Here is a 54803-nt window from a genome sequence, read left to right on the forward strand (position 1 = left end):
GCTATGACTCTGATAAAATTCGGGAAGACATCGAGAGCCGCAACGCCCTGCCCATGATACCGATGCGAAGGAACCGAAGGGTGCGCAAGGCTGTCGACATGACCATCTACACCCTGCGCAACATGGTCGAGCGCTGCTTCAACAAGCTGAAAAATAGCCGCCGCCTTGCAACCCGCTACGACAAAACCGCCGAAAGCTTCCTTGGCTTCGTCGACGTCGCCTGCATCAGGCTCTGGCTCCGCCATTTGTCAACATGACCTAGCACCTCTTAATTTAAAACTACCGCAAGAGGGAAACTGCACGAGACTTGCGCAAGCGTGTCCTTTCGGCCAGTCTTTGCTCATTCTGGGACAACCGGGGCGGGATAAATGCGGAAATTTCTGGTGGTTCTGGACGATTCACGCGAGTGCCTGAACGCCATCCGCTACGCCGCCCTGCGCGCGGCCAAGACCGGCGGCGGCGTGCAGGTGCTGGCGGTGATTCCGGCCACCGCCATCCAGCACGGCATGGGCGTCGCCGACGTCATGCGCGCCGAGGCCTATGAGCGGATCGAGGCGCATTACGAGGTCTTTGCCAAATGGATGCGCGACCGCCCCGGCATCGAGCCGGAACTGGTGGTGCGCGAGGGCGAGCCGGGCGCCGAGCTTCTGGCCCAGATCCATGACGACCCCGAGATCGGCGTGGTGGTGCTGGCCGCCTCGACCGAAAGCGCGGGGCCGGGACCGCTGGTCACCCGGCTGACGCGCGAAGTGGCCAACCTGCCCTGCCCGGTCACCATCGTGCCCGGCGACATCTCGCGCGAGCGGCTGGAGCAGATCACCTGATGCACCGCCCGCTGGCGCTGGCCGCGTTGCTGGCCATCCCGGTCCTGGCGGTGCTGTTCCACGGGCTTCGGGCAAGCCCGCTGCGGCCGCTGAGCGGCCATCTGGCGGGGCTGGCGCTTTACTGGACGCTGCTGGCGCTGGCGGTGGCCCGCTGCGGCGGATGGTCGCTGCGGCTGCGGCCGCCCTCGGCGGCGGTGCTGCTGGCGCTGGCCGCGCTGGTGCTGGCCTGCGCGCTCTGGGCCGGAACCGCGCCGGCCCGGCTGTCCTGGCCGGTGCTCGCCGCCGTGGCGCTGGCGGCGCTGATCAACGGCACGCTCGAGGAGGCGTTCTGGCGCGGCGCGCTGATCCCCCGTCCCGGACCGGGCGCGCAAGCCCTTGCCGCGGCGCTGTTCGTGCTGTGGCACCTGGCGCCGGCGGTCGGCGCGGCGGGGCTGGACATGCCGGGCGGCGCGGGCGGAATCCTGGCCGGCGCGGCGCTGATCGCGCCCCTGATGATGGCGGCGCGGCTGTCCTCGGGCACGGCGGGGGCGGGGGCGCTGGCGCATGTGCTGGCGAATTTCCTCGTCTTCGCCCGCATCGCCGCCGATAACGGCATGCCGGTCTGACTTGACTTGCCCGCCCTTCGATCCCCATATCCCGGGACAAAGGAGCCCGCCGCCATGTTCATCCAGACCGAGACCACTCCCAACCCCGCGACGCTGAAATTCCTGCCGGGCGAAACCGTGCTGGGCAGCGGCACCGCCGACTTCCCCGCGCCCGAGGCCGCCGCGACCAGCCCGCTGGCCCGACGCATCTTTGCCGTGCCGGGCGTGACCGGGGTGTTCCTCGGTTCGGATTTCGTGACCGTGACCAAGGCCGACGAGGCGGTCTGGGACCATCTGAAGCCCTCGGTCCTGGGCGCGATCATGGAACATTACCAGTCCGGCGCCCCGGCGATCGAGGGCGCGGCCGCCAGCGGCCATAACGACCAGGACGGGCCAGACGCAGAAATCGTGAACCAGATCAAGGAATTGCTGGACACCCGCGTGCGCCCGGCCGTGGCGCAGGACGGCGGCGACATCACCTTCCACGGCTTCGACCGCGGCGTGGTCTATCTGCACATGCAGGGTGCCTGCGCCGGCTGCCCCTCCTCCACGCTGACGCTGAAGATGGGCATCGAGAACCTGCTGCGCCATTACATCCCCGAAGTCACCGAGGTGCGGCCCGTTGGCTGAGGCGCTTTCGCTGGGCTTCGACACATCGGCCGCGCATTGCGCGGCCGCTTTGCTGCAGGGCGACCGGGTGCTGGTCCAGCGCCACGAAGACATGGCCCGCGGCCAGGCCGAACGGCTGTTCCCGCTGCTTGGCGAAGTGCTGGCCGAGGCGGGCGCGGGCTGGCGCGACCTTTCCGTCATCGGCTGCGGCATCGGGCCGGGCAATTTCACCGGCATCCGCATCTCAGTCGCGGCGGCGCGGGGGCTGGCGCTGTCGCTGGGCATTCCCGCCGTCGGCGTCGGCGCGACCGAGGCCGCCGCGCATGGCCTGCCCCGCCCCTGCCGCGTCGCCATCCCCGCCCGCCATGGCGAGGTGATCTGGCAGGATTTCGGCACCGGGCATCCCAGCCTGCCGCAGCAGGCCGCGCCGCAGGACCTGCCGCCGGGCCCGCCCCTTCTGCCGCCCGCCATACCGCTGGCCGAGGCCATCGCCCGCATCGCCGCCGCGCGCCGCGACCAACCGGACCTGCCGCGCCCGGCGCCGATCTATCTGCGCCCGGCCGATGCCGCGCCGGCGCGCGACCGCGGCCCGCTGATCCTGTCATGACGCCCGAGGAACTGGCGGCGCTGCACGGCCGCTGCTTTGCCACCCATCCCCGGCCATGGGCGGCGGCGGAATTCGCCGACCTGCTGGCCAACCCGCTGAATTTCCTTCTGGTCGGGCCGCAATGCTTCCTGCTGGGCCGCAGCGTCGCGGACGAGGCCGAGCTGCTGACGCTGGCCGTCGCCCCCGAGGCGCGGCGCCGGGGGCTGGCCTCGGCGCTGCTGGCCGAATTCGCCGCCACGTCACGGATGCGGGGCGCGCACGAGGCCTTTCTGGAGGTCGCCTCGGACAACGCGGCAGCCACGGCGCTTTATGCCGGCGCGGGCTGGGAAATCGCCGGAAACCGGCGGAATTACTACGCGCCCGGCGTGGACGCGCTGCTGATGCGGCGCACGCTCTGACCGCGGACAAGGCTGTTGACGGATTCCGGCCCATGCGCCCTAATCCGGAAATCTCGGGCTGACTCGCCCGCAAACCGTCTTGAGGTCCGACATGTCCCTGATGAAATCCCTGCTCGCCGGCGCCTGCCTGTCCCTGCTGCCGGTCGCGGCGCTGGCCGATCCGGCGCTGATCTTCGACCTGGGCGGGAAATTCGACAAATCCTTCAACGAGGCCGCCTATAACGGCGCCGAACGCTGGAAGGCCGAGACCGGGGGCACCTACAAGGAGCTGGAGATGCAGTCCGAGGCCATGCGCGAGCAGGCGCTGCGCCGGCTGGCGCAATCGGGCGCCAATCCCATCGTGATGACCGGCTTCGCCTTCGGCGAGGTGCTGGGCAAGATCGCGCCGGACTATCCCGACACGAAATTCGTCATCATCGACATGGTGGTCGAGCAGCCGAACGTGCAGTCCATCGTCTTCACCGAAGAGCAGGGCTCGTATCTGGCCGGGGTGGCCGCCGCCAAGGCCTCGAAATCCGGCACGGTGGGCTTCATCGGCGGCATGGACATCCCGCTGATCCACAAGTTCGAATGCGGCTATGCCCAGGGCTTCAAGGCGACCAATCCGGACGGCAGGCTGATCATCAACTATACCGGCACCACGCCCGCCGCCTGGAACGACCCGGTAAAGGGGGGCGAGCTGCTCAAGGCGCAGGTCTCGCAGGGCGCGGATGTGGTCTATGCCGCGGCGGGCGGAACCGGCATCGGGGTGCTGCAGGCGGCCGCGGATGCCGGCGTGCTGTCGATCGGCGTGGACAGCAACCAGAACCACCTGCATCCGGGCAAGGTGCTGACCTCGATGGTCAAGGGCGTGGACAATTCGGTCTACGAAGCCTTCAAGGCCGGGACCGAGGTCGAGCCGGGCGTGAAGGTCATGGATCTGGCCTCGGGCGGGGTGTCGCTGGCCATGGACGAGAACAACCAGCCGCTGATCACCGACGAGATCGCCGCCGCCATCGACGCCGCCGCCACGGGCATCGAATCGGGCGAGATCAAGGTGCACGACTACATGACCGACAACAGCTGCCCGGTGCAGTAATGGCCGCGGCCGGCGCGCTGCCCGAGGCCCCGGCGATCGAACTGCGCGGGATCTCCAAGGCCTTCGGGCCGGTGCAGGCCAACAAGGACATCGACCTGGTGGTGCCGCGCGGCACCATCCACGGCATCATCGGCGAGAACGGCGCCGGGAAATCGACGCTGATGTCGATCCTTTACGGCTTCTATCGCCCCGATGCCGGCGAGATCCTGGTCGGCGGCAAGCCCGTCGCCATCGCCGACAGCCAGGCCGCGATCCGCGCCGGCATCGGCATGGTGTTCCAGCATTTCAAGCTGGTGCAGAACTTCACCGTGCTGGAAAACGTGATCCTGGGCGCCGAGGACGGCCGCCTGCTGCGCCCCTCGCTGGCACGGGCGCGCGGCGAGCTGAAGCGGCTGGCGGCGGAATACGAGCTGCAGGTCGATCCCGACGCGCTGGTCGAGGAACTGTCGGTCGGCCACCAGCAGCGGGTCGAGATCCTGAAGGCGCTGTATCGCCAGGCCGACATCCTGATCCTGGACGAGCCGACGGGCGTGCTGACGCCGGCCGAGGCCGACCACCTGTTCCGCATCCTGCGCGGCCTTCGGGACGAGGGCAAGACCGTCATCCTGATCACCCACAAGCTGCGCGAGATCATGGAGATCACCGACAATGTCTCGGTCATGCGCCGGGGCGAGATGGTGGCCTCGGTCCGCACGGCCGAGACCAGCCCGCCGCAGCTGGCCGAGCTGATGGTGGGGCGCAAGGTGCTGCTGCGGGTGGACAAGGTCCCGGCCCGGCCCGGCCCGCCGGTGCTGGAACTGCGCGGGCTGCGCATGGTCGATGCCGAGGGCGTCGAGCGGCTGCGCGGCATCGACCTGACCATCCGCGCCGGCGAGATCCTGGGCATCGCCGGCGTCGCCGGCAACGGCCAGACCCAGCTTCTGGAGATCCTGGGCGGCTATCCCGAGGCGGGCGCCCGGCTCTCGGGCGAGATCCTGCTCGGGGGCCGGCCGCTGCCGCTCTCCGGATCGGATGGCCGCGCCCGGCGCGGGGCCGGCATCGGCCATGTCCCCGAGGACCGCCAGGCCGAAGGGCTGATCATGGATTTCGCCGCCTGGGAGAATGTCGCCTTCGGCTATCAGGACGCGCCCGAGTTCCGGAGCGGCTGGCTGATGGACCATGCCGCCATGCGCGCCGAGGCGGCCGGCAAGATCGAGCGTTTCGACATCCGCCCGCCCGATGCGGACCTGCCGGCGAAGAGCTTCTCGGGCGGCAACCAGCAGAAGATCGTGGTGGCGCGCGAGGTCGAGCGCAATCCCGACCTGCTGCTGATCGGCCAGCCGACGCGCGGGGTGGATATCGGCGCCATCGAATTCATCCACAAGCGCATCGTCGCGCTGCGCGATGCCGGCAAGGCGGTGCTGCTGGTCTCGGTCGAGCTGGACGAGATCATGGCGCTGTCGGACCGGATCGCGGTGATGTTCGACGGCCGCATCATGGGCGAGCGGCTGCCCGAGGAGGCGACGACCGGCGATCTGGGCTGCCTGATGGCCGGGGTCGATCCCGCCGTGACCCCGCCCGAAGCGGCGATTCCGCCGGCAGCGGCGCCGGGGGCGGATGCCGAGGGGGGCGCGGGATGAGGCGCCGCATGCCTCCGGCGGGGGTATTTGGACAACAGAGAAAGCCGGGGGAGGCGGACTGATGGAGCGAATGCCGAAATGGGCGGATGTGATCCTGACGCCGCTGATTTCGCTGGCGCTGGCCTTTGCCATCTCGGCGCTGGTGATCCTGGCGATCGGGGAAAGCCCGGCCGAGGCGCTGAAGGTCATGGTCGAAGGCGCGCTGGGGTCCAGCTATGGCTGGGGCTTCACCCTGTATTACACCACGAATTTCATCTTCACCGGGCTGGCGGTCATGGTCGCCTATCACGCCGGGCTGTTCAATATCGGCGGCGAGGGGCAGGCCGCCCTGGGGGGCTTGGGCGTCGCGCTGGTGGTGCTGGCCCTGCCCTGGCCGCATTGGGCGCTGGCGCTGCCGGCGGCGGCGGTCGGGGCGGCGCTGTTCGGGGCGCTTTGGGCGCTGATCCCGGCCTGGCTGCAGGCCCGGCGCGGCAGCCATATCGTCATCACCACCATCATGTTCAATTTCATCGCCGCGGCGCTGCTGAACTATGTCCTGGTCAACCTGCTGCGGCCCGTGGGCAGCATGGATCCGGCCTCGGCCCGGTTTCCCGCGGCAGCGCATCTGCCGAAGCTTTCCGACATGGCGCTGGGGCTCGGCTTCGAATGGGGCCGGAACACGCCCGCCAATGTCACCTTCTTCGTCGCCATCGCCGCCTGCCTGCTGGTCTGGCTGCTGATCTGGCATACGCGGCCGGGCTATGAGATCCGCGCCTTCGGCAAGTCCGAGCCGGCGGCGCTTTACGCCGGCATCTCGCCGGTGCGGATCACGGTCCTGGCCATGCTGGTCTCGGGGGCGCTGGCCGGGCTGATGGCGATCAACAACGTCATGGGCGAGGCCGAGCGGCTGATGCTGAACGCGGTCGAGGGCGCCGGCTTCATCGGCATCGCCGTGGCGCTGATGGGCCGCAACCACCCGTTCGGGGTATTCCTGGCGGCGCTGCTCTTCGGCTTCCTCTACCAGGGCGGGGGCGAGCTGGCGCTGTGGACCTCGATCCCGCGCGAGCTGATCGTGGTCATCCAGGCGCTGGTGATCCTGTTCACCGGGGCGCTGGACAACATGGTGCGCATGCCGCTGGAACGGCTGTTCACGGCGCTGCGCCGGAAGGGGGCGTGATGGATTTCGCGACCGTGATCCAGATCCTCGATTCGGCGGTGCGGCTGATGACGCCCCTGCTGCTGGCCTGCCTGGCCGGGCTTTATTCGGAACGCGCCGGGGTCTTCGACATCGGGCTGGAAGGCAAGATGCTGATGGCGGCCTTCACCTCGGCCTCGGTCGCCTATGCCACCGGCAGCGCCTGGCTGGGGCTGCTGGCCGGGATCGCGGGCGCCGCGGCCATGGCCGGGCTGCATGGCCTCGCCTCGATCAGCTTCCGCGGCAACCAGCTGATCTCGGGCGTGGCGATCAACTTCCTCGCCTCGGGGCTGACGGTGCTTCTGGGGCAGAGGATCTTCGGGCTGGGCGGCCGCACGCCCTCGCTCTCCGGCGCGGCGCGGTTCGGCGAGATCGCCCTGCCCTTCGCCGACACGCTGCGCCCGGTGCCGGTGATCGGGCCGGTCTATGCCGAGCTGATCTCGGGCCACACCATCCTGGTCTATGTCGCCTTCGCCATGGTGCCGCTGACCTGGTGGGTGCTCTATCGCACCCGCTTCGGCCTGCGGCTGCGCGCGGTGGGCGAGAATCCGGCCTCGGTCGATACCGCCGGCGTCTCGGTCACCCGGCTGCGCTATGCCGCGGTGATGATCTGCGGGGTGCTGTGCGGCATCGCCGGGGCTTACCTCGCCACCGGCATCTCGGCCGGCTTCGTCAAGGAGATGACCGCCGGGCGCGGCTTCATCGCGCTGGCGGCGCTGATCTTCGCCAAATGGCGGCCGTGGAGCGCGCTGTTCGCCACCTTCCTGTTCGGGCTGATGGAGGCGGTGGCGAACCGCTTCCCGAATCTCGACCTGGGGGTGGTCACCGTGCCCTCGATGTTCATGAACGCCCTGCCCTATATCCTGACCGTCATCATCCTGGCCGGCTTCGTCGGCCGCGCCATCCCGCCCCGCGCCGGAGGAGAGCCCTATGTCAAGGAACGCTGAGCTTGCCCGCCTGATCCGCGACCGCACCGGGGACGCGCCGCCGGAATACGGGCTGATCCTCGGCTCGGGGCTCGGGCATCTGGCGGCGGCGGTCGAGGGCGTGGCGATCCCCTATTCCGACCTGCCGGGCTTTCCCCATGCCGGGGTGTCGGGCCATGTGCCGCAGCTGGTGATCGGACAGCTGGAGGGGCGGCGGGTCGCGGTCCTGGGCGGGCGGGCGCATTACTACGAATCCGGCCGCGCCGATATCATGCGACTGCCGCTGGAGGTGCTGAAGGCGCTCGGCACCCGGCAGCTGATCCTGACCAATGCGGCGGGCAGCCTGCGCGCCGAGATGCCGCCGGGATCCCTGATGCTGCTGTCGGACCACATCGCCTTCGCCGGCACCAACCCGCTGATCGGTGAACCTTCCGAGGCGCGCTTCGTGCCGATGACCGACGCCCATGACCCAACCCTCCGCGCCGGGCTCAGGGCCGCCGCCGAGGCCGAGGGGATCGCACTGCCCGAGGGGGTCTATTGCTGGTTCTCGGGGCCTTCCTTCGAGACCCCGGCCGAAATCCGCGCCGCCCGCATCCTCGGCGCCGATGCGGTCGGCATGTCCACCGTGCCCGAGGTGATCCTGGCGCGCTTCCTGGGCCTGAACTGCGCCGCCGTCTCGGTCATCACCAATATGGGCGCCGGCCTCTCGGACGAAGCGATCAGCCACGAACATACCAAGGCCATGGCACCCCTGGGCGCGGCCAAGCTGGAGCGCATCCTGCGCCGCTTCCTCGGCGGGGGTGCCTGACCCCCGGCTTCTCTGTTTTTCAAATACCCCCGCCGGAGGCCACCGGCCTCGCCACCGGCGCTAGCCCGGCAAGCGCAGGCTCGGCAGCGCCGCCTCGACCCGGGCCGCAGCGTCGTCCAGATCGTCAAGACCGTCCAGCGCCACCACCGGGCCGCGCCCGTCGGCATGGCGCGCCCGGTGCCTTTCATAGCGCGGGTCGTAATGGTCGCGCATCAGCGCCGCCGCCAAGCCGGCCCAATCGGCCGCGTCGATCATGCGCAGCCAGTCCTCGATCCGCTCGGCCGGATGCAGCGGGCGCAGGCTGTTCACGATCCGCGCCAAGGCCTCGGGATCGGCGCAGGTCTCGGCATAGCTTCGCGCGGTATAGGCGGCGCGGGCCTCGACCGGAACGGCAAGGCGGATGCGCGGCGCGGCGATGATGGCCTGCCAGATGCCGCGCGGCAGGTTCAGATCGCCGATGCGCGAGCTTTCCGCCTCGACCAGCAGCGGGCGCGCGGGGTCCAGCGCCTCCAGCGCCAGGGCGAGGCGGCTTTCGAACAGCTTCTGCGACGGCTGGCCGCCCGGCATCGCCCCGAACAGGCTGCCGCGATGGTTCGCCAGCCCCTCCAGGTCGATGACCTGATGGCCGCGCGCCGCAAGCCGCGCCAGGATTTCGGTCTTGGCGCTGCCGGTATTGCCGTCCAGCACCGCCACCGGCGCGGTCACGGGTGCCGTGACCCGCGCCACCACCAGCGCCCGCCAGGCCTTGTAGCCGCCCTCGATGCGGCCGACACGCCAGCCGATCTGCGACAGGATGGTGGCGAAGGCGCCCGAGCGCTGGCCGCCGCGCCAGCAATAGACCAGTGGCCGCCAGCCGCCGCCGAAGCCGGACAGCGGCCCGGCGATATGGCGCGCGGCATTGGCGGCGACCATGGCGCCACCCAGCTTGCGGGCATCGAAGGGGGAAACCTGCTTGTAGATCGTGCCGACCTGCGCGCGCTCCTCGTCGGACAGCACCGGCAGGTTGATCGCGCCCGGCAGGTGATCCTCGGCATATTCCGAAGGCGAGCGCGTATCGATGACGGTGTCGAACCCGGACAGCGCCGGATCCGACAGCGATGTCAGGCGGATGTCCACTTAGTAGACGTAGACCGGGGTTCCGATCGGCACCTGCTCGAACAGGTCCATCACCGCCTCGTTGCGCATGCGGATGCAGCCGTTCGAAACGGCCCGGCCGATCGAGTTCGGCTCGGTCGTGCCGTGGATGCGGATCGAGGTATCGTTGCCCCGCGCATCATAAAGATACAGCGCCCGCGCGCCCAGCGGGTTGGTCGGGCCGCCCGGCATGCCGTCGGCCCATCTGGCATATTGCCCGGGATTGCGCTTGATCATCGCCGGCGTGGGCGTCCAGCTGGGCCATTCGGTCTTGCGCCCGACGGTGGCGCGGCCCTTCCAGACCAGCTCGTCCTTGCCCACGGCGACGCCATAGCGGACCGCCCGGCCCGGCGCGATGACGTGATAGAGGAAGAAGTCCTTCGAGACCACGACGATGCTGCCGACCTCGAAATCGTTGCGGATCGAGACCTCGGTCGGGGCATAGGGGTCGCGCCGGGGCTCGGCCTGGGTGGCCAGCGCCGCGGGCTGCGCCTGTGCCAGGGCCAGCGAGGGCACGGCCACCAGCGGCAAGGCGGCCATCAGCATCTGTCTGCGGTTCATCTGTCCGTCCTGAATCCTTGCGTTTCTTGACCATGCGCCTAACCGCTTGGGCGCCCGGGATCAACTCAAAGCGCCGTGACGCGGTTGAAACGCGCGGCAAACGTGCCTAGCTTGCATCGGGAAAGGACCGTCCGCCATGACCTGCGCGACTTGTGCCCCCGCTTTCCGCCCGCCGCGCCGCGCGTCCGCGCGCGCCCCGCATCTGTGCCGGGGCCGGGGCGGGCGCGGCTGCCGCTGCCATGTCGCGGCCCGTCCGCAACTGGCCCGCCCGGTTCTGGCCGGAAACGGCCACGCCTTGCGCTGGCGGCCCGATGCCGGCGAAGGTCCGCCGCGCCATCAGGTCCTGCACCACCTGCCCCAGCATCCGCAGGCTCCGCCGCATCCTGTCTGAATCGCGCCCTTCCCGCCATTCCGACAGGACAATCCGATGAAACATCTCCAGAACGATGCCGAGCTGACCGTCACCGGCATGAGCTGCGCCTCTTGCGTGGGGCGCGTCGAAAAGGCCCTGGCCGCCGTGCCGGGCGTCGAAAACCCGCAGGTCAACCTGGCCACCGGCCGGGCGCATTTCCGCCTGACCGCGCCCGAGGCCCTGCCCCGCGCCGTCGAGGCGCTGGCACATGCCGGCTACCCCGCCGAGTCCCGGCTGACCCGGCTGGGCATCGAGGGCATGAGCTGCGCCTCCTGCGTGGGCCGGGTCGAAAAGGCGCTGGCCGCCATGCCGGGCGTGAGTTCGGCTCAGGTGAACCTCGCCACCGGCAGCGCCGCCATCCGGCATTCGCCCGCCGTCGCGCCGCAGGCGCTGGCCGATGCGGTGACCGCCAAGGGTTACCCCGCGCAGGTGCAGGCCGAGGCCGGCCACCACATGCACGACCACGGCGACGATGCGGCCGCACTGAAGCGCAATTTCCTGATCGCCCTGGCCCTGACCCTGCCGGTCTTCGTGGCCGAGATGGGCGGCCATGCCTTCCCGGCCTTCCATCACTGGCTGCACATGGCGCTTGGCCAGCAGACGCTCTGGGTGCTGGAATTCCTGCTGACCAGCGCCGTTCTGGCCGGGCCGGGGCGGATGTTCTTCCGCATCGGCATCCCCGCGCTGATGCGCCGGGCGCCCGAGATGAACAGCCTGGTGGCGCTGGGGGCCTCGGCGGCCTGGGCCTACTCGACCGTGGCGACCTTCGCGCCGGGCCTGTTGCCGGCGGATTCGGTGCATGTCTATTTCGAGGCCGCCGCCGTCATCGTCACGCTGATCCTGCTGGGCCGCTGGCTGGAAGCCCGCGCCAAGGGCCGGGCCGGCGACGCCATCCGCCGGCTGATCGAACTGGCCCCCGACAGCGCCCATGTCGAGCGCGACGGCCGCATCGTCGAAATCCCGGTGGCCGAGCTGCGCCCCGGCGACATCGTGCATCTGAAACCGGGCGAGCGGGTGGCCGTGGACGGCGTGCTGACCGAGGGCAGCGGCGCTATCGACGAATCCATGCTGACGGGCGAGCCGGTGCCGGTCGCCAAGAACCCCGGCGATGCAGTGACGGGCGGCACGGTGAACGGCAATGCGGCGCTGGCCTATCGCGTCACCGCGACCGGCGGCGACACGGTGCTGGCCCGCATCATCCGCATGGTCGAGGACGCGCAGGCCACCAAGCTGCCGGTGCAGGCGCTGGTGGACCGGATCACCGCGGTCTTCGTGCCGGTGGTGATCGGGCTGGCGGCCCTGAGCTTCGCGCTGTGGATGATCTTCACCGGCTCGCCGGGCCAGGCGCTGGTGGCGGCGATCTCGGTCCTGATCATCGCCTGCCCCTGCGCCATGGGGCTGGCGGTGCCGGTCTCGATCATGGTCGGCACCGGGCGCGGGGCCGAGCTGGGCGTGCTGTTCCGGCGCGGCGACGCGCTGCAAAGGCTGGCCGATGCCCGCATCGTCGGCTTCGACAAGACCGGCACGCTGACGCAAGGCGCGCCCGCCCTGACCGCGCTGGAGGCCGAGGACATCGCGCCCCTTGAGGCGCTGCGCCTTGCCGCCGCGGCCGAGGCGCGCTCGGAACATCCGCTGGCCGCCGCCATCCTCGCCGCCGCCCGCGACAAGGGGCTGGAGCTGCCCGCGGCCGAGGCCGTGCAAGCCGCCGCCGGGCGCGGGCTTTCGGCGCGGGTCGAGGGGCGCGCGCTGCTGATCGGCAATGCCGCCGCGCTGGCCGAGGCCGGCGTTACCCCTTCGCCCGCGCTGATCGCCGCGGCCGAGGGCTGGGCGGCGCAAGGCGCGACCCCGGTGCATCTGGCGGTGGAGGGCCGCCACGCCGCCGCCATGGCGCTGGCCGATCCCATCCGCCCCGAGGCGGCCGAGGCCATCGCCGCGCTGCACGGGCTGGGCCTGCAGACCGCGATGATCTCGGGCGACGTGCAGGCCACGGCCGAGGCGGTGGGCCGCAAGCTGGGCATCGACCGCGTGACCGCCGGCGTGCTGCCCGAGGGCAAGCTGGCCGCCATCCGAGAGATGGGGCCGGGCACGGTCTTCGTCGGCGACGGCATCAACGACGCCGCGGCCCTGGCCGCGGCCGAGACCGGCATCGCCATCGGCACCGGCACCGACGTCGCCATCGAATCGGCCGAGGTGGTGCTGATCGGCGGCGATCCGGCGGGCGTGGCGCGGGCCATCCGCCTGTCACGCAGCGTCATGCGCAATATCCGGCAGAATCTGTTCTGGGCCTTCGGCTATAATGTTGCCCTGATTCCCGTGGCCATGGGGGCGCTGGTGCCCTTCGGCGGGCCGCAATTGTCACCCATGCTGGGGGCCGGGGCGATGGCACTCTCCTCGGTCTTCGTGGTCAGTAACGCGTTGCGATTGAGGCGTGCCGGATGATGCTGCGAACCCTTGTCCTGATCCTGGCGCTCGCCGCCGCACCGGCGGCCGCGGCGCCGTTGCGCATCCTCGCCTTCGGCGACAGCCTGACCGAGGGCTACGGCCTGCCCTCGCGCGACGGGCTGGTGCCGCAATTGCAGGCCTGGCTGAAGGCGCGGGGCCATGACGTGGTGGTGCTGAACGGCGGGCTGTCCGGCGACACCACCGCCGGCGGGCGGGTGCGGATAGGCTATTCGCTGGCCCGCCACAAGCCCGACGCGGTGATCGTCGAGCTGGGCGGCAACGACCTGCTGATGGGCTTTTCCCCGCAGACGGTCGAGGACAACCTGCACTCGATCCTGAAACAGGCCGGCAAGGGCGACAAGCCGCTGCTGCTGGTCGGCATCGCCCTGCCCGACGAGGACGCGCCGCAACGCGAGGAATGGGCGGGGATCTGGCCGCGCCTCGGCGCCCGGCACGGCGCGCTGGTGCTGGAGAACCTGTATCAGCCGCTCTACGACGGGCCGGGCGAGGCCTATATGTCGCTGCTGCAAAGCGACGGGCTGCATGCCTCGGCCCAGGGGGTCAGGCTGATCGTCGAGGCGCTGGGGCCCAAGGTCGAGGAACTGATCGCCCAGGCCGCAACCCGGCGCTAATGCGCCATCGCGCCGTGCCCGGGCATGCGGCCGTTGTCCACCGGCAAGCGTGCATCGATTGTGCCGCACCCGCCGAAATCCAGCATGAGCACCAGCGTGTCGCCGTCTTGCAGGGGCCGCTTCAGCCCCATCAGCATGACATGATCGCCGCCCCGCGCCAGCGGGTGGCTGCCGCCGGCGGGAATCTCGATCGGCCCGGCCTCGGCCATCCGCATCACCCCGCTCTCCTCGCGATGCGTGTGCAGCGCCACCCGCTCGGCCGCGTCCGAGGCGACCGCCGAAAGCGTGCAGGGCGCCGCGCCGCGATTCTGGATCACCATGAAGGCGGCGGCCGAGCGGGGATTGGCGGCGCGGGCATAGCCGTCGCGCAGCACCAGATCCTGCGCCATGGCGGCAGGCGGCAGGAGCGCGAGGCAAAGGGCGGGCAGCAGGGGCTTCATGGCGGCTCCGTTCCGGTTCCGGGCAAGGCTAGCGCAGGCGCCGCCCGGCCGCCATCCCGGCCGGAAGCGCCCGCCGATCCGCCGCAGCGGCCCGGGTTTGCATATCTCTCTTGTGGAAATATCCACGGGGGTGCGGGGGCAGTCGGCCCCCGCGTCGCAAGGACGCAACCGGCACGCGCTCATGCAAAAGCCCCGCCGGTGAAGGCAGGGCGCATCGCATCCGCGACGGGCTCTCGATAAGGGGCCTCGAATCGACCGGCCCCTTCCCGAAAGCGGCGGATCAGGCTTTCGCCAGCTCGCGCTTGATCTTCAGGGCGCGATCCGACAGCTCGGCATCCTTGGCTTTCGCCAGGAAGGCGTCGAGGCCGCCGCGGTGGTCGACCGAACGCAGCGCCGCGGCCGAGATGCGCAGCTGGTAGCTGCGGCCCAGCTTTTCCGACAGCAGCGAGACTTCGTTCAGGTTCGGCAGAAACCGGCGACGAGTCTTGTTGTTGGCGTGGGAGACGTTGTTGCCGCTCATCGGGCCCTTGCCGGTCAGTTCGCAAACGCGCGACATGATCTTGTTCCTTCGATTCGATCCTGCACGGGCTTGGGCCCGCAATATGAAAGGGCGCCGCGTGGCAGCGCCCGGAAATCCGTTTGCGGGGGATAAAGCCAGACGGCGGGCGCGTCAAGCCTTTTCGCCCGGGTTTTCCGACCCCGCCCGGCCCTTCGCGACGCGAAACCCCTCGGCCTCGTGGCGGATCAGCGCCTGCTTGCGCCACAGCCCGCCGCCATAGCCGGTCAGCCCGCCATCCGAACCGATCACCCGATGGCAGGGAATCACCACCGCGATCTGGTTCGCGCCATTGGCCCGCGCCACGGCGCGAACCGCCGAAGGCCGGCCGATGCGCCGCGCCAGTTCGGCATAGCTGGTGGTCGTGCCCGCGGGCAGGCGCTGCAATTCCCGCCAGACCTGCTGCTGGAAACCGGTGCCGTGCAGGACCAGCGGCAGGTCGAAAGCCGCCCGTTCGCCGGCGAAATAGCCGGCGATCTGCGCCTCGGTCCGGTCGGTGACGGCGGTGCGGCCCGGACCGATGCGGCCCCTGGCGGCAAGGCGGCGCAACTCGGCCGGCAGCGCCGCGCGTTCGAGGAATTCCAGCAGGTGCAGCCGCTCCTGGTCGGCGACCGCGATCATGCCGCCCAGGGGCGTGTCGAACCATGCGGCCAGCAGCTCGGCCGGCCCCTGCGGCGGGCCCGGCAGCGCGGCCAGCAGGGCGCCGGGATCGGCCTGCGGATCAGGCCCGACGCTCATGCGCCTGTCGCCCGGCGATCAGCGAGTCGCATTCGGCGGCGCCCAGCCAGTCGAGCATCCGGGCCGCCGCCGAATCGGGATCGCTGTCGCCGCGCGCCACGGCATCGCCCATCTCGCGCAGCCGGGCGCGCACCTCGGGGCGGTCGAGCCGCGCCAGCAGCCCGGCGCGCAGTTCCGACAGGAACCAGTGCCGCGCCTGCTCGGCCCGGCGGGTTTCGAAATGCCCGTGCTCGCGCCGCCAGTCGGCCAGCCAGGTCATGTTGGTCCAGGCCTTGTCCAGCCCCTCGCCGGTATAGGCCGAGACCGGCAGCGCCTTGGGGTAGCCCTCGGGGTCGTAGGGGCGCTTGCGCAAGAGCCGCAGCGCGCCGGCATAATCGGCGACGGTGCGCATGGCGGTGTCGCGCAGATCGCCGTCGGCCTTGTTGACCAGGATGATGTCGGCGATCTCCATGATGCCGCGCTTGACGCCCTGCAGCTCGTCGCCGCCGGCCGGGGCGAGCAGCAGGATGAACAGGTCGGACATCTCGGCCACCAGGGTTTCGCTTTGCCCGACGCCCACCGTCTCGATCAGCACCACGTCGAAGCCCGCCGCCTCGCAGAGCCGCACGGTTTCGCGGGTGCGGCGCGCCACGCCGCCGAGTTCGGCGCGCGAGGGCGAGGGGCGGATGAAGGCGTTGGGATCGCGCGACAGCGTCTCCATCCGGGTCTTGTCGCCCAGGATCGAGCCGCCCGAGCGTGCCGAGCTGGGATCGACGGCCAGCACCGCGACCTTGAGGCCCTGCGCGGTCAGGAGCTTGCCGAAGGCCTCGATGAAGGTCGACTTGCCGACCCCCGGCGTGCCCGACAGGCCGATGCGCAGCGCCTGCCGCTCGGGCAGTTCCGCGAGCAGCGCCACGGCGCGGGCGCGGTGGTCGGGGCGGGTGCTTTCGATCAGCGTGATCGCGCGGGACAGCGCGCGGCGATTGCCCTGCGTCAGGGGTTCGGTCAGTTCGTCCATGCCCATCCCGGCTGCATCCTTGCGACGCGGGGGCCGACTGCCCCCGCACCCCCGTGGATATTTCCACAAGAAAGACATGTAAACGCCGGGGAGTTGTGGCGGATCGGCGCGGGGGCTAAATCTGCCGGGAAAGGGAGCGGAGAAATGCTGACGCGGCGGACGATTCTGGCCGGGATGGCGGCGATGGCGGCGGCGGGGCCGGTCCTGGCGGCCCCGGGGCTGCAGCTGCTGATGGTGCGGCGCAAGGGCTGCGTCTATTGCGCGCAATGGGATCGCGAGATCGCCCCGGTCTATGGCCGGCATCCCGAGGGGCGCGCGGCGCCGCTGCTGATGGTCGATCTGGACGGCCCTTATCCCGACGGGCTGGCGCTGGCGCGGCGGCCATGGCTGACCCCGAGCTTCATCCTGCTGCAGGGCGGCGTCGAACTGGCGCGATTCGAGGGCTATCCGGGGCGCGAGCGGTTCTTCGGCGTCTTGCGCGACATGCTGGCCCAGGCGGCGGGCTGAGATGGCGGGCTGAGGCTTTCGCCTTGCACCGCTTTGGGTTATCCGGACTACAGTAAATACTTACTTAACCTGGGACAGCCATGCACGACATCCGCGCCATCCGCGAGAATCCCGCCGCTTTCGACGCTGCGCTTGCATTGCGCAACCTGCCGCCGGTTTCGCCCGAGATCCTGTCGCTGGATGCCGACCGCCGTTCCCGCATCGCGGCCGCCGAGGCCGCGCAGGCCGAGCAGAACAAGGCCAGCAAGGAGGCCGGCGCCGCCAAGGGCCGCGGCGACGAGGCCGAGTTCCAGCGCCTGCGCGCCCTGGTCACCGCCAAGAAGGACGAGACCGCCCGGCTGCAGGCCGAGGCAACGGCCTTGGACGCCAAGCTGCGCGAGCTGCTGCTGACCGTTCCGAACCTGCCGCTGGACAGCGTGCCGCCGGGCAAGGACGAGGATGACAATGTCGAGATCCGGCGCTGGGGCGCGCCGCGCGCATTCGACTTCGCCCCGCGCGAGCATTTCGAGATCGAGGGCGTGAAGCCCGGCATGGATTTCGAGACCGCCGCGAAGCTCTCCGGCTCGCGTTTCGTGGTGCTGAAGGGCGGCGTCGCCCGCATCCACCGCGCGCTGGCGCAGTTCATGCTGGACCTGCATAGCGGCGAGCATGGGCTGGAAGAGACCTGGGCTCCGGTCCTCGTGCTTTCGGAGATGATGGAGGGCACCGGGCAGCTGCCGAAATTCGGCGAGGACAGCTATCAGACCCGAGAGGGCTGGTGGCTGATCCCGACCTCGGAGGTCACGCTGACCAACACCGTGCACGGCGATCTGATCGATCATGCCAGCCTGCCGCGGCGCATGGTGGCGCATAGCCAGTGCTTCCGATCGGAAGCCGGCAGCGCCGGGCGCGACACGGCGGGGATGCTGCGCCAGCACCAGTTCGAGAAGGTCGAGATGGTCTCGATCACCGATGCGGAATCGGGGGTCGCGGAACATGCCCGCATGACCCGCTGCGCCGAGACGGTGCTGGAGCGGCTGGGCCTGCCCTATCGCACCATCGTGCTGTGCGGCGGCGACATGGGCTTCGGCGCCCGCATCACCCACGACCTGGAAGTCTGGCTGCCCGGGCAGGGCAAGTATCGCGAGATCTCCTCGGTCAGCTATTGCGGCGATTTCCAGGCGCGGCGGATGAACGCCCGCTATCGTCCGGCGGGTGGCGGCAAGCCGGAATTCCTCCATACGCTGAACGGCTCGGGGCTGGCGGTGGGGCGCACGCTGATCGCGGTGCTGGAGAACGGCCAGCAGGCGGACGGCTCGGTCCTGCTGCCCGAGGCGCTGCACCCCTATCTGGGCGGCAGGACGCGGCTGGGCACGGACGGCGTGCTGGCCTGACCTGACTTAACAAAAGCGGGACGGGGCGAAACCCGCCGCGAGCGCGGGGCGTTTTCTGCCCATGTCTCGCGCGGGCGCATTCTTCCTGATCCTGGCGGTGCTGGCCTTCATTGCCAGCACGCTGCTTTACGCGCTGCTGCCCGGCCAAGGCATGACCGCCCCTATCGCCGAGCCGGCCCCGGCGCTGTCGCCATGGCAGGGTCTCCCCGGCGCCCGGCCGCAGCCGGTCGATCTGTCCGGCCTGTTCCTGCGGCCCCAGGGGCTGGGCATGGCCGGGCTGCTGGGCATGACCTGGGCGGCGCTCGCCTATCACGCTTTCCGGCGAGGGATCGAGCGGCGGCGGATGCGGCTGGCGCGCGCGGCCGCCCGGGACGCGGAACGGGCGCTGCCGCCGCAAAGCGCCGGGCCGCCGACGCCCGGCCACCTGCTGCGGCTGCACGAGCGGGACGACACCTTGGGCGAACATGCGCCGCTGATCGTCGGGCTGCTGGCCGGGGCGGTCTGGCCCTGGCTTCTGGACAGCCACCCGCTCGGCGCCTTTCTGCTGTCTGCGGCGATGCTGGCGGGGTTTTTGGCGGCGGCCTTGCGCGGCATCCGCATCGGCGGGCTGGTGCAGCACAGCTCCTCGCTGGGCTTCGTCGCCGGCTGGGGGCTGCTGGTCAGCTTTGCCGTCTTCACCGGGCTGCTGAGCGACCGGCTTGACGTGCCGCAGGAGGTGGCGGCGGTGATCGCCCTGCTGATCGGCTCGGTCGCCGCGGTCAGCGTGCAGCTGCGGCTGGGACGGCGGATCGGATTCAGCATCGCGGTGATCTGGGGGCTGATCGGCCTGGCCGCCGGCACCGTCACCACCGACGCGGCCATCGCCACCATGACGGTCATCGCCATCGCCATCATCGCCGTGGCGCTGGTGCAGGTGACGACCTAAGCCTCCGCCGCCTAGCTGCCCTTCGGCTTCTGCCGGTGCTTGTGCTTGGACAGCGCGCCGGACTGGCTGATCTTGCCGGCCTTGTCCCTGTAGGGGTTCTTGGTGCCCTGGTCGCGGAAAGTCAGTCGGATCGGCGTGCCGGGCATGTCGAAATCCTGCCGCAGCCCGTTGACCAGATAGCGCTGGTAGCTGTCGGGCAGCTTGTCGGTATGGGTCGCCATGACCACGAAGGCCGGCGGGCGGGTCTTGACCTGGGTGATATAGCGCAGCCGGATGCGGCGGCCGCCCGGCGCCGGGGGCGGATGCGCCTCGGTCATCGCGCCCAGCCACTGGTTCAGCCGCGCGGTCGGGATGCGGCGGTTCCAGACCTCATGCGCCTTGAGGATCGCGTTGTGCAGCCGGTCCAGCCCCTTGCCGGTTCGGGCCGAGACCGTGACCAGCGGCGCGCCCTTCAGCTGCGGCAAGAGCCGCTCGAAAGCCTCGCGCAGTTCCTTGAGCTTCTCGGGCTTGTCCTCTTCCAGATCCCATTTGTTCGCGGCGACGACCACGGCGCGGCCCTCGGTCTCGGCGAAATCGGCGATGCGCAGGTCCTGCTGCTCGAAGGGGATGCCCACGTCCAGAAGCACCACCACCACCTCGGCGAAGCGCACGGCGCGCAACCCGTCGGCGACGGAAAGCTTTTCCACCTTGTCGGTGACGCGCGCCTTCTTGCGCATCCCGGCGGTGTCGAAGATGCGCACCGGCGTGCCCATGAAATCGGTGCTGACGCTGATCGAATCGCGGGTGATGCCGGCCTCGGGCCCGGTCAGCAGCCGGTCCTCGCCCAGGATCTTGTTGATGAGCGTCGACTTGCCGGCATTCGGCCGGCCGATCACCGCGATCTGCAGGGGCTTCGCGGCCGAGGGGCGCCAATCCTCTGCTTCCTCGTCGCCATCCTCGACGGCGACGTCGGTTTCCGGTGCCTGCTGGACGTTCTGCGCCTCGAAGGCTTCGGCCAGCGGCACGAGGGCGCGGTAGAGGTCGTCCATGCCCTCGCCATGCTCGGCCGAGATGCGCAGGGGCTCGCCCAGGCCAAGCGCATAGGCCTCCATCGCCCCCGCCTCGCCGGCGCGGCCCTCGGCCTTGTTGGCGGCCAGGATCACGTGTCTGGCTCGCTTGCGCAGGATGTCGGCGAAATATTCGTCGGCCGCCGTCACGCCCACGCGGGCGTCGATCACGAACAGGCAGACATCGGCCTCGTCCACCGCGCGCTCGGTCAGGCGGCGCATGCGGCCTTGCAGGCTGTCGTCCTCGGCGATCTCGAGCCCGGCCGAATCGACGACGATGAAGCGCAGGTCGCCCAGCCGCCCCGCCCCCTCGCGCAGGTCGCGGGTCACGCCGGGCTGGTCGTCGACCAGCGCCAGCCGCTTGCCGACAAGACGGTTGAACAGCGTCGACTTGCCGACATTGGGGCGCCCGACAATGGCGAGGGTGAAGCTCATCTGTATGCGATCAACTGGCCGTCATGGGTGACGACGTAAAGGGTCTGCCCCGCCACGGCCGGCGCCGCCGCGGCGCCGCCCGGGATCTGGGCGGTGCCGATCAGCGCGCCCGAGGCGGGATCGAAGACGCGCAGATAGCCGTCCGAGCCGGCAAGGTAAAGCTTCGATCCCGCCAGCACCGGACCGTAATGGTTCCAGACCTTGTCCTGCTTGCGGATGACGGTTTCGGTGAAATAGGGCAGTTTCTGCGCCCAGACCCGGGCGCCGTTCGCGGCATCCAGCCGGATCAGCTGCGCCTGGTCGTTGACCAGAAAGACCGAATTGCCGGCCGCCAGCACCGGGCTGGACGCGCCTTCGCGCGCCTGCCACTTGACCATGCCGCTGGCCAGGTCATAGGCGCCGACGCCGCCCGAGCTGGTGCCGGCATAGACCGTGCCGCCGGAAATGACCGGATCGCCGGTCATCTCGCGGAAATAGGCGACCGAACGGCCCAGCCGCGTGCCGCCGACATTGGCGCTCCAGAGCTGGGCGCCGTTCGAGGCGTCGACGCCGGTCAGCGCGCCGGTATTCGAGGGGAACACCACCGTGCTGCCCGACACCGCCGGCGCCGGCGCGCCCATCACCCCGGCCATGTCCTTGTTGCCGAAGCTGCGCCACAGCACCTTGCCGTCGCTGGCGCGCACCGCCCAGCCGGTCTGGTCGCGGCCCAGCACATAGACCACGCCGTTCGCCACCGTGGGCGCGCCGCCGATCGGCGCCTCGACCCTTTGCCGCCAGGCGATGCCGCCGGTGCGGGCGTCCAGCGCCACCAGCTCGCCATAGCCGGTGGAAGCGAAAAGCCGGTTGCCCTCGAAGGCCAGCCCGCCGCCCGAGACGCTGCGGTCGGATTCGCCGGCCGGGCGCAGGTCGCGGCTCCAGGCCCGGCCGCCGCCCGTGGTGGTGGCGGTGACGGTGGACTGGCTGTCCAGCGCAAAGACCAGCCCCGCCGCGACGACGGGATCGGCGGTGACGCGGTGGCGCTTGTTCGACCCCGCACCGATGGGCGCCGCCCAGATCCGGCTGGTTCCCGCGCCCAAGGCCAGGTTGCCCGGCGCATGCGCGGCATTGCCGGCGCGCTGCGCCCAGTCGGCATTGGCGCGCTGCGGCGGCAGCGACAGGGCGGCGGTGGTCGGCGCCCGGGCGCCCTCGGCGGCGGGGCCCTCGGGCGACAGCACGGCGCGCGGGTCCAGCCGTTCTCCGGGCAGGATCGTGTCGCGCTGCTGGCAGGCCGAAAGGGCGGTCAGGGCGGCCAGGGCGGCGATCAGGGGCAGCCTCGTCATCGCTTTCTCCTCTATCCGGGCCGGGCCTGAGGACGGGCACGGCCGCGGGCGCAGTGGTTCGGTTCGCCGGCGGGGCCGGGTTCAGTTCGCGGCGGGGGCCGGCATGGCCTGAGGGACGGCCTGCGGCCCGGGTCCCTCGCTCTGCTCGGGCTCGACGCCCAGCGTGATCATCATCTCGGACAGGCGGCGGCGCAAGGGCTCGGACAGGCCATCCTTTTGCTGGATCTGGCGGATCAGCATGACCGCGTCCTCCTGCCGGCCGGCGCCGATCAGGGCCACGGCCTTCTGCTCCAGCGCCAGCAGCTCGAAGGGGGCGCCGGGCTTGGACAGCTCGGCCAGCAGCCGGTCGCGCTCGGCCGCGTCCATGGCGGGACCGGCGACCATCACCGCCTTGAGCAACGCCAGGTCGCGCAGCAGCGGGTCGCCCTCCAGCGTGGCCGCCGCGGCCTTGAGCCGCTCGGCCGCCTTCTGCGCCAGGCCGGCCTCGGCCTCGGCGCCGGCGGCCAGCATCTCGGACAGCGCCTTGCGGCCGGCGGACCCGGCCGGATCGACGGCGGAAAGCGCGGCGATCGGGTCCTGGCCCTCTTGCGCCGCGAGCACCGCGTCGCCCCAGGCCCGGGCCCGGGTCTCGGCCTGGTTGCGGGAATATTCGCGCCAGGCCGCACCGCCCACGATGCCCAGGACGACCAGAAGCGCAACCCAGCCATAGCGGCGGAACAGGCCGAACAGCCGGTCGCGGCGCAGATCCTCGGTGACCTCGTCGATGAAGCTGTCGTTCTGATTGGCCATGTCGCCCCCGGAAGTTCTTTGGCGCTGTTCTATACGGGGTTTCACCCGTTTGCCAATGGCGGGCCGCGCCGGGACTGCCGGAAGGCCGAGGCGCTGTAGACTGCCAGCGCCGCCCAGATCATCGCGAAGGCGATCATGTGCCAGCGCGTGAACGCCTCGCCGAAGAGCAGCACCGCGCAAAGGAATTGCAGCGTCGGGTTCAGGTAGAACATCAGCCCCAGCGTCGCCATCCCGACCCGGCGCGCGGCATAGCTGAACAGGATCAGCGGCACCGCCGTGATGACCCCCGAGGCAGCCAGCAGCAGCGAGACGGGCAGATTCCCGCCGAAGCCCAGGGGCTGGGCCAGGGGCGCGGGCATCAGCCCGAGCCCCTGCAGCAGCAGCCAGCCAAGCGCCAGCGGCGCCAGCAGCGCTACTTCGGCGGCGACGGACAGGACGGGGCCAAGCGGCAGCGATTTCTTGAGCGCGCCGTAGAGCACGAAGGTCAGGGCGAGCCCCAGGCTGATCCAGGGCGCCACCCCCAAGCCCCAGGTCAGCAGCGTCACCGCCAGCGCGGCCAGCAGCACGGCCATGCCCTGCGCCCGGCTCAGGCTTTCGCCGAAGACCAGCACCCCCGCCACCACCGCGGTCAGCGGGAAGATGTAATAGCCCAGCGAGCTCTGCACGACATGCCCGGCCTGCACCGCCCAGATGAACAGCCCCCAGTTGAGCGAGATGGTCAGCGCCGCCAGCACGATCCGCCCCACATGCCGGCCGGCCAGCGCCCCGCGCAGCTCGGCCAGCCGGCCCTGCGCGCCCAGCACGACCAGAAACAGCACCAGCGACCACAGGGTGCGATGCGCCAGCACCTCGACCACCGGGACGTCGGAGAGTGCGCGGTAGAAGATCGGCGACAGGCCCCAGGTCACGCAGACCCCGATCATCGCCCAGAAACCCTTGGTCCATTCGCTCATGCGCATTCCCTTTCCGTCCGCCCCAGCCATGCGGTCGATTCGCGACGGAGGCAAGGGGCCGGGGGCTCTGCCCCCACGTCCGCCCGGCCCCGGGGCGGGGCCAGGCGGACGTTCCCCCGGGATATTTCGGCAAGAAAGAAAAGGCCCGCCGGTCGGCGGGCCTTGATGCGAAGCCGGGGATGCGAAGCCGGGCCGAGGATCAGAGGCGCGAGGCCACGTTTTCCCAGTTCACCAGGTTGTTCAGGAAGTTTTCCAGGTATTTCGGCCGGGCGTTGCGGAAGTCGATATAGTAGCTGTGCTCCCACACGTCGCAGCCCAGAAGCGCGGTCTGGCCGAAGCAGAGCGGGTTCACGCCGTTCTCGGTCTTGGTGACCTTGAGGCTGCCGTCCTTGTCCTTGACCAGCCAGGCCCAGCCCGAGCCGAACTGGCCGACGCCGGCCTCGGCGAATTTCTTCTTGAACTCGTCCACCGAACCGAAGGCTTCGGTCAGGGCCTTTTCCAGCTCGCCCGGGATGGCGCCGGGGTTCGGGCCCATCATTTCCCAGAACTGCGCATGGTTCCAGTGCTGGCTGGCATTGTTGAAGATGCCGTTCTGCGCCACGGCCCCCGACTGGTAGGTGCCCTTGACGATGTCCTCGAGGCTCTTGCCTTCCCATTCGGTGCCGGCCACCAGCTCGTTCAGCTTGTCGACATAGGCCTTGTGGTGCTTGTCGTGGTGGTATTCCAGCGTCTCCTTGGACATGCCGCCAGCGGCCAGCGCGTCGTGAGCATAGGGAAGATCGGGAAGCGTGAAGGCCATTTTCGATTTCCTTTCCAACGGTTTCGGATTGTGTTCTGGCACAGGAGCCAGTCGGGGAAAAGCCCTGTCGGCCGCTAAACGCCTTCAACGCGGCGCGGGTTCCGGCCCTAGCCGCCGCCGGGCGAGCCGCAGACGCCCGTCCCGGTCATGACGTTGTCATAGCCCTGCGCGACGGCAGTGACCGAGGCCGCGCCGTCGGATTTCCGCACGGTCAGCCGGTAGTCCAGCCGCTCGGTCCGCTGGCCGGAGGCGTTGCGCACCCCGGCCAAGGCCCAGCCGTAGCTGCGGCTGCTGCGGTCGTCGGCGGTGATCCGGGCCTCGATCGGGCGGCCGAGCAGGTTTTGCAGGATCGGGTCGAAGACCTCGATCCGGCCCTGGCGCGGGCCGGAGGTCTGGCGGGTCAGCATGATGAATTCCGGCACCCAGCCGGTGCCGCTTTCGTCAAGGATCTGGCACATCATCACCACCGGCGGCTCCTGCGCGAGATCCTGGGCCCGCAGGGCCGGGGCCGGCGACAGCAGGCCGGCAAGGGAAAGGGCGGGCAGGATCAGGGCGGGACGCATGGAATCAACCGGATGGCTTTCGCCTTCCATCCATACGCCGCCCTGCCGCCGCCACAAGCCCCGTCCGGACCCCGCAGCGCGGAACTAGCGCGGGTCGAGCTGCGTGCCCGGCGCCGCGGCGGCGGTCAGGATGCCGCGCAGGTAGTCGGTGACCGAGCGGAAGCCGATCAGCACATAGCCGCCCGGTTCGCGCCAGATGCCGCAGGCGACCTGGGCGGCGCGGGTGCGGCGCAGCCCGTCCTCGGGCATGGCCGCCAGGTCGGCGGGACAGAGCTTCATCAGCACGTCCAGCGCCTTGGCGCCCTGGATGCGGAAGGCGGCCCGCATGTCGCTGACATCCAGCACAAGCGCGTGTTCGGTGGACAGCGCGTCCTGCAGGGCGGCCAGCGCCTCGGCCGCCTCGGCGCGCGGCAGGACCAGCAGCAGCTCGTCCGGCGACATCCAGCCGAGAGAGCGGCTGCCGTCGGTGGTGATGCGGCCCCGTTCTGGCAGCGCCACCCCGGCCGCCGCGGCGATGGCCTCGCCCGCGCGCGCCAGATCGGCGCGGATCTGGATCATGCCCCAGTCCTGCACCTGAGAGATCTTCGCCAGTGCCTCAGCCATTCGCCCGGCTCCCTTCCTTGTCGTAGAAGACCGGATCGCAGATCCGCGCCTTGTAGCTTTCCTGACCCGCGACCGGGAATTCCAGAACCTCGCCCATGCGCTCGGGGCCGTTCAGCACCAGACCCATGGCGATGGGCTTGTTGAGCGTCGGCGACATGTAGGTCGAGGTCACCCGGCCCTGGGTGTTGCGCTGGCCGTTCGGGTTCACGCCATCGGCCACCGCATAGACGCCGTCGGGCAGCACCCGGCCGTCGACGCTTTCCAGCCCCACCAGCTTCCAGCGCCGGGGATCGGTCATGTGGCTGCGCTCCTGCGCCCGCTTGCCGATATAGTCGGCCTTCTTCTTGCTGATCGCCCAGCCCAGGCCCAGGTCCTGCGGGATCACCGTGCCGTCGGATTCGTCGCCGATCATGATGAAGCCCTTTTCGGCGCGCATGACGTGCATGGCCTCGGTGCCGTAGGGGGTGACGTTCAGGTCGCGCCCGGCCTCATGCAGCTTTTCCCACAACTCCAGGCCGCGGTTCGCCGGCACCGCCACCTCGAAGCTGAGCTCGCCCGAGAAGCTGATGCGATAGACGCGGGCGGGGATGCCGGCGATCTCGCCCTCGGCCCAGCCCATGAAGGGCAGCGCCTCGGCCGACAGGTCCATGCCGCCCAGCCGCTCCAGCAGCACGCGGGCCTTGGGACCGACCACGGCGACCTGCGCCCATTGCTCGGTGACGTTGGCGGTATAGACCTTCCAGTCCCACCATTCGCATTGCAGCCAGTCTTCCATATGGCCATGCATCCGGTCGGCGCCGCCGGTGGTGGTGTGCACCAGCCAGGTATCCTCGCTGAGGCGCGCGGCCACGCCGTCATCCACAAGGAAGCCGTTCTCGTTGCAGATCAGGCCATAGCGGCACTTGCCGATGGGCAGGCTGGACATCATGCCGGTATACATCATGTCGAGGAACTTGCCCGCATCCGGGCCCTTGACGATGATCTTGCCCAGCGTCGAGGCGTCGAGCGTGCCGACCGAGGCCCGCACCGCCCGGATCTCGCGCGCCACCGCGTCGCCATGGCTTTCGCCCGCCTTCGGGTAGCAATAGGGGCGGCGCCAGTGGCCGACCGGCTCGAAGAAGGCGCCGTGGCTTTCGTGCCAGCCATGCATGGGCGTCTTGCGCAAGGGCTGGAAGATCTCGCCCCGCGCCTCGCCGGCGATGGTGCCCAGCGTCAGCGGCGTATAGGGCGGGCGGAAGGTCGTCGTGCCGGTGGCCGGGATCGGCTGGTTCAGCGCATTGGACAGAACGGCGAGGCCGTTGATGTTGCTGACCTTGCCCTGATCGGTCGCCATGCCGAGGGTCGTGTAACGCTTGGTATGCTCGACGCTGTGATAGCCTTCCTGCGCGGCCAGTTCGACATCCGAGACCTTCACGTCGTTCTGGAAGTCGAGCCACATCTTGAACTTCATCTTGCGCGTGGCGTGGGCCGGCATGACCCAGACCGGCATGGTCGCGGATTCCGCCTGCGCGCCGGTCAGGTCCGGGACCAGCAGGTCGCCCGCCGCCGCGCCGACGCAGCTGGCCATCGCCTTGCCGTCCGCGCCGGTCGGCGGGCGGTTCGGGTCGGGGGCGAACATCGACTGCGCGTCGGACCAGGTCAGCTTGCCGCCGCAATGGCTCCACAGGTGCACCACCGGAGACCAGCCGCCGGACATGGCGACGCAATCGGCATCCACGGTCTCGGTCACCTCGCCCGAGCCGGAATGCGCGCAGATCTTGACCGCCTCGACGCCATGGCCGCCCTTGATGCCGGCGATGGCGCTGCCGGTCAGGATGCGCACGCCGCGGGCGCGCACCGCCGCGGGCAGCGCGCCGCCGGCCGAACTGCGGGCGTCGATCACCACCGGCACTTCCAGCCCCGCATCCAGCGCCACCAGCGCGGTGCGATAGGCGTCGTCGTTGTTGGTCACCACGACGATCTTGCGGCCCGGCGCCACGCCATAATTGTCGATATAGTCCCGCACGGCCGAGGCCAGGATCACGCCCGGCACGTCATTGCCGGCAAAGCTCAGCGGCCGCTCCAGCGCGCCGGTGGCGACGATCACATGGCCCGCGCGGATGCGCCACAGGCGCTGGCGCGGGATGCCCGCATTCGGGTCGTGATCGGCCAGCGATTCCCGCACCAGCAGATAGCCATGGTCGTAAAGCCCGGTCGCCTGGGTCGAGCGGCGCAGGGTGACGCCGGCCATGCCGCGCAGTTCCGCCAGCAGCGCATCGACGCGGGACTGGCCGTCTGCGTGGTCGGTGGGGGTGCGGCCGCCGAAATGCGGCGTCTGCTCGACCAGCCAGACCGACTTGCCGTCGCGGGCCGCGTCGCGGGCCGCGGTCAGGCCGGCGATGCCGCCGCCGACCACCACCACGTCCACATGGGCATAGGCCTGTTCATACTTGTCCGGATCGGCCTCGGTCGGGGCCTTGCCCAGCCCGGCCGAGCGGCGGATGATCGGCTCGAACACATGCTTCCAGAACGGGCGCGGATGGATGAAGGTCTTGTAATAGAAACCCGCCGGGAAAAAGCGATACATCCAGTTGTTGATCGCGCCGATATCGGCGTTCAGGCTGGGCCAGCAATTCTGGCTGGCGGTAACCATGCCGCCGACCAGCGGCGTGGTGGTGGCGCGCTGGTTCGGCTCGAATCGGCCGCCCTGACCCAGGCCCAGCAGCGCGTTCGGTTCCTCGGCGCCCGAGGCGATGGGGCCGCGCGGCCGGTGATACTTGAAGCTGCGGCCCATCATCAGCTGGCCGTTCGCCAGCAGGGCCGAGGCCAGCGTGTCGCCCGCGACCCCGCGCATCTGGCGGCCGTCGAAGCGGAAGGGCAGTTGATAGGCGCGGTCGATCAGGCGGCCGCCGCGCGGCAGGCGGAAGGGTCCGGTCTCGGTCATGCGTTCAGGCTTTCGGCGGGAGTGTCGGCGGAAGTGTCGGCAGGGGTTTCGCTCCAGTCGGGCTGCCAGTCCGGACGCTGCGCCCGGATGGCGGCGACGATCTCGGGCGTCGGATGCGGGGTCTGGGCGCTGTAGGTGCCAAAGACCTGCAGCGTGGCGGTGTCGCGCGCCGCCAGGAACCACTTGCCGCAGCCATAGGCATGGCGCCAGCGTTCGAAATGCACGCCCTTGGGGTTCTTGCGGGCGAACAGATAGGCCTCGAACTCCTCGTCGGTCGAACCGGGGCCGAAACGCTTCAGATGCGCCTCGCCGCCGGGTTGCAGCTCGGTTTCCTCGGCCGCGATGCCGCAATAGGGACAGGTCAGGGTCAGCATGGATCACTCCTTCGGCGGCAGGGCGCGCGCAGGGGGAACCGGCCCGTGGGCAGGCCGGATGCGCAGGACAGCAGTGGAAATCGGGGAACGGGCCGGAAAGCCCCGGCCGGGGGCGGAAACGCAGGCGACCGCAGCCCGCCCCTGGCGGGGCCGGATCACGGGCGTTTCAAAGCGAAGGCGAACACGGCGCGGCAGGCCGCAGGGCCCGCGCAACGCCGCGCTCATGCCAGCGTGGACAGGGACAGGCCCGCCGCGCTGCGCATGAAGATCAGCCGAGGGGCGCAATGCCCCCCGGCCCGCGGAAGGGCCGGCACCCGAAGGCGCCGGGACAGGCGCCTTAGTTGGTGGAAGGCGCCGCAGGTTCGGCCGGAGCCGGAGTCGCAGGCTCGGCCGGGACCGGAGCAGCGGGATCGGCAGGAGCAGCAGGCTCGGCCGGCGGTTCGACGGAGATGGCGCCGTCATCGACGGGCGCGGGTTCGGACGAAACGGCCGGATCGGTCGGCGGCTCGGTCGCGGTCGGCTCGGTGCCCGAGGACACGAACCAATAGATGACCACCAGCACGACGACGACGACGCCAACGATGAGCCAGAGGTTGCTCTTGTTCTGTTCGGCCATGAAGAAAACTCCTTGGTCATGGGGACGTAACTTAACAATTCATTAGATGAATAAGAGTTTCCCATGACTTGCACGATTTTTTCCGCAACGGTGCGGAGATGGGCGAAATTCGGCCCAAAATCCGCCCCGCAGGCCGGCAGGAACCCGCCCGCGCCGCGCATCAATGCGCCACCCCCGCGGCGACGCTCTCGTCGATGAAGCGGCCCTCGACGAAACGGTTCAGGCCGAAATCCTTGGCCAGCGGGCCGGGCTGGCCCTTGGCCAGCAGCTCGGCCATCGCCCAGCCCGAGCCGGGGATGGCCTTGAAGCCGCCGGTGCCCCAGCCGCAGTTGACGAAGATGTTGCCGACCGGCGTGGTGGACAGGATCGGCGAGCGGTCGCCGGTCATGTCGACGATGCCGCCCCATTGCCGCAGCATCTTCAGCCGCGACAGCATCGGGAAGGTCTCGATCAGCGCGCGCACCGTCTCCTCGACATGGTGCCAGGAGCCGCGCTGGGTGTAGTTGTTGAAGCCGTCGGTGCCGCCGCCGATCACCATCTCGCCCTTGTCGGATTGCGACAGGTAGCCGTGGACGGTGTTGGCCATGATGACGATGTCGCAGCAGGGCTTGATCGGCTCGCTGACCAGCGCCTGCAGCGCCAGCGATTCGATGGGCAGGCGGAAGCCGGCCATCTCGGCCAGGACCGAGCTGTGGCCGGCGGCGATCAGCGCCAGCTTGTCGCATTCGATGCGGCCCTTGCCGGTGTTCACCGCCCTGACCTGCCCGTTCGCGGTCTCGATGCCGGTGACTTCGCAGTTCTGGATGATGTGCATGCCCATGGCCGAGCAGGCGCGGGCATAGCCCCAGGCCACGGCGTCGTGGCGGGCGGTGCCGCCGCGCTCCTGGTAGAGCCCGCCGAGGACCGGATAGCGCGGCCCGTCGATGTTGATGATCGGCAGCATGTCCTTGATGCGCTTGGGGCTGACCCATTCGGTCGCCACGCCCTGCAGCTGGTTGGCATAGACGGTGCGCTTGTAGCCGCGCACCTCGTGTTCGGTCTGCGCCAGCATCAGAAGGCCGCGCGGGCTGAACATGATGTTGTAGTTCAGGTCCTGCGACAGGTTCTCGTAAAGCTTCAGCGCCTTGTCGTAGATCGCCGCCGAAGGGTCCTGCAGGTAGTTCGAGCGGATGATGGTGGTGTTGCGGCCGGTATTGCCGCCGCCCAGCCAGCCCTTCTCGATGATGGCGACATCGGTGATGCCGAAATTCTTGCCCAGGTAATAGGCGGTGGCAAGGCCATGGCCGCCGGCGCCCACGATGACGACCTGGTATTTCTTCTTGGGCTCGGGACTGGCCCAGGCGCGTTTCCAGCCGGTATGCAGCCGCATCGCCTCTTTAGCGATGGCAAAGACCGAATAGCGGCCGGTGCTGGAACTTGCAGATGCGGGCATGGCGGAACCTCTTGCGACTCGACCCGTGCAGAGTGAAGCGAGGGCGGTGTTCGGGCAAGCCGCGTTGCGACGGGGCGATTGTCGAATTGCGTCAGGGGACGGCGCAGATGTCCCGAAGGAGATTTGCGCATTTGTCGCAGGGCTTTGACTTTCTCGCCGCGGCGAAAGCCGCTATCACCGGCAGCAGCCAAAAGGGGAAGCCGATGTTCTGGATCATCTGCGCCGCGCTGGCGGGGGTGGTGGCGGTGGCCATCGCCGCGCCGCTTCTGCGCCGGCAGGGCGAGGGCGCCGAGCCCACCGCCGCCTATGACCTGCGGGTCTATCGCGACCAGCTGCGCGAGGTCGGGCGGGATCTGGACCGCGGCCTGATCGACGAGGCCGATGCCGAACGGCTGCGGGTCGAGATCGGCCGCAAGGTGCTGGCCGCGGACCGCGCGCTGGAACGCGCCGGCAGTGCCCGCCGCGCGCCGGGCGGCTGGGCGGCGCTGGCGGTTCTGGCGCTGCTGCTGGCCGGGGCCTTCCTGCTTTACCAGCGCATCGGCCAGCCCGAGCGTCCCGACGCCCCCATCGCGCAGCGCATCGCCGAGGCACAGGCGCTTTACGACGGCCGCCCCAGCCAGGCCGAGGCAGAGGCCAAGACCCCCCGGCCCCAGCGCCCCGAGCCCGATGCGGACTATGCGGCGCTGATCGAACGGCTGCGTGAGGCGGTGCTGAAGAACCCGAACGACCCGCGCGGGCTGGAACTGCTGGCCGAGCACGAGGAAAGGCTGGGCAACCTGATCGCCGCCAAGGACGCGCAGCGCCGGCTGGTGGCGCTGCGCGGCGAGGCTGCCAGCGCCGAGGAGCTGGCGCGGCTGGCCGGGCTGACCATCGAGGCGGCGGGCGGCATCATCACCGCCGAAGGCGAGGATGCGGTGGCCCGGGCGCTGGCCCGCGATCCGCACAATCCGCAGGCGCGCTTCATGGTCGGGCTGCTGCATCTGCAGAACGGCCGCCCCGACCGCGCCTTTCCGATCTGGGCCGGGCTGCTGGCCGAGGGGCCGGAAAGCGCGCCCTGGATCCAGCCGATCCGCGCCGCGATCGGCGATCTGGCCTGGTTCGCCGGCCGCCCGGACTATACCCCGCCCGAGCCCCGGACCGATTCCGCGCCCGCTTCCGCACCCGGCTCGCCGGCCCTGCCCGGCCCGGATGCGGAGGCCGTGGCAGCGGCGGGGGACATGAGCCCCGAGGAACGCCAGCAGATGGTCGAGGGCATGGTCAAGGGGCTGGAGACCCGGCTTGCCACCCAGGGCGGCACGCCCGAGGAATGGGCGCGGCTGATCTCGTCCCTGCCGGTGATCGGGCAAAAGGACCACGCCGCCGCCATCCTGGGCGAGGCCCGGCAGCGTTTCGCGGGCAACCGGCCGGCGCTGGACCTGATCGAGGCGGCGGCGGAACAGGCGGGGCTGGAATGATCTGCGAGAGCATCGAGGCATTCGCCGCCGCCCTGCCCCGCACCGGCGCGGTGGCCGGGCTGGACCTGGGCACCAAGACCATCGGCGTCGCGGTCAGCGACGGGCTGCGCAGCGTCGCCTCGCCCCTGACGGTGATCCGGCGCGAGAAGTTCACCTTGGACGCCCAGGCGCTGCTGAAGATCGCCGCCGACCGGGCGCTGGTCGGGCTGGTGCTGGGCCTGCCGCGCAACATGGACGGCAGCGAGGGGCCGCGCGCACAATCCACCCGCGCCTTCGCCCGCAACCTGGAACGGCTGACGCCGCTGCCCATCGGCTTCTGGGACGAGCGGCTCTCGACCGTCGCGGCCGAGCGGGCGCTGCTTGAGGGGGACACCTCGCGCAAGCGCCGGGCCGAGGTGATCGACCAGGTCGCGGCCGGCTATATCCTGCAGGGCGCGCTGGACCGGCTGCGCTTCCTGGGCGCGGCGGGATGAAGCCCTCGACCCCCTGCATCGACATCTGCAAGATCGACCCGGCAAGCCGGCTTTGCACCGGCTGCCTGCGCAGCATCGACGAGATCACCCGCTGGGGCCGCATGACCGAGGCCGAGCGGCTGGCCGTCATGGCCGAACTGCCCCGCCGGCGGCCGGCGGATTAGCGCGTCACCACCCGCACCTCGCGGATCGCGGCCTTCAGCCGCACCCGGGTTTCCACCGGCTCGCGCGCCACGGCGTCCAGGATCGCCCGCATGTCGCCGCGCAGCCCGTGCAGCTGGTCGACCAGCGACAGCACCAGGCCCAGCGCCTCCTCGTCGAGGTGATAGCCCTCGGCCAGGTCGACCACCAGGCTCAGCCGCGCCAGGTCCAGCTCGCGGAACAGCGGCCCCTGTTCGGATTGCACCGGCATGACGACGCCGGCGCGGATATAGCGGTCCAGCTGTTCGGGCGTCAGGTCGCTGACGGCCGCCAGCGTCTCGGTCAGGGTATAATGGCGCTGGGTCATTTTCCCCTCCTCGGGTCATAGGCGTGGGTCTGCCGCCATTGCTCCATGAAGCGCGCCAGCTCGTCATCGACCTTGGGCGGCATGACGATCTTCAGGATGACATGCTGGTCGCCGCGCCGTCCGCCCTCGCCCTTGATGCCGCGCCCCTTCAGCCGCAGCTTCTGGCCCGAGCTGGCGCCGCGCGGGATGGTCAGCATGACCGGCCCCTCGATGGTCTGCGCCTCGACCTTGCCGCCCAGCACGGCCTCGTCGATGGTGATGGGCAGCGTGGTCTCGACATCGTTGCCGTCGCGCTTCCAGTCGGGATCCTCGGCCACGATCAGGGTCAGGAGCGCGTCGCCCGGCCCGCCCTCGCCGATGCCGGGCCCGCCCTTGCCGCGCAGCCGGATCACCTGGCCGTCATGGGCGCCCTCGGGGATCTTCACCTCCAGCACGCTGCCGTCGGGCATGGTGATCCGGGTCGAGCCGCCGCGCGCCGCGGTCATGAAATCGATCTCCAGCGTGAATCGCTGGTCGGGGCCGCGCATGTCGAAGCTGCGCGCCCCGCCGCCGCGCCGTCCGCCGGCGCCGCGCCCGAACAGGTCGGAAAACACGTCCGACAGATCGTCGAAACCGTGATGCTGGCGATAGGGATTGTCGCCCGATTCGGCATATTCGCGGTAATAGTGCCGCTGCGGCCGCTCCTGTCCCTGGGCATCGATCTCGCCGCGGTCGAAGCGGGCGCGCTGCTCGGGATCCTTGAGCAGATCATAGGCGGTCGAGGCGGCCTTGAAGCGTTCATGCGCCGCCGGGTCCGGGTTCAGGTCCGGGTGGTCGGTCTTGGCGATCCGGCGATAGGCCTTCTTGATCTCGTCCTGCGTGGCATTCTTGTCCAGTCCCAGCGCCTTGTATGGATCGTCGGCCATGGCCGCGGCTTCCTTTCCTCACCTGTCCTCCCCGGAACGCATCGGCGCGTCCTGGGTTTCCTGCCCGTTCCGTCCCGGCCGCGGGGCGGTGAAACTGCCGCCCGGCATGAAGCCCGCGCTGAGCGGCAGCGCCGCCGCCCCCAGCGTGCGCGCCTGTCGCCCCAGGGTTCCGGCGCGCACCTCGGGCAAGGTGACGCCGTGATGGCGCATCGCGGCCAGGCCGTCGGCGGTCGCCCGCACCAGCGCCTCGCGCAGCGCGGCCGGCATGGCCCCGTCGATCACCACCAGCGGCAGGTCCAGCACCGCGACCGCCCCCAGCGCCGCATGGGACAGCACCCGCGCCGATTCGTCCAGCCATTGCCGGGCGATGGCCGGCGGCAGCTGCCAGTCGGCATCGTCCAGCGGCAGGTCGCGCCCCAGCGCCGTCTCCAGCACGGAAACCGAAGCCACGTCCAGCACCTGTCGCCCGCCCGGCACCGGGCAGGAGCCCATCGCCCCCGCATTGCGCGACGGTCCCAGCCGCAGCCGCCCGTCCAGCACCACGCCGCCGCCGCCGAAATGCGCAAGGTAGAAATACAGGAAATCCTCGGGCAGATCCTCGGTGCCGAACATCATCTCGGCCCCGCAGGCGCAGGAGCCGTCGTTCTCCAGCCAGACCGGCAGGTCCAGCGCCGCGGCCAGCTCGGCGCGCAGGTCGCGGCCGCGCCAGGGCTGCATCTCCTCGGCCCAGTCCCACAGGTAGAAGGGGCTGGCGATGCCCATGCCCGACAGCCGCGCACGCTGCGCCTCGGTCAGGTCCGCCAGGATCGCCGCGGTGCCGGCGACGGCGAAATCGCGGATCGCGTCGGGATGCGGATAGGCATGCGGCAGCACCCGGATCTGCCGGATCCGGCCGGCGAAATCGACCAGCACCAGCTCGGCCACCCGGCGCCCGACCTTGAGCCCCAGGAACAGCGCCCCCTCGGGCGCCAGGGCCAGCGGCAGCAGCGGCTGGCCGACCTTGCCGCGCCGACGCTCGCCCCCGGCATCCAGCAGGCCGGCGGCGATCAGCTCGCGCGTGATGTTGGTGACGGCCTGCGCCGACAGGCCCGTCGCCTGCGCCAGCGCGGCGCGCGGCATCGGCCCGTTGCGGCGAATCAGCCACAGGATCAGGCGCTCGTTCTGGCTGCGGACCCCCTGCGGCGTCGCCGCCGCCGGCATGGTGTTCGGCATGGTTCCATCCTCCCCCCTATATAAATCAACGAAATTGATTTATTGACAAGCCCCTCTTTCTTCGGCAGCCTTTTGGAGGAGGCGGCGGTCAGACCCGCCCAGAGGAGGAAGGACATCATGACCAAGACGACACTGCTGCGCGCGGCGCTGGCGGGCACGGCCCTGACCCTGATCGCCGGCATGGCGCAGGCCGACAGCGCCTGTCTGATCACCAAGACCGACACCAACCCCTTCTTCGTGAAGATGAAGGAAGGCGCCCAGACCAAGGCGGCCGAGCTGGGGATCGAGCTGAAATCCTATGCCGGCCGCATCGACGGCGACCACGAAAGCCAGGTCGCGGCGGTCGAGGCCTGCATCGCGGACGGCGCCAAGGGCATCCTGATCACCGCCTCGGACACCAAGGCCATCGTCGATTCCGTGCAGGCGGCGCGGGATGCCGGGCTGCTGGTCATCGCGCTGGACACGCCGCTGGACCCGATCGACGCGGCGGACGCGACCTTCGCCACCGACAATTTCAAGGCCGGCGAGCTGATCGGCCAATGGGCCAGGGCCACCATGGGCGACGCGGCGGCCGAGGCCAAGATCGCGCTTCTGGACCTGGCGATCTCGCAGCCCTCGGTCGACGTGCTGCGCGACCAGGGCTTCCTGCAGGGCTTCAGCATCGAGCTGGGCGACCCCGAGAAATGGGGCGACGAGACCGATCCGCGCATCGTCGGCCACGAGGTCACCTCGGGCAATGAGGAAGGCGGGCTGAAGGCCATGGAGAGCCTGCTGGCCAAGGACCCCGACATCAACCTGGTCTATACCATCAACGAACCCGCCGCCGCCGGCGCCTATGAGGCGCTGAAGGCCGTCGGGCGCGAGAACGACGTTCTGATCGTTTCGGTCGATGGCGGCTGCCCGGGCGTGCAGAACGTCGCGGAGGGCGTGATCGGCGCCACCTCGCAGCAATATCCGCTGGACATGGCGTCGCAAGGCATCGAGGCCATCGCCGCCTTCGCCAAGGACGGCACCAAGCCCGCGCCGACCGAGGGCAAGGACTTCGTCGATACCGGCGTGCAGCTGGTCACCGACAAGCCGGCCGAGGGCGTCGAATCCATCGACAGCACCAAGGGGACCGAGCTCTGCTGGGGCTGAGCCTCGATTGAACCGCAGGGCGGGGGATGCCTCGCCCTGACCACAGGCAGCGGCGTCCGGAGCGGCGCCTTGCAAAGGGGGAGACCGTCCATGTCATCCGACACCAAGACGGCCGCCGGCTACGAGGAGGGCCTGCAAGGCGCCTCGGACAAGGTTGCCGAGTTCCAGGAACAGAAAACCGCCCTGAAGCGCCTGCAGCACTGGCTGCACATGACGCCCTCGGCAGTGCCGATGATCGTGCTGGTCGCGGCGATCATCGTCTTCGGCCTGCTGTCGCCGAACTTCTTCAAGGCGGTCACGCTGTCCACCATCCTGCAGCAGATCGCCATCGTCGGCATCCTGGGCTGCGCGCAGTCGCTGGTGGTGCTGACCGCCGGGATCGACCTGTCGGTCGGCGCCATCGCGGTGTTCTCCTCGGTGCTGATGGGGCAGTTCACCTTCCGCTACGGCATCCCGGCGCCGCTGGCCATCGCGCTGGGGCTGGCGGCGGGCACGGCCATGGGCTTTGCCAATGGCTGGCTGGTCGCCCGCATCAAGCTGCCGCCCTTCATCGTGACGCTGGGCACCTGGCAGATCATCCTGGCGGCGAACTACATCTATTCCGCGAACGAGACGATCCGCTCCTCGGCCATCGCCGCCGAGGCGCCGGCGCTGCAATTCTGGGGCTATTCCATCCAGCCCGGCGGGGTGAAGATCCTCTATGCCGTGTTCCTGATGGTGGCGCTGGTCGCGATCCTGGCCTACGTCCTGCGCCATACCGCCTGGGGCCGGCATGTCTATGCCGTCGGCGACGACCCGGAGGCGGCAGAGCTGGCCGGGGTGCGCACCAGGCGGGTGCTGATCCAGGTCTATGCGCTGGCGGGCCTGTTCTGCGCCATCGCGGGCTGGGTGATGATCGGCCGCTTCGGCTCGGTCTCGCCCTCGGCCTCGACCGGGCAGCTGGGCAACATCCAGTCCATCACCGCGGTGGTGATCGGGGGCATCAGCCTGTTCGGCGGCCGAGGCTCGATCGTCGGCATGTTCTTCGGCGCGCTGATCGTCGGCGTGTTCGAGATGGGGCTGAAGATGGTCGGCACAGACCCGCAATGGACCTTCTTCCTCATCGGCCTGCTCATCATCCTCGCCGTGGCGGTGGATCAATGGATCAGAAAGGCATCGGCATGAACGCGAACACTTCCGCAGAACCGCTTCTGAAGGCCCGCGGCCTGGTCAAGCGCTATGGCAAGGTCACGGCGCTGGACCATTGCGACTTCGACCTGATGCCGGGCGAGATCCTGGCGGTCATCGGCGACAACGGCGCCGGCAAGTCCTCCCTGATCAAGGCGCTGTCGGGCGCGGTCCAGCCCGACGAGGGCGAGATCACGCTGGAGGGCCAGCCGGTGAAATTCGCCAGCCCGCTGGATGCGCGCGGATACGGGATCGAATGCGTCTATCAGACGCTGGCCATGTCCCCTGCCCTGTCCATCGCCGACAACATGTTCATGGGCCGCGAATTGCGCAAGCCGGGGATCATGGGCCGGTGGTTCCGCCAGCTCGACCGCCCGGCGATGGAGAAATTCGCCCGCGAGAAGCTGACCGAGCTGGGGCTGATGACCATCCAGAACATCAACCAGGCGGTCGAGACGCTGTCGGGCGGCCAGCGCCAGGGTGTGGCGGTGGCCCGGGCCGCCGCCTTCGGCTCGAAGGTGGTGATCCTGGACGAGCCGACGGCGGCGCTGGGGGTCAAGGAAAGCCGCCGCGTGCTGGAGCTGATCCGCGATGTCCGCTCGCGCGGCATTCCGATCATCCTGATTTCCCACAACATGCCGCATGTCTTCGAGGTGGCGGACCGCATCCATATCCACCGGCTGGGGCGGCGGCTCTGCGTGATCCGGCCGCAGGATTATTCGATGTCGGACGCGGTGGCCTTCATGACCGGGGCCAAGGTTCCGGACGAGGTGGCGACGGCGGCCTGAACGGCACGGCTGCGGGGGGCTCTGCCCCCCGTCCTTCGGACTCCCCCCGGGATATTTGCGCATGAGAGAAATACTGGACCGGATTGCGGGGCTGGGACCCGGACGGCGGATCGTCGCCATCGTCGGGGCGCCAGGATCGGGGAAATCGACCCTGGCCGCCCGGCTGGCGGCCGGGCTTGCGGATGCGGCGCTGGTGCCGATGGACGGGTTCCATCTGGACAACCGGCTGCTGGAAGCGGAGGGGCTGCGCGGCTGCAAGGGCGCGCCCCAGACCTTCGACGCGGCGGGCTTCGTCGCGCTGGTGCAGCGGCTGAAGGCCGGGGGCGAGGTGGTCCACCCGGTCTTCGACCGCGGGCTGGACCTCTCCATCGCCGGGGCCGGCCGGGTCGAGGCGGGCCATCGGCTGGTGCTGGTCGAGGGCAATTACCTGCTGCTGGACCGAGCGCCCTGGCGCAAGCTGGCGGGCCTTTGGGACCTGTCGGTCATGCTGGACGTGCCGATGGAGGAGCTGCGCCGCCGCCTGACCGCGCGCTGGCAGGGTCTTGGCCGTTCGCCGGCCGAGGTGATGGCGCATCTGGAGAACGATCTCGGCAATGCCGAGCTGGTGCTGCGCGAATCGTTGCCGGCCGATCTGCGGGTCCGGCCGGCGGCTATGTCTTCGGCCGGAACGCCTTGATGCGGGCGGGGTCGGTTTCCACATAGGCCGCCCCGATCAGGTCGAGGCAATAGGGCACCGCCGCGAAGACCGCATCGAGGCAGGTGGCGATGGCCGAGGGCTTGCCGGGGATGGTGATCATCAGAGTCGCGCCGCGGATGCCCGCGCTCTGCCGCGACAGGATGGCGGTCGGCACCTCGCGCAGGCTGGCGCGGCGCATTTCCTCGCCGAAGCCGGGCAGTTCCTTTTCGATCACCTCGGCCATGGCCTCGGGCGTCTGGTCGCGCGGGGCCGGGCCGGTGCCGCCGGTGATCAGGATCAGGTCGGCGCCCTGTTCGTCGGCCAGGTCGCGCAGGCAATCGGCGACGATCTCGCGCCCGTCCGGAATGATGCGGCGCGTGATGTCCATGGGCGAGGTGACGGTGGCGCGCAGCCAGTCCTCGGCCCCCGGCCCGCCCTTGTCCTGATATTCGCCGCGGGCGGCGCGGTCCGAGACGGTGACGATGGCGATATGGGCGGGGCGGTCGGGGTTCTGGGTCATGCCCGCATCCTGCCGCAGGCGGCGCGCGAAGGGAAGCGCGGCTCAGCCGCGCCGCGCCGCCTCGATGGCCGCGACGTCGATCCGGGTCATCTCCATCATCGCCTCGAAGGCGCGTTTCGCCTCGTCGCCGCCGGCGGCCAGCGCATCGGTCAGCACGCGCGGCGTGATCTGCCAGGAAATGCCCCATCTGTCCCTGCACCAGCCGCAGGCGCTTTCCTGGCCGCCATTGCCGACGATCGCATCCCAGTAGCGGTCGGTCTCCTCCTGGTCGTCGGTGGCGATCTGGAACGAGAACGCTTCGCTGTGCCGGAAGGTCGGGCCGCCGTTCAGGCCGACGCAGGGGATGCCTGCGACGGTGAACTCGACCAGCAGCACATCGCCCGCCTTGCCTGACGGAAAATCGCTGGGCGCGTGGCGCACCGCGGTGACGGCGCTGTCGGGAAAGGTCTCGGCATAGAAGCGGGCAGCCGCCTCGGCATCCTTGTCATACCAGAGGCAGACGGTGTTCTTGGCCATGGTCATTTCCGGTTCCTCCCTGGGCCTTGCCTGCGGGCGAACGCGCCATGGCGGTCGCGGTTCCCCAGGCGGGGGAGCCGGAGAGCAGTGAACGAGAGGCGGGCGCCTCCGGCGGGGGTATTTTGGGGAACGAAGAAGCCGGCCAGGACGATGGGTCATCGGACGAATCGGCCAGCAAAAAGGCCGCGGAACCTGCCCGCGGCCTTTTGCATGCAATGCGGGTGCGGTTACTTGAACCGGGCGTTGCGGTTCGCCACCAGCTTCAGACGCAGCGCGTTCAGACGGATGAAGCCCGCCGCGTCCTTCTGGTCATAGGCGCCGGCGTCGTCCTCGAAGGTGACGTGCTTTTCGCTGTAGAGCGAATGATCCGACCAGCGGCCGACGGTATGGACGCCGCCCTTGTAGAGTTTCAGCCGCACGGTGCCGGTGACGTGCTCCTGGCTCTTGTCGATCAGGGCCTGCAGCATCTCGCGCTCGGGCGAATACCAGAAGCCGTTATAGATCAGCTCGGCATAGCGCGGCATGATCGAATCCTTGAGATGGCCGGCGCCGCTGTCCAGCGTGATCTGCTCGATGCCGCGATGCGCTTCCAGCAGGAGGGTGCCGCCGGGGGTCTCGTAGATGCCGCGCGACTTCATGCCGACGAAGCGGTTTTCCACGAAGTCCAGCCGACCGATGCCATGCTTGCGCCCGTATTCGTTCAGCGCCGTCAGGATGGTGGCGGGCGACAGCGCCTCGCCGTTGATCGACACCGCGTCGCCGCGCTCGAAGCCGATCTCGACATATTCGGGCTGGTCCGGGGCGTCCTCGGGGCTGACGGTGCGCTGGTAGACGTATTCGGGCGCTTCCTCGGCCGGGTTCTCCAGCGCCTTGCCCTCGCTGCTGGTGTGCAGCAGGTTGGCGTCGACGCTGAACGGCGCCTCGCCGCGCTTGTCCTTGGCGATCGGGATCTGGTTCTGTTCGGCGAACTCGATCAGCCTGGTGCGCGAGGTCAGGTCCCATTCCCGCCACGGCGCGATCACCTTGATCGACGGGTCGAGCGCATAGGCCGACAACTCGAAGCGCACCTGGTCGTTGCCCTTGCCGGTCGCGCCATGGGCGACGGCATCGGCGCCGTGCTGATGCGCGATCTCGACCAGGTGCTTGGAGATCAGCGGCCGGGCGATCGAGGTGCCGAGCAGATAGAGCCCCTCGTAGACCGCATTGGCGCGGAACATCGGGAAGACGAAATCGCGCACGAATTCCTCGCGCACGTCGACGATATGGATGTTTTCCGGCTTGATGCCCAGCAGCTCGGCCTTCTGGCGCGCCGGTTCCAGTTCCTCGCCCTGGCCCAGGTCGGCGGTGAAGGTGATGACCTCGCAGCCGTATTCGGTCTGCAGCCATTTCAGGATGATCGAGGTGTCGAGCCCGCCCGAATAGGCAAGGACGACTTTCTTCGGCGCGTCGGACATGCGGATGACCCCCAGTGAAATTTCGGCAGGGAATAGGCGCATTCGCCGGGCGTCACAAGGGGAGCCTTGCCGGGAGCGAGGTTGCGGCGGCCGCTTCATCGTGTTGCCCTGCCCCCGCGACAGATCTTTCCGCTGAGCCACCTTGCCAAATCGCCCGTTTCGCGCCATTCGCGGATATATGGAAAACTTTGCCGCCTCTGTCCGCCAGGCAGAGATCGCGTTGCGCGACCTCTTCGAGCCGACGCCCCTGCAGAAGAACGACCACCTCTCGGCGAAATACGGCGCCGAGATCTGGCTGAAACGCGAGGACCTGACGCCGGTGCGCAGCTACAAGCTGCGCGGCGCCTTCAACGCCATGCGCAAGATCGGGGCCGGGTCGCAAGGGCATTTCGTCTGCGCCAGCGCCGGCAACCATGCCCAGGGCATGGCCTTTGCCTGCCGGCATTTCGGCGCCCGCGGCACGATCTTCATGCCCGTCACCACGCCCAGGCAGAAGATCGACAAGACCCGCATCTTCGGCAACGGCGCCATCGAGATCGTGCTGACCGGCGATTATTTCGACCAGACCCTGGCGGCGGCCCAGGACTTCGCCCGGGCGCAGGGCGCGACCTTCCTGTCGCCCTTCGACGATGCCGACATCATCGAGGGACAGGCCACGGTCGGGCTGGAGCTGCTCGACCAGTTGGGCGGGGCGCCGGATGTCGTGGTGCTGCCGGTCGGCGGCGGCGGGCTGGCCGCCGGCGTCACCCGACTGCTGGCCGTGCTGGCCCCCGGCACGCGCGCCGAATTCGCCGAGCCCGAGGGCGGCGCCAGCCTGCGTGAGGCGCTGCTGGCCGGGACGCCGGTGACATTGCCGGCGGTGGACAATTTCGTCGACGGCGCCGCGGTGGCGCGGATCGGCGACCTGCCGTTTCGCGCGCTCGCCGGCTTCGGCGCCGACCGGGTCCATACCGCGCCCGAGGACCGCATCTGCGCCACCATGCTGGAGATGCTGAACATCGAGGGCATCGTGCTGGAACCCGCCGGGGCGCTGGCGGTGGACGTGTTGCGCGACATGCCCGGGCTGGCCGGCAAGCGCGTGGTCTGCATCTGCTCGGGCGGCAATTTCGATTTCGAGCGCCTGCCCGAGGTCAAGGAGCGCGCCCAGCGTTTCTCGGGCCTCAAGCGCTATTTCATCCTGCGCATGCCGCAGCGGCCCGGCGCGCTGCGCGACTTCCTGCAGCTGCTCGGCCCCGAGGACGATATCGCCCGCTTCGAATACCTAAAGAAATCGGCGCGCAATTTCGGCTCGGTCCTGATCGGCATCGAGACCACCGCTCCCGCCAATCTCGAACGGATCTGCGAAAGGCTGGACGCGGCGGGGATCGGCTATCGCGACATCACCCGCGACCCGGTCCTGGCCGAGTTCCTGATCTGATCCCGGCACGGCGCTAGGCATGGCGGGCCCGCTTGCCGGGATGCAACGCCGCGTCCAGCTGACGCATCAGCGCCTGTTTCGAGGCGGAATAGCTGGCCAGCAGCGATTCGACATCGACCTCGCCGTGCCGGCCGGCGGCGGCCTTGCGCTCGCCCGCGTCGCAGAGATTGCCGAATTCCGAGAAGCCCAGATTCCAGGCGCAGCCCTTCAGGAAATGCAGGTCGGTTTCCAGCCGCAGCGCGTCGCGGCGCGACAGGCGCATGATGACGCCTTCGACCTCGTCCAGAAACAGCTCCAGGATCAGCTGGAATTCGTCATCGCCGACTTCGCCGCGCAGCTCGTTGATACGGTTCCAATCCAGCATGGACAACCCTTGGAAGAATCACCCCTTATTCATAACAGGGAAATCATCCAGAACGTGTTAATCGCGAAAATTGTCCGGATTAACGGAACCTTCAGCGGCCCGGGCTTACACCGTCCGCATGATGATCCTGGACGGCCATGCAATAAGCTCCATCCCGCATAACTGGCGGCTGGTGCTGCTTGTCGATGACAGCCGGGCGCAAAGGCGCACCCTGGCGGTCCAGCTGACCCGCGCCGGCTATCACGTGGTGGAGGCCGCCAGCGGCGACGAGGCGATGCGCATCTGCCTGGAACGGCGCCCCGACATCGTGATCTCGGACTGGATGATGCCGGGGCAGAGCGGGCTGGATTTCTGCCGCCGCTTCCGCGAGATGCAGTCGGACCGCTACGGCTATTTCATCCTGCTGACCTCGCGCAACGACAAGAAGGACATTGCCGACGGGCTGCGCGCCGGCGCCGACGAATTCCTGACCAAGCCGGTCTCGGGGGCCGAGCTGCTGGCCCGGCTGTCCGCCAGCGAACGCATCCTGCGCATGGAGGAAAGGCTGCGCAACGCCAATGCCCAGCTCAGCGCCACGCTGACCGAATTGCGCGCCACCCAGGCCGCGATCGAGCGCGACCTGCGCGAGGCGCAGCGCCTGCAGCAGGGGCTGGTGCGGGAACGTCATGGCCGCTACGGCGATTTCGACCTGTCCCTGCTGATGCGCCCGGCCGGCCATATCGGCGGCGACCTGGTCGGGTTCTTCCCGATCAATGCCCGCCGGGTCGGGCTGTTCGCGCTGGACGTGGCGGGGCATGGCGTGGCGGCCGCCCTGCTCAGCGCCCGGCTGGCGGCGCTGCTCTCGGGCGCGACCGACCACAACATCGCGCTGCGCATCACCGAGCTGGGGCTCTACGACGCCCGCCCGCCTGCCGAGATCCTGCGCCAGCTCAATATGCTGATGCTCGAGGAATTGCGCACCGAATCCTATTTCACCATGGTCTATGCCGACCTGGACTTCCTGACCGGCCGGCTGCGGCTGGTGCAGGCGGGCCACCCGCATCCCGTGCTGCAACGCGCCGATGGCCGGATCGAGCGCATCGGCGGCGGCGGCCTGCCCGTAGGCGTCTTTTCCCATGCCGAATACGAAGAGGTGCAGCTGACCCTGAGCCCCGGCGACCGGCTGTTCATCAGCTCGGACGGGCTGACCGAAAGCGAGAATCCCCGCGGCGAGCCCCTGGGCGAAGAGGGGCTGCACGCCATCCTGCGCACCAATGCCATGCTGCGCGGCGACGCGCTGCTGGAATCGATCTGCTGGTCTGCGGCGCATTATGCCGGCGGCCAGCGCAGCGACGACATTTCGGCGGTGCTGATCGAGCGGCGTCCGGACGGGCAAGACCCTTGGGGCTGATCCGCCTCAGCGCCGGCGCAGCGCCGCCCGCACCACGGCGCGCGATCCCGGGTCGGGCAGCAAGGCCGCGACGCGCGGCAAGGGCACCCAATGCGCCTCATGCCCCGGCTCGGCTGGCGTGCCCAGGCGGGCGACCGGCCGCGCCAGCCAGACGGTGCAGAGCTTTTCCGCCCAGAACCCGTAATCCGGCATATAGCAGAAGCGCCGATAGGCACCGAAGCGGCGCGGATTGCCGATGCTCCAGCCGGTCTCCTCGCGCACCTCGCGATGCAGGGCGGCCAGCGGCGATTCGCCCGGATCGATGCCCCCGCCGGGCAGCTGGAACTCCGGCGCGGGCGCCTGCTGGAAGGTCAGCAGCGCCGCCCCGTCGCGGACCAGCAGCGCATAGGCGCCCGGACGCAGCCGATAGGCGCGCCGTCCGGGCGGCGGTCCGAAACGCGGTATCATGCAGGCCCCTTTTCTTCCCCGCCCCATGCTGCAAGCCTGCCGGGGCCGGCTGCCGCGACCCCAGCACCGAAAGCCGGCGGCTTCTTCGTTCCCCAAATACCCATGCGACGCCGCCGCAGGCAACAAGGCCCGCCTGCCCGGCCCTGTCGTCAAAGCAAAAGCCGCGCAAACCCAAGGGCTTGCGCGGCTTTTGTATCATGGTGCCCAGGAGAGGACTCGAACCTCCACGCCTTGCGGCACACGGACCTGAACCGTGCGCGTCTACCAATTCCGCCACCTGGGCAGGTCGCGTGAGCCGGGTGATTAAGCCCAGCCGCGGGGGGTGTCAACGGGGGGGGCAACAAAAATCTTCGCCCACCCGAATCTTTTTTCCGCGCCGCCGCGCGGGTCGCGATATTCTTTCGCCAGCCGCGGCCCGCAGCGCCGCATCGAACGCCGTCCACAACCGCAGCGGGCGATATCCTATCCTTTCGGTCAGGTTGCTGCCGGGAAGCGCCCGGGACTAGAAACCCTTCACAGGAAGTCATTTGTTGCCAGTGCTCTGATAAACGGAATTTTTCCATGGACGACCTCAAGACCCGCGAATGGGACGCCATCGTGATCGGCACGGGGATCGGCGGGGGAACCGCGGGCCGGCGCCTGGCCGAGGCGGGGCTTTCCGTGCTCTACCTGGAAAAAGGGCCCGACCTGGGCGACGCCCCCCTGCCCGCGCTTGGGATCGAGACCCGCGATCCCGAGGCGCGGATGGCCAACGGCGCCTGGCCCTGCATGCTCGAGGCCAAGCTGGACGGCGCCTGGTGCGAGCTTGACGGCATGATCGGCACCGGGGTGGGTGGCACCTCGGCCTATTACGCGGCGACGCTGGAGCGTCCCGAGCGGCACGACCTGGACACGACCGAGGCGCTGCCGCATCCGACCGGCGGCTGGCCGGTCGGCTATGACGAGATGCTGCCCTGGTTCTCGCTGGCCGAGAAATATTTCCATATCAACGGCGAGGTCGATCCGCTCGCCCCCGCGGGGGCCGAGCTGCTGCCGCCGATCCTGCCGCTGCCGGCCTCGGATGCGGCGCTGATGGCGGCGCTGCGCCGGTCGGGCATGCATCCCTATCGCACGCATATGGCGGCGCGCTTCCTGCCGGGCTGCGAGAGCTGCTTCGGCCGGCGCTGCCCGCGGCGCTGCAAGATGGACGGCCGCTCGGCCGGGGTGCTGCCGGCGATCGAGACCGGCCGCGCCGCGCTGATCGACCGCTGCTCGGTGACCCGGATCGAGGCCGACGGCCAGCAGGTCCAGGGCGTCACCTGCCGCCGCGACGGGCAGGAATTCACCCTGCGCGCCCGGACCTATGTGCTGGCGGCGGGCGGGCTGGGCTCGCCCTCGCTGCTCTTGCGTTCGGCCGGCGAGGCCTGGCCCCGGGGGCTGGGCAACCGCAACGGCCTGGTCGGCCGCAACCTGATGTTCCACCTCAGCGAGATCATCGCCATCTGGGCCGGACAGGGCCGGGACGAGACCGGCGCCTCGCGCTCGATCAGCATGCGCGACCTGTATTTCATCAACGGCCAGCGGTTCGGCACCGTGCAATCCATGGGGCTGACGGCCGGCTATGGCGAGATCCTGCACGCGCTGAACGGCCGCTTCGACCAGTCGCCGCTGCGCCGCATCCGGCCGCTGCGGCACGGGCTGCGCTTTCCCGCCCTGGTCGCGGCGCGGATGCTGGGCAATGCCAAGCTGTTCGTGGGCGTGCTCGAGGACCTGCCCTATGCGCATAACCGCGTCCTGCCCGATCCGCAGGACCCCGACCGGCTGCGCTTCCGCTACGACATCTCGGACGAGCTGCGCGGCCGGCGGGCCGCCTTCCGCAAGGCGATGCGCGCGGCCTTCCGCCCGCATCGGGCGATGTTCATGGGCAGCGCGCCGCAGCTGAACTTCGCCCATCCCTGCGGCACGCTGCGCTTTGGCGACGATCCCGCCAGCAGCGTTCTGGACCGCGATTGCCGGATGCATGGCGTCGACAATCTCTTCGTGGCCGATTCCTCGTTCATGCCGACCTCGAACGGGGTCAATCCCAGCCTGACCATCGCCGCCAATGCGCTGCGGGTGGCGGACGCGATCGTCGCAGGGCTACGGCCACGGCTTGCCGCTGGCGGAAGCCTTGGGTATTGAACGATCAAGCAAGCCACGAAGGGAGCGCCGCATGTCCGCAGCCAAGCTGGTCACCATCTATGGCGGGTCCGGATTCCTGGGCCGGCAGATCGCCCGGATCATGGCCGCGCAGGGCTGGCGCATCCGCGTCGCCGTCCGCCGCCCGAACGAGGCCGGCGTCGTGCGCACCTATGGCGCGCCCGGCCAGGTCGAGCCGGTGCCCTGCAACATCCGCGACGACCTGTCGGTGACCGCCTGCATGGCCGATGCGGATGCGGTCATCAACTGCGTCGGCATCATGGTGCGCGAGGGCAAGAACACCTTCGACGCCATCCATGAGGAGGCGGCGGGCCGCGTCGCCCGGATCGCCGCCGAGACCGGGGTGAAGCAGTTCGTGCATGTCTCGGCCATCGGCGCGGATGCGGATTCGGAAAGCCGCTATGCCGCCTCCAAGGGCCGGGGCGAGGCCGCGGTGCTGGCGCATCGCCCCGATGCGGTGATCCTGCGGCCCTCGGTCATGTTCGGACCGGACGATCATTTCTACAACCGCCTCGCCGCGATGACCCGGCTGGGCCCGATCCTGCTGGTGCCGGGCGCGAATACGCCGATGCAGCCGGTCTATGTCGATGATGTGGCGCGCGCCGCCGCCGTGGCCGCCGCGGGCGAGGCGCAGCCCGGCATCTACGAACTGGGCGGGCCGGACGTCCTGACGATGCGCGAGATCGCGCAGCAGGTGCTGACCGCCATCGGGCGCCGCCGCGCCGTCATCGGCCTGCCGCATTGGCTGAGCCGCGTGATGGGAACGGCGCTGGACGGCGTGCAGACCGTCACCGGCGGGCTGCTGACCAACCGCATCATGACCCGCGACCAGGCGCGGCTGCTGCGCCTGCCGAACCGGGTCTCGGGCCAGGTCAAGACCTTCGCCGACCTGGGCATCGAGCCGACCGCCGCCCCCGCCGTCATCGAGGGCTATCTGTGGCGCTTCCGCCCCTCGGGACAATATGAGGCGATCACCGCCTCGGCGAAGAACCTGCGCAACAGCTGATGGACCACAACACCCTTGTTGCCGTCGCCCTGGGTCTGCTGGAGGGGCTGACGGAGTTCATCCCCGTGTCCTCGACCGGCCACGTGCTGCTGGCCGGGCATTTCCTCGGCTTCGATTCGCCCGGCCGCGCCTTCGAGGTGCTGATCCAGCTGGGCGCGATCATGGCCATCCTGGGCGTCTATGCCGGGCGGCTGTGGCGGATCTTCACCAGCGCGCCGCAGGACCCGCGCGCGCGGCGCTTCATCCTGGCCGTCCTGCTGGCCTTCCTGCCCGCCGTGGTGATCGGCGTGCTGGCGCATCGCATCATCAAGGAGGTCCTGTTCGAGACCCCCGGCCTGATCGCGGTCATGCTGATCGTCGGGGGCGTGGTGCTGCTGTTCGTGGACCGGATGGCGAACCGGCCGCGCTATTTCTCGGCCGAGGACTTCCCGCTGCCCATGGCGGTCAAGATCGGCTTCATCCAGTGCCTGGCGATGATCCCCGGCGTCTCGCGTTCGGGCGCGACCATCGTGGGCGCCCTGCTTCTGGGCGCGGACAAGCGTTCCGCGGCCGAGTTCAGCTTTTTCCTGTCGATGCCGACGATGCTGGGCGCCTTCGTCTATGACCTCTACAAGAACCGCGACATCCTGGACGCGACAGCGACCGGGAACATCGTGATCGGCTTCTTCTGCGCCTTTCTGGCCGCCGTCGTCGTGGTGCGCGGGCTGCTGAACTATGTCTCGACCTATGGCTACGGCTTCTTCGCCTGGTGGCGAATCGTGGTCGGAGCCGCAGTTCTGCTGGCTTTGCAGGCAGGTTGGTAAACTATGCTGACCTATTTTTCGCATTTGCAGCATGGATTTTTTAACGCAAGAGCTGGAAATCGTTAATTAGGTCAACTCTGCTGACTTTTCTTTGGCGGCGGCCTGACTTATCAGGCTGTGAACACCCTCGTCATCGAAGGACGCGCAGCCATGGCCACGCAGAAGATGCTCAAATTCGTCACCATCGGGCGCGAGATGCCCGAGAAACGTGACGCGGCATCCCGCTCGGAAGACTTTCACGAGATCTATCGCGAATTCGCCGAGGCCAAGGCCAAGGAACAGGCCAGCCGCTGCAGCCAATGCGGCGTGCCCTATTGCCAGAGCCATTGCCCGCTGCACAACAACATCCCCGACTGGCTGCGCCTGACCGCCGAGGGCCGCGTGCAGGAGGCCTATCTGCGCAGCCAGGAAACCAACACCTTCCCCGAGATCTGCGGCCGCATCTGCCCGCAGGACCGGCTGTGCGAAGGCAATTGCGTCATCGAACAGTCCGGCCACGGCACCGTCACCATCGGCGCCATCGAGAAATACATCACCGACACCGCCTGGGAAGAGGGCTGGGTCGCCCCCGTCGTCCCCATGCAGGAGCGCCCGGAATCCATCGGCATCATCGGCGCCGGCCCGGGCGGCCTTGCCGCCGCAGACCGGCTGCGCCGCATGGGCTTCCAGGTCACGGTCTACGACCGCCACGACCGCGCCGGCGGGCTGCTGATCTATGGCATTCCCGGTTTCAAGCTGGAAAAGCAGGTGGTCGAGCGGCGCACCCGGCAACTGGCCGAGGGCGGCGTGGATTTCGTGCTGAACATCAATGTCGGCGAGGATATCAGCTTCGACGCCATCCGCGGCAAGCATGACGCGGTGCTGATCGCGACCGGCGTCTACAAGACCCGCGACCTGGACATCGACAATGCCGCCGCCAAGGGCGTGGTGCGGGCGCTGGACTACCTGACCGCCTCGAACCGGGTCGATCTGGGCGACGAGATCCCCGATTACGAGGATGGCGAGCTGAACGCCAAGGGCAAGCGCGTCGTGGTCATCGGCGGCGGCGACACCGCCATGGATTGCGTGCGCACCGCCATCCGCCAGGGCGCGCAATCGGTGAAATGCCTGTATCGCCGCGACCGCGCCAACATGCCGGGCAGCCAGCGCGAGGTGCAGAACGCCGAGGAGGAGGGCGTCGAATTCGTCTGGCTCTCGGCCCCCGGCGCATTCACCGGCCATGTCACCGGCGAGGCGATGGTGGCGCAGGAACGCGACGTGGACGATACCGGCGACATCCCGACCATCAGCGCCGTGCGGGTGCAGAAGATGCGGCTGGGCGCGCCGGACGTCTCGGGCCGGCAGTCGCCCGAACTGATCGAGGGCGCCGATTACGACGAGCCGGCCGAGCTGGTCATCAAGGCCCTGGGCTTCGAGCCCGAGGAACTGCCGCGGCTCTGGGGCGTCGAGGGGCTGGAAGTGACGCGCTGGGGCACGATCAAGGCCGATTACCAGACGCATCAGACCAGCCTGCCCGGCGTCTTTGCCGTGGGCGACATCGTGCGCGGCGCCTCGCTGGTGGTCTGGGCGATCCGCGACGGCCGCGAGGCTGCCGACAGCATCGCCGGCTATCTTTCGGGCGCCGCCCGCGTCGCCGCCGAATAGGGGTGTGGCCATGGCGTCTGGACCAAGCATCAATCCCACAACGCGCCGCGCGGCGCTGGCGGCAGGAATAGCAACCTTGCTGACCTTTCTGCCGCTGCCTGCCGCCGCGGCGAATTTCACCCCGCCCTCGGGCTGCAAGCTCGAGGTGACGGTGCAGAACCGCGGCTGCAGCGTCTCGCAGCATTATCGGTGCAGCGCCGATGCGCCGGGCGACCAGTGGGTGACCTATTTCACCGCCGAGGGCCCGACCTTCCAGTCGCGCATCGACCGCGAGACGCGCTGGATGGAAAGCACCGACCTGCGCAGCGGCCTGACCGACGTGCTGGAGGACGAGGCCGAGGACCATGCCTCGTTCAGCACGCTGCTGGACACGGGCCGGGACGATTTCGACTTCTGGACCCGCTCGAACAGCGGCGAGCGGCTGCGCCATGTCGGCCAGGACGAGCTGACCGGCGAGACGGTGCAGATCGGCGGCGTGTCGCTGGAGGTCACGCGCTTCGAGCTGACCACCTACAGCGAATCCGGCCAGGTGCTGATCCGGCGCCGGGGCCAGCAATTCGTCAGCCGCGCGCAAGGGCGGTTCTATGGCGGCGTCGAGACCTCCGAGGACTGGACCGGCGCCGTGCAGCAGACCAACGACAGCCCGGTGACGTGCTCGTTCCCGGGGCAGCCCGGCTTCGGCTCGACCACGCCGGAATATGATTGCGACCTGCAGATGGTGGGCGGCGAAGGCGCCGGCATCCTGTGGCAGCTTATGAAGGAGGCACGGACGTGATGGACTGTGAACAGATGAGCTGGGAACAGCAGGAACAGGCCCGCCGCGACTGGATGGCGGAACATTCGCTCTACCGTGCCGAGGACGAGCATTCGTCCTGCGGCGTCGGCCTGGTCGTCAGCATCGACGGCAAGGCCAGCCGCAAGGTGGTGGAAAGCGGCATCAACGCGCTGAAGGCGATCTGGCATCGCGGCGCCGTGGACGCGGACGGCAAGACCGGCGACGGCGCCGGCATCCACGTGCAGATCCCGGTGCCCTTCTTCTACGACCAGGTCCGCCGCACCGGGCACGAGCCCGACCATGACAAGCTGATCGCCGTGGGCCAGGTGTTCCTGCCGCGCACCGATTTCGCCGCGCAGGAACGCTGCCGGACCATCGTGGAATCCGAAGTGCTGCGCATGGGCCATTACATCTATGGCTGGCGGCACGTGCCGGTGAACACCGCGGTCCTGGGCGAAAAGGCCAACGCCACCCGCCCCGAAATCGAGCAGATCCTGATCCGCTGCGACAAGGACATCGACGACGAGCAGTTCGAGCGCGAGCTCTACATCATCCGCCGCCGGATCGAGAAGGCGGCGGTGGCGGCGCAGATCGCCGGCATGTATATCTGCACGCTGTCGTGCCGCAGCATCATCTACAAGGGCATGATGCTGGCCGAGCAGGTGGCCGAATTCTATCCCGACCTCAAGGACGAACGCTTCGAGAGCGCCTTCGCGATCTATCACCAGCGTTATTCGACCAACACCTTCCCGCAATGGTGGCTGGCGCAGCCCTTCCGCATGCTGGCCCATAACGGCGAGATCAACACGCTCAAGGGCAACTCGAACTGGATGCGCAGCCACGAGATCCGCATGGCCTCGCGGACCTTCGGCGAGATGGCCGAGGACATCAAGCCGATCATCCCCGGCGGCTCGTCCGACTCGGCGGCGCTGGACGCGGTGTTCGAGGTGCTGGTGCGCTCTGGCCGCAACGCGCCGATGACCAAGACCATCCTGGTGCCGGAAGCCTGGTCCAAGGCCACCACCGACATGCCCAAGGCCTGGGCGGACATGTATGCCTATTGCAACTCGATCATGGAGCCCTGGGACGGTCCCGCCGCGCTGGCGATGACCGACGGGCGCTGGGTCTGCGGCGGGCTGGACCGCAACGGGTTGCGGCCGCTGCGCTATGTCGTGACCGGCGACAACCTGCTGATCGCCGGGTCCGAGGCCGGCATGGTCCCGGTCGACGAAACCACCGTGCGCGAAAAGGGCGCGCTGGGTCCGGGCCAGATGATCGCCGTCGATATGGCCGAGGGCAAGCTTTACCACGACCGCGAGATCAAGGACCATCTGGCCGCCAGCCAGCCCTTCGGCGACTGGGTGGAAAAGGTGGTGCAGCCCTCGGAACTGATGGCGAAGCTGCCCGAGACCGCGCTTTACGCCGGCGAAGAACTGCACCGCCGCCAGATCGCGGTCGGCTATACCGTCGAGCTGGTCGAGCAGATGCTGGTGCCGATGGCCGAGGACGCCAAGGAGGCGCTGGCCTCGATGGGCGACGACACGCCGCCCGCGGTGCTGTCGCGCCAGTTCCGGCCGCTGTCGCATTACTTCCGGCAGAACTTCAGCCAGGTGACGAACCCGCCCATCGACTCCTTGCGCGAAAGCCGGGTGATGAGCCTGCGCACCCGCTTCGGCAACCTCAAGAACGTGCTTGAGGAAAGCTCGACCCATGCCGAGATCACCATGCTGGAAAGCCCCTTCCTCGCCAATGGCGAGTTCGAGGAGCTGACCCGCATGTTCGAGGGCCAGGCGACGCAGATCGATTGCACCTTCGCCGTCGATGGCGGGCCGGACGCCCTGGCCGAGGCGCTGGCGCGCATCCGCGCCGAGGCCGAGGATGCCGTGCGGTCCGGCAACGGCCACATTATCCTGACCGACGAGGGCATCTCGGCCGACCGCATCGGCGTGCCGATGATCCTGGCGACCAGCGCCGTGCACAGCTGGCTGACCCGCAAGGGGCTGCGGACCTTCTGCTCGCTGAACGTGCGGGCCTCGGAATGCGTGGACCCGCATGATTTCGCGGTGCTGATCGGCTGCGGCGCGACCACGGTGAACCCCTATCTGGCGCAGGACACCCTGGCCGAGCGCATCGAGCGCGGGCTGCTGGACGGCAACCTGATCGACATCATGACCCGCTACCGCGAGGCCATCGACGCCGGGCTGCTGAAGATCATGGCCAAGATGGGGATTTCGGTCCTGTCCTCCTATCGCGGCGGGCTGAACTTCGAGGCGGTGGGGCTTTCCCGCGCCATGGTGGCGGAATATTTCCCCGGCATGCAGTCGCGCATCTCGGGCATCGGGCTGCACGGGCTGCAGGCCAAGCTGGAGGAAGCCCATGCCAAGGGCTTCCGCGCGCCGCTGGTCGATCTGCTGCCGGTGGGCGGCTTCTACAAGGCGCGTCGCTCGGGCGAAAAGCACGCCTGGGAAGCCAATACCATGCGGCTGTTGCAGCTGGCCTGCGAAAGGGCGTCCTACGACATCTGGAAGCAGTTCACCGCCACGATGCGGGCGAACCCGCCGATCCATATCCGCGACCTGCTGGACATCAAGCCGCTGGGCAAGCCGGTGCCGCTGGAGGAGGTGGAATCGATCACCTCGATCCGCAAGCGCTTCGTGACGCCGGGCATGTCGCTGGGGGCCTTGTCGCCCGAGGCGCATATGACGCTGAACATCGCCATGAACCGCATCGGCGCCAAGTCCGACTCGGGCGAGGGCGGCGAGGACCCGGCGCA

General features: G+C 69.4%; 56 protein-coding genes and 1 tRNA gene (1 of these 57 running past the window's edge). 31 read left to right on the forward strand and 26 right to left on the reverse strand.

All coding sequences use genetic code 11. From position 1 onward, the window contains the following. From PARJ55_RS0110990 to PARJ55_RS0111045, 11 genes are all read left to right on the forward strand, one after another. Nucleotides 1–257, forward strand: a 257-nt coding sequence (locus tag PARJ55_RS0110990; RefSeq protein ID WP_028713088.1) for an IS5/IS1182 family transposase, incomplete at its 5' end; no start/stop codon positions are given. Between the two features lie 111 nt (nt 258–368). Beyond that, nucleotides 369–824, forward strand: a complete 456-nt coding sequence (locus tag PARJ55_RS0110995) for a universal stress protein (RefSeq protein WP_028713089.1) — start codon at nt 369–371, stop codon at nt 822–824. Next, nucleotides 824–1429, forward strand: coding sequence for a type II CAAX prenyl endopeptidase Rce1 family protein (locus PARJ55_RS0111000; protein ID WP_028713090.1), 606 nt, complete (start codon nt 824–826; stop codon nt 1427–1429). The genes PARJ55_RS0110995 and PARJ55_RS0111000 overlap by 1 nt, the downstream gene beginning before the upstream one ends. Before the next feature lie 54 nt (nt 1430–1483). Further along, complete coding sequence (locus PARJ55_RS0111005; protein ID WP_028713091.1) at nt 1484–2038, forward strand: NifU family protein; 555 nt, start codon at nt 1484–1486, stop codon at nt 2036–2038. Next, nucleotides 2031–2624, forward strand: coding sequence for a tRNA (adenosine(37)-N6)-threonylcarbamoyltransferase complex dimerization subunit type 1 TsaB (tsaB, locus tag PARJ55_RS0111010; RefSeq protein WP_028713092.1), 594 nt, complete (start codon nt 2031–2033; stop codon nt 2622–2624). The genes PARJ55_RS0111005 and tsaB overlap by 8 nt, the downstream gene beginning before the upstream one ends. Beyond that, entirely contained in the window at nt 2621–3022 is a 402-nt protein-coding gene (locus tag PARJ55_RS0111015; protein WP_028713093.1) for a GNAT family N-acetyltransferase, read from the forward strand. Before tsaB ends, PARJ55_RS0111015 begins: the two co-directional genes overlap by 4 nt. Before the next feature lie 91 nt (nt 3023–3113). Beyond that, nucleotides 3114–4100 (forward strand): BMP family protein, encoded by a 987-nt coding sequence (locus tag PARJ55_RS0111020; protein ID WP_028713094.1) that lies wholly within the window; start codon nt 3114–3116, stop codon nt 4098–4100. Beyond that, entirely contained in the window at nt 4100–5719 is a 1620-nt protein-coding gene (locus PARJ55_RS21905) for an ABC transporter ATP-binding protein (protein WP_036698215.1), read from the forward strand. Before PARJ55_RS0111020 ends, PARJ55_RS21905 begins: the two co-directional genes overlap by 1 nt. A gap of 61 nt (nt 5720–5780) precedes the next feature. After that, a complete protein-coding gene (locus PARJ55_RS0111035; RefSeq protein ID WP_028713095.1) occupies nt 5781–6875 on the forward strand; it encodes an ABC transporter permease in 1095 nt (364 codons plus the stop codon). Beyond that, nucleotides 6875–7840, forward strand: coding sequence for an ABC transporter permease (locus tag PARJ55_RS0111040; protein ID WP_028713096.1), 966 nt, complete (start codon nt 6875–6877; stop codon nt 7838–7840). Before PARJ55_RS0111035 ends, PARJ55_RS0111040 begins: the two co-directional genes overlap by 1 nt. Continuing rightward, nucleotides 7824–8627 carry a purine-nucleoside phosphorylase gene (locus PARJ55_RS0111045; RefSeq protein ID WP_028713097.1) on the forward strand — a complete coding sequence of 268 codons (804 nt, stop codon included), beginning with the start codon at nt 7824–7826 and terminating at the stop codon, nt 8625–8627. Before PARJ55_RS0111040 ends, PARJ55_RS0111045 begins: the two co-directional genes overlap by 17 nt. 60 nt (nt 8628–8687) lie before the next feature. On the opposite strand, the gene mnmH is transcribed toward PARJ55_RS0111045, so the two are convergent. Together mnmH and PARJ55_RS0111055 are read right to left on the reverse strand one after the other, a co-directional pair. Further along, the gene (gene mnmH, locus PARJ55_RS0111050) at nt 8688–9743 is read right to left on the reverse strand and encodes a tRNA 2-selenouridine(34) synthase MnmH (protein ID WP_051416240.1); all 1056 of its coding nucleotides are present in this window, start codon (nt 9741–9743) and stop codon (nt 8688–8690) included. Beyond that, a complete protein-coding gene (locus tag PARJ55_RS0111055; RefSeq protein ID WP_028713099.1) occupies nt 9744–10322 on the reverse strand; it encodes a L,D-transpeptidase in 579 nt (192 codons plus the stop codon). A 427-nt stretch (nt 10323–10749) separates the two neighbouring features. On the opposite strand from PARJ55_RS0111055, the gene PARJ55_RS0111065 reads away from it, so the two are divergent. Both PARJ55_RS0111065 and PARJ55_RS0111070 read left to right on the forward strand, forming a co-directional pair. After that, nucleotides 10750–13173, forward strand: a complete 2424-nt coding sequence (locus PARJ55_RS0111065) for a heavy metal translocating P-type ATPase (RefSeq protein ID WP_028713100.1) — start codon at nt 10750–10752, stop codon at nt 13171–13173. After that, entirely contained in the window at nt 13170–13808 is a 639-nt protein-coding gene (locus PARJ55_RS0111070; RefSeq protein WP_051416241.1) for an arylesterase, read from the forward strand. The genes PARJ55_RS0111065 and PARJ55_RS0111070 overlap by 4 nt, the downstream gene beginning before the upstream one ends. Here PARJ55_RS0111070 and PARJ55_RS21915 read toward each other — a convergent pair. From PARJ55_RS21915 to meaB, 4 genes are all read right to left on the reverse strand, one after another. Next, complete coding sequence (locus tag PARJ55_RS21915; RefSeq protein ID WP_036698218.1) at nt 13805–14248, reverse strand: copper chaperone PCu(A)C; 444 nt, start codon at nt 14246–14248, stop codon at nt 13805–13807. The genes PARJ55_RS0111070 and PARJ55_RS21915 overlap by 4 nt on opposite strands. 280 nt (nt 14249–14528) lie before the next feature. After that, a complete protein-coding gene (gene rpmB, locus PARJ55_RS0111080; protein WP_011748713.1) occupies nt 14529–14804 on the reverse strand; it encodes a 50S ribosomal protein L28 in 276 nt (91 codons plus the stop codon). Nucleotides 14805–14918: 114 nt separating this feature from the next. Beyond that, the gene (locus PARJ55_RS21920) at nt 14919–15542 is read right to left on the reverse strand and encodes a methylated-DNA--[protein]-cysteine S-methyltransferase (RefSeq protein ID WP_051416242.1); all 624 of its coding nucleotides are present in this window, start codon (nt 15540–15542) and stop codon (nt 14919–14921) included. Next, nucleotides 15526–16539 carry a methylmalonyl Co-A mutase-associated GTPase MeaB gene (meaB, locus tag PARJ55_RS0111090; RefSeq protein WP_028713102.1) on the reverse strand — a complete coding sequence of 338 codons (1014 nt, stop codon included), beginning with the start codon at nt 16537–16539 and terminating at the stop codon, nt 15526–15528. Before meaB ends, PARJ55_RS21920 begins: the two co-directional genes overlap by 17 nt. Nucleotides 16540–16683: 144 nt before the next feature. On the opposite strand from meaB, the gene PARJ55_RS0111095 reads away from it, so the two are divergent. From PARJ55_RS0111095 to PARJ55_RS0111105, 3 genes are all read left to right on the forward strand, one after another. Next, a complete protein-coding gene (locus PARJ55_RS0111095) occupies nt 16684–17046 on the forward strand; it encodes a SoxS protein (RefSeq protein WP_028713103.1) in 363 nt (120 codons plus the stop codon). Between the two features lie 80 nt (nt 17047–17126). Continuing rightward, a complete protein-coding gene (gene serS, locus PARJ55_RS0111100) occupies nt 17127–18419 on the forward strand; it encodes a serine--tRNA ligase (protein WP_028713104.1) in 1293 nt (430 codons plus the stop codon). Between the two features lie 61 nt (nt 18420–18480). Further along, nucleotides 18481–19344, forward strand: a complete 864-nt coding sequence (locus PARJ55_RS0111105; protein WP_028713105.1) for a hypothetical protein — start codon at nt 18481–18483, stop codon at nt 19342–19344. A gap of 11 nt (nt 19345–19355) precedes the next feature. Here the strand turns inward: PARJ55_RS0111105 and der are convergent, their stop codons facing one another. The 11 genes from der to PARJ55_RS0111160 all read right to left on the reverse strand — a co-directional run bounded on the left by der (nt 19356) and on the right by PARJ55_RS0111160 (nt 31196). Then, the gene (gene der, locus PARJ55_RS0111110; protein WP_028713106.1) at nt 19356–20825 is read right to left on the reverse strand and encodes a ribosome biogenesis GTPase Der; all 1470 of its coding nucleotides are present in this window, start codon (nt 20823–20825) and stop codon (nt 19356–19358) included. Further along, nucleotides 20822–22144, reverse strand: coding sequence for a PQQ-binding-like beta-propeller repeat protein (locus PARJ55_RS0111115; protein WP_028713107.1), 1323 nt, complete (start codon nt 22142–22144; stop codon nt 20822–20824). The genes der and PARJ55_RS0111115 overlap by 4 nt, the downstream gene beginning before the upstream one ends. An 81-nt stretch (nt 22145–22225) precedes the next feature. Beyond that, on the reverse strand, nt 22226–22933 hold the full coding sequence (locus tag PARJ55_RS0111120) for a tetratricopeptide repeat protein (RefSeq protein ID WP_036698221.1): 708 nt from the start codon (nt 22931–22933) through the stop codon (nt 22226–22228). A gap of 41 nt (nt 22934–22974) precedes the next feature. Then, complete coding sequence (gene rarD / locus PARJ55_RS0111125; RefSeq protein WP_028713109.1) at nt 22975–23886, reverse strand: EamA family transporter RarD; 912 nt, start codon at nt 23884–23886, stop codon at nt 22975–22977. Nucleotides 23887–24085: 199 nt separating this feature from the next. Further along, nucleotides 24086–24685, reverse strand: a complete 600-nt coding sequence (locus PARJ55_RS0111130) for a superoxide dismutase (protein ID WP_011746863.1) — start codon at nt 24683–24685, stop codon at nt 24086–24088. Nucleotides 24686–24792: 107 nt separating this feature from the next. Beyond that, nucleotides 24793–25248, reverse strand: a complete 456-nt coding sequence (locus tag PARJ55_RS0111135; protein WP_028713110.1) for a hypothetical protein — start codon at nt 25246–25248, stop codon at nt 24793–24795. Between the two features lie 84 nt (nt 25249–25332). Next, nucleotides 25333–25851: a sarcosine oxidase subunit gamma gene (locus PARJ55_RS0111140; protein WP_028713111.1), complete on the reverse strand. Its 519-nt coding sequence runs from the start codon at nt 25849–25851 to the stop codon at nt 25333–25335. Then, a complete protein-coding gene (locus PARJ55_RS0111145) occupies nt 25844–28774 on the reverse strand; it encodes a sarcosine oxidase subunit alpha family protein (RefSeq protein ID WP_028713112.1) in 2931 nt (976 codons plus the stop codon). Before PARJ55_RS0111145 ends, PARJ55_RS0111140 begins: the two co-directional genes overlap by 8 nt. Next, nucleotides 28771–29148, reverse strand: coding sequence for a sarcosine oxidase subunit delta (locus PARJ55_RS0111150; protein ID WP_028713113.1), 378 nt, complete (start codon nt 29146–29148; stop codon nt 28771–28773). Before PARJ55_RS0111150 ends, PARJ55_RS0111145 begins: the two co-directional genes overlap by 4 nt. Before the next feature lie 337 nt (nt 29149–29485). Then, nucleotides 29486–29764 (reverse strand): hypothetical protein, encoded by a 279-nt coding sequence (locus PARJ55_RS0111155; RefSeq protein ID WP_028713114.1) that lies wholly within the window; start codon nt 29762–29764, stop codon nt 29486–29488. 160 nt (nt 29765–29924) lie between these two features. Continuing rightward, entirely contained in the window at nt 29925–31196 is a 1272-nt protein-coding gene (locus PARJ55_RS0111160) for a sarcosine oxidase subunit beta family protein (RefSeq protein ID WP_028713115.1), read from the reverse strand. Nucleotides 31197–31399: 203 nt separating this feature from the next. Here PARJ55_RS0111160 and ccmI point away from each other — a divergent pair, with 203 nt between their 5' ends. Genes ccmI through PARJ55_RS0111175 form a run of 3 tightly spaced genes read left to right on the forward strand, consistent with a single transcriptional unit; the run spans nt 31400 to nt 33287 of the window. Then, nucleotides 31400–32650, forward strand: coding sequence for a c-type cytochrome biogenesis protein CcmI (gene ccmI / locus PARJ55_RS0111165; protein ID WP_036698277.1), 1251 nt, complete (start codon nt 31400–31402; stop codon nt 32648–32650). Next, nucleotides 32647–33123: a Holliday junction resolvase RuvX gene (gene ruvX / locus PARJ55_RS0111170; protein WP_028713117.1), complete on the forward strand. Its 477-nt coding sequence runs from the start codon at nt 32647–32649 to the stop codon at nt 33121–33123. Before ccmI ends, ruvX begins: the two co-directional genes overlap by 4 nt. Beyond that, on the forward strand, nt 33120–33287 hold the full coding sequence (locus tag PARJ55_RS0111175) for a DUF1289 domain-containing protein (RefSeq protein ID WP_028713118.1): 168 nt from the start codon (nt 33120–33122) through the stop codon (nt 33285–33287). Before ruvX ends, PARJ55_RS0111175 begins: the two co-directional genes overlap by 4 nt. Here the strand turns inward: PARJ55_RS0111175 and PARJ55_RS0111180 are convergent. From PARJ55_RS0111180 to PARJ55_RS24820, 3 genes are read right to left on the reverse strand one after another with little or no spacing between them, the layout of a single operon-like run. Next, on the reverse strand, nt 33284–33631 hold the full coding sequence (locus PARJ55_RS0111180; protein ID WP_028713119.1) for a hypothetical protein: 348 nt from the start codon (nt 33629–33631) through the stop codon (nt 33284–33286). The genes PARJ55_RS0111175 and PARJ55_RS0111180 overlap by 4 nt on opposite strands. Then, the gene (locus PARJ55_RS0111185) at nt 33628–34536 is read right to left on the reverse strand and encodes a DnaJ C-terminal domain-containing protein (protein ID WP_028713120.1); all 909 of its coding nucleotides are present in this window, start codon (nt 34534–34536) and stop codon (nt 33628–33630) included. Before PARJ55_RS0111185 ends, PARJ55_RS0111180 begins: the two co-directional genes overlap by 4 nt. A gap of 18 nt (nt 34537–34554) precedes the next feature. Further along, the gene (locus PARJ55_RS24820) at nt 34555–35748 is read right to left on the reverse strand and encodes an ROK family transcriptional regulator (RefSeq protein WP_028713121.1); all 1194 of its coding nucleotides are present in this window, start codon (nt 35746–35748) and stop codon (nt 34555–34557) included. A 117-nt stretch (nt 35749–35865) separates the two neighbouring features. On the opposite strand from PARJ55_RS24820, the gene PARJ55_RS0111195 reads away from it, so the two are divergent. From PARJ55_RS0111195 to PARJ55_RS0111210, 4 genes are all read left to right on the forward strand, one after another. Beyond that, nucleotides 35866–36885, forward strand: a complete 1020-nt coding sequence (locus tag PARJ55_RS0111195) for a sugar ABC transporter substrate-binding protein (protein WP_028713122.1) — start codon at nt 35866–35868, stop codon at nt 36883–36885. Nucleotides 36886–36975: 90 nt separating this feature from the next. Further along, a complete protein-coding gene (locus tag PARJ55_RS0111200) occupies nt 36976–38049 on the forward strand; it encodes an ABC transporter permease (RefSeq protein WP_028713123.1) in 1074 nt (357 codons plus the stop codon). Then, nucleotides 38046–38840 (forward strand): ATP-binding cassette domain-containing protein, encoded by a 795-nt coding sequence (locus tag PARJ55_RS0111205; protein ID WP_028713124.1) that lies wholly within the window; start codon nt 38046–38048, stop codon nt 38838–38840. Before PARJ55_RS0111200 ends, PARJ55_RS0111205 begins: the two co-directional genes overlap by 4 nt. A gap of 61 nt (nt 38841–38901) precedes the next feature. Next, nucleotides 38902–39516 (forward strand): AAA family ATPase, encoded by a 615-nt coding sequence (locus PARJ55_RS0111210; RefSeq protein ID WP_028713125.1) that lies wholly within the window; start codon nt 38902–38904, stop codon nt 39514–39516. Here PARJ55_RS0111210 and mog read toward each other — a convergent pair. The 3 genes from mog to PARJ55_RS0111225 all read right to left on the reverse strand — a co-directional run bounded on the left by mog (nt 39491) and on the right by PARJ55_RS0111225 (nt 42006). Continuing rightward, nucleotides 39491–40036 carry a molybdopterin adenylyltransferase gene (gene mog / locus PARJ55_RS0111215; protein WP_028713126.1) on the reverse strand — a complete coding sequence of 182 codons (546 nt, stop codon included), beginning with the start codon at nt 40034–40036 and terminating at the stop codon, nt 39491–39493. The two genes, PARJ55_RS0111210 and mog, sit on opposite strands and share 26 nt — an antisense overlap. Before the next feature lie 42 nt (nt 40037–40078). Next, nucleotides 40079–40558: a VOC family protein gene (locus PARJ55_RS0111220; RefSeq protein ID WP_036714055.1), complete on the reverse strand. Its 480-nt coding sequence runs from the start codon at nt 40556–40558 to the stop codon at nt 40079–40081. A gap of 221 nt (nt 40559–40779) precedes the next feature. Next, on the reverse strand, nt 40780–42006 hold the full coding sequence (locus PARJ55_RS0111225; protein ID WP_028713128.1) for an argininosuccinate synthase: 1227 nt from the start codon (nt 42004–42006) through the stop codon (nt 40780–40782). A gap of 178 nt (nt 42007–42184) precedes the next feature. Here PARJ55_RS0111225 and ilvA point away from each other — a divergent pair, with 178 nt between their 5' ends. Continuing rightward, nucleotides 42185–43423 carry a threonine ammonia-lyase IlvA gene (ilvA, locus tag PARJ55_RS0111230; RefSeq protein ID WP_028713129.1) on the forward strand — a complete coding sequence of 413 codons (1239 nt, stop codon included), beginning with the start codon at nt 42185–42187 and terminating at the stop codon, nt 43421–43423. Nucleotides 43424–43436: 13 nt separating this feature from the next. On the opposite strand, the gene PARJ55_RS0111235 is transcribed toward ilvA, so the two are convergent. Continuing rightward, nucleotides 43437–43787, reverse strand: coding sequence for an Hpt domain-containing protein (locus PARJ55_RS0111235; RefSeq protein WP_028713130.1), 351 nt, complete (start codon nt 43785–43787; stop codon nt 43437–43439). A gap of 118 nt (nt 43788–43905) precedes the next feature. Between PARJ55_RS0111235 and PARJ55_RS0111240 the strand changes: the two genes are divergently transcribed. After that, nucleotides 43906–45177 (forward strand): PP2C family protein-serine/threonine phosphatase, encoded by a 1272-nt coding sequence (locus PARJ55_RS0111240; RefSeq protein WP_028713131.1) that lies wholly within the window; start codon nt 43906–43908, stop codon nt 45175–45177. Between the two features lie 6 nt (nt 45178–45183). Here PARJ55_RS0111240 and PARJ55_RS0111245 read toward each other — a convergent pair whose 3' ends face one another. Both PARJ55_RS0111245 and PARJ55_RS0111250 read right to left on the reverse strand, forming a co-directional pair. Next, entirely contained in the window at nt 45184–45624 is a 441-nt protein-coding gene (locus PARJ55_RS0111245) for an NUDIX domain-containing protein (protein ID WP_028713132.1), read from the reverse strand. A gap of 198 nt (nt 45625–45822) precedes the next feature. Then, nucleotides 45823–45907, reverse strand: a tRNA-Leu gene (locus tag PARJ55_RS0111250). A 278-nt stretch (nt 45908–46185) separates the two neighbouring features. On the opposite strand from PARJ55_RS0111250, the gene PARJ55_RS21925 reads away from it, so the two are divergent. The 6 genes from PARJ55_RS21925 to gltB all read left to right on the forward strand — a co-directional run. Beyond that, entirely contained in the window at nt 46186–47784 is a 1599-nt protein-coding gene (locus PARJ55_RS21925) for a GMC oxidoreductase (protein WP_036698228.1), read from the forward strand. A gap of 31 nt (nt 47785–47815) precedes the next feature. Next, complete coding sequence (locus PARJ55_RS0111260; RefSeq protein ID WP_028713133.1) at nt 47816–48808, forward strand: complex I NDUFA9 subunit family protein; 993 nt, start codon at nt 47816–47818, stop codon at nt 48806–48808. Then, on the forward strand, nt 48805–49611 hold the full coding sequence (locus PARJ55_RS0111265; protein ID WP_028713134.1) for an undecaprenyl-diphosphate phosphatase: 807 nt from the start codon (nt 48805–48807) through the stop codon (nt 49609–49611). Before PARJ55_RS0111260 ends, PARJ55_RS0111265 begins: the two co-directional genes overlap by 4 nt. Nucleotides 49612–49761: 150 nt before the next feature. Further along, nucleotides 49762–51255, forward strand: coding sequence for an NAD(P)-dependent oxidoreductase (locus PARJ55_RS0111270; protein ID WP_028713135.1), 1494 nt, complete (start codon nt 49762–49764; stop codon nt 51253–51255). 76 nt (nt 51256–51331) lie between these two features. Beyond that, on the forward strand, nt 51332–52030 hold the full coding sequence (locus PARJ55_RS0111275; RefSeq protein ID WP_232215694.1) for a hypothetical protein: 699 nt from the start codon (nt 51332–51334) through the stop codon (nt 52028–52030). After that, nucleotides 52030–54803 carry the 5' portion of a glutamate synthase large subunit gene (gene gltB / locus PARJ55_RS0111280; protein ID WP_028713137.1) on the forward strand. 1774 nt of this gene lie beyond the right edge of the window, so the window shows 2774 of its 4548 coding nt (coding positions 1–2774); its start codon is at nt 52030–52032; the stop codon falls past the right edge of the window. The genes PARJ55_RS0111275 and gltB overlap by 1 nt, the downstream gene beginning before the upstream one ends.

Origin of the sequence: Paracoccus sp. J55 (assembly GCF_000513975.1) — a bacterium.
GTDB lineage: Bacteria > Pseudomonadota > Alphaproteobacteria > Rhodobacterales > Rhodobacteraceae > Paracoccus.

Coding starts and splice junctions, on each gene's coding strand:
- PARJ55_RS0110995 (WP_028713089.1), top strand. CDS start 369: ATGCGGAAATTTCTGGTGGTTCTGGACGATTCACGCGAGTGCCTGAAC.
- PARJ55_RS0111000 (WP_028713090.1), top strand. CDS start 824: ATGCACCGCCCGCTGGCGCTGGCCGCGTTGCTGGCCATCCCGGTCCTG.
- PARJ55_RS0111005 (WP_028713091.1), top strand. CDS start 1,484: ATGTTCATCCAGACCGAGACCACTCCCAACCCCGCGACGCTGAAATTC.
- PARJ55_RS0111015 (WP_028713093.1), top strand. CDS start 2,621: ATGACGCCCGAGGAACTGGCGGCGCTGCACGGCCGCTGCTTTGCCACC.
- PARJ55_RS0111020 (WP_028713094.1), top strand. CDS start 3,114: ATGTCCCTGATGAAATCCCTGCTCGCCGGCGCCTGCCTGTCCCTGCTG.
- PARJ55_RS21905 (WP_036698215.1), top strand. CDS start 4,100: ATGGCCGCGGCCGGCGCGCTGCCCGAGGCCCCGGCGATCGAACTGCGC.
- PARJ55_RS0111035 (WP_028713095.1), top strand. CDS start 5,781: ATGGAGCGAATGCCGAAATGGGCGGATGTGATCCTGACGCCGCTGATT.
- PARJ55_RS0111040 (WP_028713096.1), top strand. CDS start 6,875: ATGGATTTCGCGACCGTGATCCAGATCCTCGATTCGGCGGTGCGGCTG.
- PARJ55_RS0111045 (WP_028713097.1), top strand. CDS start 7,824: ATGTCAAGGAACGCTGAGCTTGCCCGCCTGATCCGCGACCGCACCGGG.
- PARJ55_RS0111055 (WP_028713099.1), bottom strand. CDS start 10,322: ATGAACCGCAGACAGATGCTGATGGCCGCCTTGCCGCTGGTGGCCGTG.
- PARJ55_RS0111065 (WP_028713100.1), top strand. CDS start 10,750: ATGAAACATCTCCAGAACGATGCCGAGCTGACCGTCACCGGCATGAGC.
- PARJ55_RS0111070 (WP_051416241.1), top strand. CDS start 13,170: ATGATGCTGCGAACCCTTGTCCTGATCCTGGCGCTCGCCGCCGCACCG.
- PARJ55_RS21915 (WP_036698218.1), bottom strand. CDS start 14,248: ATGAAGCCCCTGCTGCCCGCCCTTTGCCTCGCGCTCCTGCCGCCTGCC.
- rpmB (WP_011748713.1), bottom strand. CDS start 14,804: ATGTCGCGCGTTTGCGAACTGACCGGCAAGGGCCCGATGAGCGGCAAC.
- PARJ55_RS21920 (WP_051416242.1), bottom strand. CDS start 15,542: ATGAGCGTCGGGCCTGATCCGCAGGCCGATCCCGGCGCCCTGCTGGCC.
- meaB (WP_028713102.1), bottom strand. CDS start 16,539: ATGGACGAACTGACCGAACCCCTGACGCAGGGCAATCGCCGCGCGCTG.
- PARJ55_RS0111095 (WP_028713103.1), top strand. CDS start 16,684: ATGCTGACGCGGCGGACGATTCTGGCCGGGATGGCGGCGATGGCGGCG.
- serS (WP_028713104.1), top strand. CDS start 17,127: ATGCACGACATCCGCGCCATCCGCGAGAATCCCGCCGCTTTCGACGCT.
- PARJ55_RS0111105 (WP_028713105.1), top strand. CDS start 18,481: ATGTCTCGCGCGGGCGCATTCTTCCTGATCCTGGCGGTGCTGGCCTTC.
- der (WP_028713106.1), bottom strand. CDS start 20,825: ATGAGCTTCACCCTCGCCATTGTCGGGCGCCCCAATGTCGGCAAGTCG.
- PARJ55_RS0111115 (WP_028713107.1), bottom strand. CDS start 22,144: ATGACGAGGCTGCCCCTGATCGCCGCCCTGGCCGCCCTGACCGCCCTT.
- PARJ55_RS0111120 (WP_036698221.1), bottom strand. CDS start 22,933: ATGGCCAATCAGAACGACAGCTTCATCGACGAGGTCACCGAGGATCTG.
- rarD (WP_028713109.1), bottom strand. CDS start 23,886: ATGAGCGAATGGACCAAGGGTTTCTGGGCGATGATCGGGGTCTGCGTG.
- PARJ55_RS0111130 (WP_011746863.1), bottom strand. CDS start 24,685: ATGGCCTTCACGCTTCCCGATCTTCCCTATGCTCACGACGCGCTGGCC.
- PARJ55_RS0111135 (WP_028713110.1), bottom strand. CDS start 25,248: ATGCGTCCCGCCCTGATCCTGCCCGCCCTTTCCCTTGCCGGCCTGCTG.
- PARJ55_RS0111140 (WP_028713111.1), bottom strand. CDS start 25,851: ATGGCTGAGGCACTGGCGAAGATCTCTCAGGTGCAGGACTGGGGCATG.
- PARJ55_RS0111145 (WP_028713112.1), bottom strand. CDS start 28,774: ATGACCGAGACCGGACCCTTCCGCCTGCCGCGCGGCGGCCGCCTGATC.
- PARJ55_RS0111150 (WP_028713113.1), bottom strand. CDS start 29,148: ATGCTGACCCTGACCTGTCCCTATTGCGGCATCGCGGCCGAGGAAACC.
- PARJ55_RS0111155 (WP_028713114.1), bottom strand. CDS start 29,764: ATGGCCGAACAGAACAAGAGCAACCTCTGGCTCATCGTTGGCGTCGTC.
- PARJ55_RS0111160 (WP_028713115.1), bottom strand. CDS start 31,196: ATGCCCGCATCTGCAAGTTCCAGCACCGGCCGCTATTCGGTCTTTGCC.
- ccmI (WP_036698277.1), top strand. CDS start 31,400: ATGTTCTGGATCATCTGCGCCGCGCTGGCGGGGGTGGTGGCGGTGGCC.
- ruvX (WP_028713117.1), top strand. CDS start 32,647: ATGATCTGCGAGAGCATCGAGGCATTCGCCGCCGCCCTGCCCCGCACC.
- PARJ55_RS0111175 (WP_028713118.1), top strand. CDS start 33,120: ATGAAGCCCTCGACCCCCTGCATCGACATCTGCAAGATCGACCCGGCA.
- PARJ55_RS0111180 (WP_028713119.1), bottom strand. CDS start 33,631: ATGACCCAGCGCCATTATACCCTGACCGAGACGCTGGCGGCCGTCAGC.
- PARJ55_RS0111185 (WP_028713120.1), bottom strand. CDS start 34,536: ATGGCCGACGATCCATACAAGGCGCTGGGACTGGACAAGAATGCCACG.
- PARJ55_RS24820 (WP_028713121.1), bottom strand. CDS start 35,748: ATGCCGAACACCATGCCGGCGGCGGCGACGCCGCAGGGGGTCCGCAGC.
- PARJ55_RS0111195 (WP_028713122.1), top strand. CDS start 35,866: ATGACCAAGACGACACTGCTGCGCGCGGCGCTGGCGGGCACGGCCCTG.
- PARJ55_RS0111200 (WP_028713123.1), top strand. CDS start 36,976: ATGTCATCCGACACCAAGACGGCCGCCGGCTACGAGGAGGGCCTGCAA.
- PARJ55_RS0111205 (WP_028713124.1), top strand. CDS start 38,046: ATGAACGCGAACACTTCCGCAGAACCGCTTCTGAAGGCCCGCGGCCTG.
- PARJ55_RS0111210 (WP_028713125.1), top strand. CDS start 38,902: ATGAGAGAAATACTGGACCGGATTGCGGGGCTGGGACCCGGACGGCGG.
- mog (WP_028713126.1), bottom strand. CDS start 40,036: ATGACCCAGAACCCCGACCGCCCCGCCCATATCGCCATCGTCACCGTC.
- PARJ55_RS0111220 (WP_036714055.1), bottom strand. CDS start 40,558: ATGACCATGGCCAAGAACACCGTCTGCCTCTGGTATGACAAGGATGCC.
- PARJ55_RS0111225 (WP_028713128.1), bottom strand. CDS start 42,006: ATGTCCGACGCGCCGAAGAAAGTCGTCCTTGCCTATTCGGGCGGGCTC.
- ilvA (WP_028713129.1), top strand. CDS start 42,185: ATGGAAAACTTTGCCGCCTCTGTCCGCCAGGCAGAGATCGCGTTGCGC.
- PARJ55_RS0111235 (WP_028713130.1), bottom strand. CDS start 43,787: ATGCTGGATTGGAACCGTATCAACGAGCTGCGCGGCGAAGTCGGCGAT.
- PARJ55_RS0111240 (WP_028713131.1), top strand. CDS start 43,906: ATGATGATCCTGGACGGCCATGCAATAAGCTCCATCCCGCATAACTGG.
- PARJ55_RS0111245 (WP_028713132.1), bottom strand. CDS start 45,624: ATGATACCGCGTTTCGGACCGCCGCCCGGACGGCGCGCCTATCGGCTG.
- PARJ55_RS21925 (WP_036698228.1), top strand. CDS start 46,186: ATGGACGACCTCAAGACCCGCGAATGGGACGCCATCGTGATCGGCACG.
- PARJ55_RS0111260 (WP_028713133.1), top strand. CDS start 47,816: ATGTCCGCAGCCAAGCTGGTCACCATCTATGGCGGGTCCGGATTCCTG.
- PARJ55_RS0111270 (WP_028713135.1), top strand. CDS start 49,762: ATGGCCACGCAGAAGATGCTCAAATTCGTCACCATCGGGCGCGAGATG.